This window comes from Streptomyces sp. NPDC006872, from assembly GCF_040635845.1.
GTDB lineage: Bacteria > Actinomycetota > Actinomycetes > Streptomycetales > Streptomycetaceae > Streptomyces.
Genome location: NZ_JBEYIL010000027.1, coordinates 1 through 57,671 on the forward strand (window position 1 = coordinate 1; position 57,671 = coordinate 57,671).

General features: G+C 68.7%; 43 protein-coding genes and 1 pseudogene (1 of these 44 running past the window's edge). 21 read left to right on the forward strand and 23 right to left on the reverse strand.

The genetic code is table 11. The annotated features are described in order from the left end of the window. Positions 1–191: 191 nt before the first annotated feature. A complete protein-coding gene (locus tag ABZ725_RS47095) occupies positions 192–1,022 on the reverse strand; it encodes a hypothetical protein (RefSeq protein ID WP_358808533.1) in 831 nt (276 codons plus the stop codon). A gap of 699 nt (positions 1,023–1,721) precedes the next feature. Here ABZ725_RS47095 and ABZ725_RS47100 point away from each other — a divergent pair. Next, complete coding sequence (locus ABZ725_RS47100; RefSeq protein ID WP_358808534.1) at positions 1,722–1,886, forward strand: hypothetical protein; 165 nt, start codon at positions 1,722–1,724, stop codon at positions 1,884–1,886. 213 nt (positions 1,887–2,099) lie between these two features. On the opposite strand, the gene ABZ725_RS47105 is transcribed toward ABZ725_RS47100, so the two are convergent. The 3 genes from ABZ725_RS47105 to ABZ725_RS47115 all read right to left on the reverse strand — a co-directional run bounded on the left by ABZ725_RS47105 (position 2,100) and on the right by ABZ725_RS47115 (position 4,851). Beyond that, entirely contained in the window at positions 2,100–3,359 is a 1,260-nt protein-coding gene (locus ABZ725_RS47105; RefSeq protein ID WP_358808535.1) for a hypothetical protein, read from the reverse strand. Positions 3,360–3,730: 371 nt separating this feature from the next. Next, positions 3,731–4,066, reverse strand: a complete 336-nt coding sequence (locus tag ABZ725_RS47110) for a hypothetical protein (protein ID WP_358808536.1) — start codon at positions 4,064–4,066, stop codon at positions 3,731–3,733. 86 nt (positions 4,067–4,152) lie between these two features. Further along, a complete protein-coding gene (locus tag ABZ725_RS47115) occupies positions 4,153–4,851 on the reverse strand; it encodes an HNH endonuclease family protein (protein WP_358808537.1) in 699 nt (232 codons plus the stop codon). Positions 4,852–5,071: 220 nt separating this feature from the next. Between ABZ725_RS47115 and ABZ725_RS47120 the strand changes: the two genes are divergently transcribed. Continuing rightward, on the forward strand, positions 5,072–5,662 hold the full coding sequence (locus tag ABZ725_RS47120) for a DUF6417 family protein (protein WP_358808538.1): 591 nt from the start codon (positions 5,072–5,074) through the stop codon (positions 5,660–5,662). Between the two features lie 55 nt (positions 5,663–5,717). On the opposite strand, the gene ABZ725_RS47125 is transcribed toward ABZ725_RS47120, so the two are convergent. From ABZ725_RS47125 to ABZ725_RS47135, 3 genes are read right to left on the reverse strand one after another with little or no spacing between them, the layout of a single operon-like run. Then, positions 5,718–6,428 carry a hypothetical protein gene (locus ABZ725_RS47125; protein WP_358808539.1) on the reverse strand — a complete coding sequence of 237 codons (711 nt, stop codon included), beginning with the start codon at positions 6,426–6,428 and terminating at the stop codon, positions 5,718–5,720. A gap of 7 nt (positions 6,429–6,435) precedes the next feature. Next, positions 6,436–7,086, reverse strand: a complete 651-nt coding sequence (locus tag ABZ725_RS47130; RefSeq protein WP_358808540.1) for a sigma factor-like helix-turn-helix DNA-binding protein — start codon at positions 7,084–7,086, stop codon at positions 6,436–6,438. Next, positions 7,083–7,280 (reverse strand): hypothetical protein, encoded by a 198-nt coding sequence (locus ABZ725_RS47135; RefSeq protein ID WP_358808541.1) that lies wholly within the window; start codon positions 7,278–7,280, stop codon positions 7,083–7,085. Before ABZ725_RS47135 ends, ABZ725_RS47130 begins: the two co-directional genes overlap by 4 nt. Positions 7,281–7,839: 559 nt before the next feature. Here ABZ725_RS47135 and ABZ725_RS47140 point away from each other — a divergent pair. Next, on the forward strand, positions 7,840–8,097 hold the full coding sequence (locus ABZ725_RS47140; protein ID WP_358808542.1) for a hypothetical protein: 258 nt from the start codon (positions 7,840–7,842) through the stop codon (positions 8,095–8,097). 8 nt (positions 8,098–8,105) lie between these two features. Continuing rightward, entirely contained in the window at positions 8,106–8,474 is a 369-nt protein-coding gene (locus ABZ725_RS47145; protein ID WP_358808621.1) for a hypothetical protein, read from the forward strand. A 200-nt stretch (positions 8,475–8,674) separates the two neighbouring features. Here ABZ725_RS47145 and ABZ725_RS47150 read toward each other — a convergent pair whose 3' ends face one another. Next, positions 8,675–11,365: an ATP/GTP-binding protein gene (locus ABZ725_RS47150; protein WP_358808622.1), complete on the reverse strand. Its 2,691-nt coding sequence runs from the start codon at positions 11,363–11,365 to the stop codon at positions 8,675–8,677. A gap of 122 nt (positions 11,366–11,487) precedes the next feature. Between ABZ725_RS47150 and ABZ725_RS47155 the strand changes: the two genes are divergently transcribed. Both ABZ725_RS47155 and ABZ725_RS47160 read left to right on the forward strand, forming a co-directional pair. Beyond that, the gene (locus ABZ725_RS47155) at positions 11,488–12,396 is read left to right on the forward strand and encodes an ETEC_3214 domain-containing protein (RefSeq protein WP_358808543.1); all 909 of its coding nucleotides are present in this window, start codon (positions 11,488–11,490) and stop codon (positions 12,394–12,396) included. A gap of 54 nt (positions 12,397–12,450) precedes the next feature. Continuing rightward, entirely contained in the window at positions 12,451–12,726 is a 276-nt protein-coding gene (locus tag ABZ725_RS47160; RefSeq protein ID WP_358808544.1) for a hypothetical protein, read from the forward strand. Here ABZ725_RS47160 and ABZ725_RS47165 read toward each other — a convergent pair. Then, complete coding sequence (locus ABZ725_RS47165) at positions 12,693–14,501, reverse strand: zeta toxin family protein (protein ID WP_358808545.1); 1,809 nt, start codon at positions 14,499–14,501, stop codon at positions 12,693–12,695. The two genes, ABZ725_RS47160 and ABZ725_RS47165, sit on opposite strands and share 34 nt — an antisense overlap. 140 nt (positions 14,502–14,641) lie before the next feature. Next, positions 14,642–15,073 (reverse strand): DUF4357 domain-containing protein, encoded by a 432-nt coding sequence (locus ABZ725_RS47170; protein WP_358808546.1) that lies wholly within the window; start codon positions 15,071–15,073, stop codon positions 14,642–14,644. Positions 15,074–15,271: 198 nt separating this feature from the next. Between ABZ725_RS47170 and ABZ725_RS47175 the strand changes: the two genes are divergently transcribed. Beyond that, positions 15,272–17,503 carry a helix-turn-helix transcriptional regulator gene (locus ABZ725_RS47175; RefSeq protein ID WP_358808547.1) on the forward strand — a complete coding sequence of 744 codons (2,232 nt, stop codon included), beginning with the start codon at positions 15,272–15,274 and terminating at the stop codon, positions 17,501–17,503. A gap of 6 nt (positions 17,504–17,509) precedes the next feature. Then, positions 17,510–18,067: an XRE family transcriptional regulator gene (locus ABZ725_RS47180; RefSeq protein WP_358808548.1), complete on the forward strand. Its 558-nt coding sequence runs from the start codon at positions 17,510–17,512 to the stop codon at positions 18,065–18,067. A 108-nt stretch (positions 18,068–18,175) separates the two neighbouring features. On the opposite strand, the gene ABZ725_RS47185 is transcribed toward ABZ725_RS47180, so the two are convergent. Together ABZ725_RS47185 and ABZ725_RS47190 are read right to left on the reverse strand one after the other, a co-directional pair. After that, on the reverse strand, positions 18,176–18,733 hold the full coding sequence (locus ABZ725_RS47185) for a hypothetical protein (RefSeq protein WP_358808549.1): 558 nt from the start codon (positions 18,731–18,733) through the stop codon (positions 18,176–18,178). Positions 18,734–19,305: 572 nt separating this feature from the next. Continuing rightward, positions 19,306–20,001: a sigma-70 family RNA polymerase sigma factor gene (locus ABZ725_RS47190; RefSeq protein WP_358808550.1), complete on the reverse strand. Its 696-nt coding sequence runs from the start codon at positions 19,999–20,001 to the stop codon at positions 19,306–19,308. Positions 20,002–20,342: 341 nt separating this feature from the next. On the opposite strand from ABZ725_RS47190, the gene ABZ725_RS47195 reads away from it, so the two are divergent. Next, positions 20,343–21,341 carry a hypothetical protein gene (locus ABZ725_RS47195; protein ID WP_358808551.1) on the forward strand — a complete coding sequence of 333 codons (999 nt, stop codon included), beginning with the start codon at positions 20,343–20,345 and terminating at the stop codon, positions 21,339–21,341. On the opposite strand, the gene ABZ725_RS47200 is transcribed toward ABZ725_RS47195, so the two are convergent. Then, positions 21,327–22,856 carry a hypothetical protein gene (locus ABZ725_RS47200; RefSeq protein WP_358808552.1) on the reverse strand — a complete coding sequence of 510 codons (1,530 nt, stop codon included), beginning with the start codon at positions 22,854–22,856 and terminating at the stop codon, positions 21,327–21,329. The two genes, ABZ725_RS47195 and ABZ725_RS47200, sit on opposite strands and share 15 nt — an antisense overlap. Positions 22,857–23,033: 177 nt before the next feature. Then, positions 23,034–24,851: an SIR2 family protein gene (locus ABZ725_RS47205; protein WP_358808553.1), complete on the reverse strand. Its 1,818-nt coding sequence runs from the start codon at positions 24,849–24,851 to the stop codon at positions 23,034–23,036. A 1,033-nt stretch (positions 24,852–25,884) separates the two neighbouring features. On the opposite strand from ABZ725_RS47205, the gene ABZ725_RS47210 reads away from it, so the two are divergent. The 7 genes from ABZ725_RS47210 (at position 25,885) to ABZ725_RS47240 (ending at position 36,025) form a co-directional block, all read left to right on the forward strand. Beyond that, positions 25,885–26,145 carry a hypothetical protein gene (locus ABZ725_RS47210; protein WP_358808554.1) on the forward strand — a complete coding sequence of 87 codons (261 nt, stop codon included), beginning with the start codon at positions 25,885–25,887 and terminating at the stop codon, positions 26,143–26,145. 8 nt (positions 26,146–26,153) lie between these two features. Then, a complete protein-coding gene (locus ABZ725_RS47215) occupies positions 26,154–28,253 on the forward strand; it encodes a tyrosine-type recombinase/integrase (RefSeq protein ID WP_358808555.1) in 2,100 nt (699 codons plus the stop codon). Continuing rightward, positions 28,250–28,765: a DUF6262 family protein gene (locus ABZ725_RS47220; protein ID WP_358808556.1), complete on the forward strand. Its 516-nt coding sequence runs from the start codon at positions 28,250–28,252 to the stop codon at positions 28,763–28,765. The genes ABZ725_RS47215 and ABZ725_RS47220 overlap by 4 nt, the downstream gene beginning before the upstream one ends. A gap of 310 nt (positions 28,766–29,075) precedes the next feature. Beyond that, positions 29,076–32,510, forward strand: a complete 3,435-nt coding sequence (locus ABZ725_RS47225; RefSeq protein WP_358808557.1) for a CHAT domain-containing protein — start codon at positions 29,076–29,078, stop codon at positions 32,508–32,510. Next, entirely contained in the window at positions 32,507–33,028 is a 522-nt protein-coding gene (locus ABZ725_RS47230; protein WP_358808558.1) for a hypothetical protein, read from the forward strand. The genes ABZ725_RS47225 and ABZ725_RS47230 overlap by 4 nt, the downstream gene beginning before the upstream one ends. Positions 33,029–34,514: 1,486 nt before the next feature. Beyond that, a complete protein-coding gene (locus ABZ725_RS47235; RefSeq protein WP_358808559.1) occupies positions 34,515–35,465 on the forward strand; it encodes a tyrosine-type recombinase/integrase in 951 nt (316 codons plus the stop codon). A gap of 380 nt (positions 35,466–35,845) precedes the next feature. Further along, positions 35,846–36,025, forward strand: coding sequence for a hypothetical protein (locus tag ABZ725_RS47240; RefSeq protein WP_358808560.1), 180 nt, complete (start codon positions 35,846–35,848; stop codon positions 36,023–36,025). Between the two features lie 423 nt (positions 36,026–36,448). Here the strand turns inward: ABZ725_RS47240 and ABZ725_RS47245 are convergent, their stop codons facing one another. The 3 genes from ABZ725_RS47245 to ABZ725_RS47255 form a co-directional block, all read right to left on the reverse strand. Next, positions 36,449–36,832 (reverse strand): DUF6009 family protein, encoded by a 384-nt coding sequence (locus tag ABZ725_RS47245; RefSeq protein ID WP_351920913.1) that lies wholly within the window; start codon positions 36,830–36,832, stop codon positions 36,449–36,451. A gap of 190 nt (positions 36,833–37,022) precedes the next feature. Then, on the reverse strand, positions 37,023–38,555 hold the full coding sequence (locus ABZ725_RS47250) for a phage/plasmid primase, P4 family (protein WP_358808561.1): 1,533 nt from the start codon (positions 38,553–38,555) through the stop codon (positions 37,023–37,025). Continuing rightward, positions 38,552–39,631 carry a bifunctional DNA primase/polymerase gene (locus tag ABZ725_RS47255; protein WP_358808562.1) on the reverse strand — a complete coding sequence of 360 codons (1,080 nt, stop codon included), beginning with the start codon at positions 39,629–39,631 and terminating at the stop codon, positions 38,552–38,554. Before ABZ725_RS47255 ends, ABZ725_RS47250 begins: the two co-directional genes overlap by 4 nt. A 1,085-nt stretch (positions 39,632–40,716) precedes the next feature. On the opposite strand from ABZ725_RS47255, the gene ABZ725_RS47260 reads away from it, so the two are divergent. The 3 genes from ABZ725_RS47260 (at position 40,717) to ABZ725_RS47270 (ending at position 44,252) form a co-directional block, all read left to right on the forward strand. Continuing rightward, a complete protein-coding gene (locus ABZ725_RS47260; protein ID WP_358808623.1) occupies positions 40,717–40,905 on the forward strand; it encodes a DUF6300 family protein in 189 nt (62 codons plus the stop codon). 753 nt (positions 40,906–41,658) lie between these two features. Continuing rightward, positions 41,659–42,927 carry a YcaO-like family protein gene (locus ABZ725_RS47265; RefSeq protein WP_358808563.1) on the forward strand — a complete coding sequence of 423 codons (1,269 nt, stop codon included), beginning with the start codon at positions 41,659–41,661 and terminating at the stop codon, positions 42,925–42,927. 125 nt (positions 42,928–43,052) lie between these two features. Continuing rightward, a complete protein-coding gene (locus tag ABZ725_RS47270; RefSeq protein ID WP_358808564.1) occupies positions 43,053–44,252 on the forward strand; it encodes an MFS transporter in 1,200 nt (399 codons plus the stop codon). A 272-nt stretch (positions 44,253–44,524) separates the two neighbouring features. Here ABZ725_RS47270 and ABZ725_RS47275 read toward each other — a convergent pair whose 3' ends face one another. Beyond that, the gene (locus ABZ725_RS47275) at positions 44,525–44,737 is read right to left on the reverse strand and encodes a hypothetical protein (protein WP_358808565.1); all 213 of its coding nucleotides are present in this window, start codon (positions 44,735–44,737) and stop codon (positions 44,525–44,527) included. Positions 44,738–44,912: 175 nt separating this feature from the next. Then, positions 44,913–46,775 carry a DUF2637 domain-containing protein gene (locus ABZ725_RS47280; protein ID WP_358808566.1) on the reverse strand — a complete coding sequence of 621 codons (1,863 nt, stop codon included), beginning with the start codon at positions 46,773–46,775 and terminating at the stop codon, positions 44,913–44,915. A 365-nt stretch (positions 46,776–47,140) separates the two neighbouring features. Here ABZ725_RS47280 and ABZ725_RS47285 point away from each other — a divergent pair. Then, positions 47,141–47,503 (forward strand): annotated as a pseudogene (locus ABZ725_RS47285) (transposase); the annotation flags it as partial. Between the two features lie 22 nt (positions 47,504–47,525). Here the strand turns inward: ABZ725_RS47285 and ABZ725_RS47290 are convergent. After that, on the reverse strand, positions 47,526–51,248 hold the full coding sequence (locus ABZ725_RS47290; RefSeq protein ID WP_358808567.1) for a hypothetical protein: 3,723 nt from the start codon (positions 51,246–51,248) through the stop codon (positions 47,526–47,528). Between the two features lie 1,233 nt (positions 51,249–52,481). Between ABZ725_RS47290 and ABZ725_RS47295 the strand changes: the two genes are divergently transcribed. Further along, entirely contained in the window at positions 52,482–52,967 is a 486-nt protein-coding gene (locus ABZ725_RS47295; protein ID WP_358808568.1) for a hypothetical protein, read from the forward strand. Between the two features lie 603 nt (positions 52,968–53,570). Here ABZ725_RS47295 and ABZ725_RS47300 read toward each other — a convergent pair. The 3 genes from ABZ725_RS47300 to ABZ725_RS47310 form a co-directional block, all read right to left on the reverse strand. Beyond that, on the reverse strand, positions 53,571–54,764 hold the full coding sequence (locus ABZ725_RS47300) for a ParB/RepB/Spo0J family partition protein (RefSeq protein WP_358808569.1): 1,194 nt from the start codon (positions 54,762–54,764) through the stop codon (positions 53,571–53,573). After that, the gene (locus ABZ725_RS47305) at positions 54,761–56,023 is read right to left on the reverse strand and encodes a ParA family protein (protein WP_358808570.1); all 1,263 of its coding nucleotides are present in this window, start codon (positions 56,021–56,023) and stop codon (positions 54,761–54,763) included. Before ABZ725_RS47305 ends, ABZ725_RS47300 begins: the two co-directional genes overlap by 4 nt. 1,538 nt (positions 56,024–57,561) lie before the next feature. Next, positions 57,562–57,671 carry the final stretch of a hypothetical protein gene (locus ABZ725_RS47310; RefSeq protein WP_351914068.1) on the reverse strand. It continues 1,459 nt past the right edge of the window, so the window shows 110 of its 1,569 coding nt (coding positions 1,460–1,569); its start codon lies beyond the right edge, outside the window; its stop codon occupies positions 57,562–57,564.

Consider the following 57,671-nt stretch of genomic DNA (forward strand, 5'->3'; position numbering starts at 1 on the left):
CGCCTCACCGGCGAAGCCACCATCTCCTGGCGCGACCCGGCATAACAGGATCAAGTACACATCCAGGGGTAAAACAATGGGAGAAAACGACCTCTGAGCAACGCTTCGACGGTCATGGCTTCCGCCGCCGACGGCAGGGCTGGTCCAGGCGTGCGGGCCGCCTTCTCTCGGGCGGTGACGCGGACGTGCCGTCACCGCAGTTGTTCCTCCTGGAAGTGCTGCTCGTGGTGCCGGATCGCGCGCTGAGGGAAGGCCCGGGCCATCCAGGCTTCTGGTGCTCCGACCTGGCGCAGGGTCTCAATCTGCCGGTCGTAGTCGCGTCCCTCAGGGCTTGCGTGGACCCGCAGATAGACAGGGTCGTCCTCGCGGGTGTCGCGATCACCAAAGTAGAAAGAGCAGGTGTGCCCCCACTGATAGGGGGAGTCCGGTTCAGCGCAGTGGCAGAACCGGTGAGACACCTGCACAGGCAGGCCCCATCGCGGGTGGCACAGCCTCTGCAGGAGCTGGTCGTGCCAGATGGCGAGGGGATGGGCGGTGCGGGCGTCGATCTTCCAGCTGTCGCCGTCGTCCCAGCACTGGACACGGTAGAAGGCGGTGACGGTGTGGAAGAGAGCGATACGCCGTAGCAAGGCGCTTCCCACCGCGGCCCTCCTGGACCGTGACCGTTCAAGACTGGAAAAGGCATTGATGTAGGCGGATTCCACGGGATCGAGTCCCGGGGATTTCCACAGCGGTCGAAGGCCGTTGCCTTCGCACCAGTGCCGGTGCCGGCGTTCGACTTCCTCCCAACCCTCTGGCAGCCCACGAGGAAAAGCGAGCACGAGAGTCGCTGCTTGTCCGCGGTCTTCCACCATGTGCAGCCGCATCTCTCGGCCGCGGGCATCGATGCTGCTGACGCGCAGGCCGGGGATACCGTGCGGTTCGTCTCCGCTGCCAGGTGCGGGGGCTGCGGGCAGCAGCCGGCTCAGGCAGTGCTCGGGGAAGGAGTACTTCTCCTGGCCCACGTAGGCATCAAGACTCATGGTGAGAGACGTGCGGGAACTGGTCACCGAGGCGATGCCGAACGGGTGCGCGCACAAGCTTGGGGGAGTGCCGAGTTGCTCGAGGACGTAGCTCTCCAGCAGCGCCTGCGCCGGTGATGCCGATGGAGCAGGGTGGCTGGTCCGCAGACCGGTGCGACGCGACTGCCCGCTGCACTCGGCCCAGTAGCGGAGCCGGCGGGACTCCCATGAAGAGCGACGGCTCACGGCAGTGCCTTCCTGACGCGCCTCGGCCCGATCCCGGCACGTCAACGAACACTGACGAGACGCTGTGGGTGATCTCTGTGGTGCAGGCCGGTGCAATGCCACGCTCCTTGCGTTCCGGTACGCCGGATCGGGCGGCGGTCGGAACGTGGCCCGCCTAGGGCCATGCCCGACCATCATCCAGCAGATGAGCGGGCCAGGACGGATGACACCGTCACGGTTCACTCGGACGGATGCTGTACCTCAAGCCCGGAGGGGACAGGTGAGCGCAAGGACGCGTTCGTCAATCGAGGCCCTGCGGCGCCGCCCGTTTCGGTGATCTCCGGCTCGATGGCCGCCACAGCGACCAAAGCTGACACCAGACTCGCGACCGTGCCCGCCCCGAACACTTCCGATGCCCCTTCCGAGGAAGCCCCCAATAGAGCAGGCCGAACGACGGCTGGCACCGGAAGGGTCCGGTTCCCGCTCGTACGGTGGGTGCTCGCCCCGCGCGCGACGCGGCAGGCACGGCGCCTGGCCGCCGACTTCGGTGAGGGGATGGACGCCCGGACCGTGTGGGTGATGGCACGCCTGGCCCGTCATCCCGACGAACACGGCTACGCCATGGCCCATCTGGACGACGAACCGCGCGCTGCTGACTGAGGGCAGCACCCGTTCAGTCGCCAGCCTCTGGCTCGCGCGGCTCCAGCCGCTCGGCTTGCTCGCTGACCGTGCCCTTGCTGCAGGGCGGGCTCCAGTGATCGTCGCAACACATGACCACGGGAATCTACTGCGGCGGCGTCGGTGCACTGAAGGGGCCTGCGGCCGTCAGGCCGCAGACCCCTTCAGGCTGCGTATGCGCGTCCTGGCTGGTGGTTACGCGTCCTTGAGCTTGGTCACGATCCACTCGCCGAGTTCTCGGGTCATGACGGTGTGGCCTTCGTTGGCGGTGGCGCAGCGGAAGTCGTGGAGGTCGCTGTGCTCGGCGTCGATCTTGCGGTAGAGGGCGTCGTGGTTGTCGATGTCGGCGACCGCGACGGAGCTGATGGTGGGGACGAAGCAGGAGGCGTTGTACGCGAGTTCCGCCTCGTTGGGGATGTTGATGAGGTTGGCCAGCATCGCGGCCACGCCGAAGTTGGAGGCGCCGCCCAGGAGCTCGGGGAAGAGACCGCCGGGAGCGCCGTCGAGTTCGGGGAAGCCGGTGGTGTTGATCGAGACCTCGTCCTGGCCCGGCTTCTGCATCTCAGCGACGGTCTTGCGTCCCTCGCCCTGGGTAAGCAGCTGCGCGCCCACCTTCGGTCCGGGGGCGTCCATCGCGGGGCTGCCGGCGGGGATGTTGTTTCCGGCGCCGGTGCCCGTTCCGTTGGCGACGCCGAGCAGGCGGGGGATCTGGGGCCAGTCGCCCATCCGCTCCAGTGCGTCGAGGAACTCGGTCCGTGCCTTGTCCTGGCCGGCGGCGACGTCGAGAGTGGTGTCGGTTCCGGTTGCGAGGTGCCAGCGCAGCATCTGGCGTGCGGCGGGGCTGTTGATCAGGTCGGAGTAGAGGTTGTAGAGCGGCTTGCCCTCGCCTCCCCAGTGGGCCTTCACGTAGTGGGCGAACGCCTGGACTCCCAGGGGCAGCCACGCGCCGCGGTGCGGGGTGTCGTAGGAGAGGTAGGTGGAGACCTCGTGCTGCATCCGCTGGCGTTCCATCTTGGCCAGGGCGTAGCGGGTGACCAGCCCTCCCATGCTGAAGCCGCCCACCGTCAGCGGGGCATCGCCCTCGCGTTCGACGATCGTCTGCATGATGCACTGGATCGCGACCTCGGCATTGTCGAGGACGGACGCGGTGCGGTCGGCGAAGCCCAGCAGAATGAGGTCGAAGCCGGCCTCGCGCAGCTTGGAGGCGAACGGGTAGTCCCCCCTCTCCAAGCCGTCGTACAGGTTGTCGACGTCGGTTCCTTCCGGAGCGAAGCCGTCGGCAAGGATCACCGGCCGCTTGACGGCCGTCTGGCCGGGTGAGCTGTAGAAGACCCAGGCGGTTCCGCTGGTGGTCACGGTGCGGAGATCCCACTTGGTGTCCCAGGGGGCGGGCTGCACGGCGGCGCGCTCAGACCCCGGAGGGGTACCCCAGATATTGACGACAGGCTTGGACATACTTCGACGGCTCCTTCGTGTCGCGGCGATCATGCCGAACACAGCCATCGTCCCGAGGCGTACACCCCCGCCCCACTCGAATCCGGTGAGATCACTCTCCCGGGCACGAAACAGCCCTATTCGCGCCCTCCCGCGCGCCTCTCGTACGCGCGCGCCAGCCAGTACGCCGACCTGACGAGGCAGAGGCTTCAACGCGGCGGGGGCGCGCCGCGGACGACGTGGTGGAAGGCGAGGGCGAGGTCCAGGGTGAGCTCGCCGTACGTCAGACCCGTCGTGAGGATGTCGGCGCGCAAAACATGGGCACGGTCGTCGATGTCCGCGTCGTCACGGTCGGCGTCGCAGATGAGGGAAACGACCTTGGCTGCCGCTGGTCAGCCGCCCGTACGGATCCCTTTGAACCCGGGCCCCAGCCCGCGCCGCCGGGACCGCTGTGCGGAACGCCCTCGGCCCGACGCCTCCACCGTGGCCGCCGTCTCTTCGTCGTCGGCCAGTCCGAGCTGCCGACGTGCGTCGGCGGTGGCGGCCATCACCGGTGCGAGGGCCGCCGCGACGTCCGGCCCGAGCGCGGACAGCGCCCCGGCGAGGGTGTCGATCGCGTCCAGAGCGTCGTCCGCGGCCGCCGAGCTCCAGCTCTCCGGCGCTGTGGCGTCGGCGAGATGGCAGGCGTTCTCGGCAGCCGTCTCGGCGTACTGCTCTATTCCGGGCATGGCTTTCGGCGACAGCTTCACGCACGTCCAACGCTTCCCGGGTGGAAAAGATCACCGGCTGCGCTCGGGCCGTCTGCTGGAGAGTGTCACCGTGCCCGGATGACCTCGATGACCGTGTCCGGGCAGCCATCGAGGACTTGGGTGAGCGCGGCCTGTTCGGCGAGGTCGACAGCGAGGTCCCATCGGGTTTTGACGGCGATCCAGTCGGTGGCGTACGTGCAGCGGTAGCCCTCCGCGGGCGGCTGCCAGGTGGCCGGGTCCTGGTCCGACTTGGAGCGGTTGCTGGCGGCGGAGACCGCGATCAGGGCGCGGGGGTCGTCGAGGTCGTTGGCGTAGGCCTGACGTTCTGCGGGGGTCCAGGCGGAGGCGCCGGAGTCCCAGGACTCGGCGAGGGGGACCAGGTGGTCGATGTCGAGGGCGCGGGCCTGGGTGAAGGCGGTGTCGTCGTACGGCGAGTACCAGGCGCCGCCGCTCAGCGCGCAGTTGGGGCCTTGTTCCGGGGCGGTGACGGCTTCCTCGAGGAGGACCTCGGCCCTGGTGCTGCAGCCGTCGCGGTCGGCGTCGATCCAGTGGCGGAACAGGGTGCGGCTGTAGCCGGTGCGGTCTTCGTCCTGGACGGTGAGCGCGGCCAGGGCGTCGCGGGCCGGCAGGGTGATCGTGTCACCGGGGGCGTTCCGCTGCGGTGCCGGGCCGGAGGAGACGGCGTGGGCGGCGGTGGGGGCGAGCAGAGTGGTGAGCGCGGCCAGCGAGGCGGCCGTCGCGCTGGCGGTGCGGGGAAGGCGCACGAAAAGGGGTCCTCTCGAAGATCACGAACGGGTTGTGATCTTCGTAGCGGTCACGTCGGCGGCGTCGCAGCCGTTCGTGCCTGGGTTCACCCGCACGGCGGGCAAATCACACGATCGCATGAGAGCGGCGGCGAACAGCCGGTGTTCTTCCGGTGATACGGCAGCCTCTTGTCGGACGTACGGCCGGGCGGCCGGGCGATTTCGGGCATGGGGTGGCGGGGTGCAGGCAGACGGGGCATTCGAGGCCCTCAAAGCGGTGTGGGCGTTTGAGGTGAAAGCCGAGCACGGCTGGGTGCTGGACGCTGCCGCGCCGTCGACGCAGCGCAGTGTGCGGGTTCTGGCAAGGAAGGGGCTGGTGGAGACGGCCGGCCGGGAGACGCGTGCGGAGCTGTCGGCGTGGGAGGGCCGGCCGGTGCGGTGGGCGGTGCGCCTGACGGCCGCCGGGCACGACCTGCTCGCCTACGCAGGCGTCCGGCCGGCCCCGACCCCGTGCGCGCCGGAGCCGGGACAGCAGTTGGTGGAGCTTGCGCCGTCGCAGATGGCGGCGCTGCGGCTGTTCGTGGGCCTGGCCGGCCAGTTGAAGTCGCCTCCGGAGGCAGGGCTTTCCGGGCAGGTCCGCGCTGCCGTGCACGACCGTGGTGCGAGGCGGTGGCGGCTGCATCTGACGCCCGCGCAGATGGAGTCGGTGGCTTACGGGTTCTGGCTGCACCGGCTGACCGGGTCCGTGGCGGAGGCCAACCGCTTCGGCCGTGACTACGGCGTTCTGTACGTCCCGGACTCGGAGGGGACCAGGGCGGCTGTCATCTCGTGAAAGCACTGGGCAGAGTACGTTGCTCAGATCCTGGAGCTCGGTCCAAGTTGGTGGGTCATGTACTGACGAGTTCGTCCCAGTGGTCGGCGAGGGCGGGGATGGGCTGGGGGACAGGTCCCAGGAGTCCGCTGTGGGGGGCTTCGAGTTCGTCGATCGCGTCCTTGACCGCGTGTTCGCAGACGACGGGGCCCGAGACGGGGAGGGTGTAGTGGACGCTGGGGCCGGGGGAGGGGTCGGCGCTGGTGTCGGCGTGGTGGGGCACCGGTGTGTAGGGGTTCCAGTCCAGGCGGTTGAGGCGGTGGATCTGGCCGGCCCAGTGCTGGGCGTCGCGCATGTCGCCCTGACGCAGGTGGAGCAGGTACAGGCCCAGGGCCGCGGTGGCGCTGCCGGCGCCTGCGGCGTAGTGCCACCAGAACTGGGCTCCTTCTTCCTGGTCGGCGAGGTAGAGCAGGCAGGCGAAGGTGAGGGCGCCGTCGGGGTCGCGGGCGGTGTCGAAGGCGGCGATGTGGCGGGCGGCGCCGTGGTGGTGGACGGCGCCGCGGCACAGGGTGCGCAGGTCGTGCGCGGCCTGTTCGTGCAGGGTCCCCGGGAGCTGGTGAGCTCGGGTGCCGGACGGTGTGATGCTGAGGAACTGCACCCAGCGCAGCTCGTGCAGGTGGCGGGCGAGGCGGTGCCGCGCGCTGGCCAGGTCGGCGGCGGTGTATTCGCCTTGGAAGACGCGGGCACGGCGTAGGGCCTCGTCGATGCTGCGCGGGGCGCGGGTCATGGGTGGGTCACTCCTTGTCGGTGTCGTCCGTGACGTCGGTGTCGGGGATGTCGGCGGTTTCATCGAACTGGAAACCCATGGCGGCGGCCAGGCGGTGCTTGGCGGTGCGGCGAGTGGAGCGGACGGTCGCTTCCTGGATGCCCATGATCAGGGCGGTCTCCTTGGTGTCGAAGCCGAGGGCGTCGCGCAGGATGAGGACGTCGAACTGCCGCTCGCTCAGCTTCGTCATCTGCCGGTACAGGCCCATGCCTTCCTCGAGTTCGGCTATCTCCGGGCCGTATTCGGCGTGGAAGGAAGCGCGGAAGGAATTGAGGAGGGGCTCGGAGGCGGCGCGCAGGGCGCGCGCGAAGGCCAGGGTCTCCGTGGTGGCCGGGCTGCGCCCCTGTGCCTCGAGCTCGCCGTGGACACGCTGTTTGAACAGTGCCCAGGCATGGGCGCCGGGGTTGGGCATCGCCTCCAGGCGGAACCAGATCGTGGCCAGGTAGAGAAAGGTGCCGTCGACCAGCCGGCGGGCCGCGGCCGCGCTGCCGAGGTGGATGCGGCTGTACTCCAGCCAGGCGCGGTCGTAGCGGGCCTGGAATTCCCAGAACTCGGCGGGCATGAAGGCGGCGAGGTTGTGGGTCGTGTGTCCGGCCGGGTCGGGTGGCTGGCTGGTCATCGGCGGCCTCCGTCGTCCAGGGACGCCGTGTTGGGCGGGGAGGCAGGGGAGTGGGGCTGTTGTTCGATCAGGGTGGAAGCCCCGATGCGGACTCCGGCGCCGAGCAGGCGCCGCACTAAGAACCACACGTCGGGCGCGAACGAACGCGCCGCAGCGGCGAAGGCCAGCACCAGGCTGACTACGTCGTAGTTCACAGTGGCTGTTTTCCTTCGTTTCAGACGGCGGCATGACCGCTCCGTCCCCCGTCGGGCGGGCAGGCGCCTAGAGCACCGTTGCTCCGGGGAACAGATAAGCCCACCGGTACGGGTAAACGTGCAGGCCTCCGAACACATCTTTCTAACGGAAGGTAACTTTCCGCTTACCATGAGGGCGCTACTGCATTTGCTGACGTGCAGCGCCATGCCTCGCCACCCCGCGCCCACGCCTCGCCATCCCCGCCCAGCAGGCCGTCCGCGCGAAACGAAGGAATCTGAACGCCGTTTGCGCGAACCTGCAATTGCACGGTCAATTTCGCGATGTGCTCCAGATCACGTTTGACCGCCTACGGCGTGCACTCCAATGCGCCCCCGACCTCCCGAAAGCGCTTCCGCGAGCCGACTTGACCAGGTCTGCAAGCGAAGTCACCACGGACGGACTGGCGCTTCCAGCCAGCCGTGCACCGCTCACGACTGCGATACGGCAGACAGGCTGGCCCGTTCCATAGCGGGTACGGGTACGTACCCGTACCCTTGTTGGATGGGAAGGAGCACAACCATGTCCGATGCCAATGTCCGCATCCCTGAAGAAGCCAAGGACCGCCTGGCCGCCATAGCTGCCGCTGAAGGGCTGTCGCTGCGCGCATATCTGGCCCGTCTCGCAGAGACGCTGCTGACTCCGGCCGAGCGGGCCGAGCGGGCCGAGAAGGCCCTGGCTGCGCTCAAAGACTGGAACGGCTACGCGCCGACCGCTGCTGAACAGCGAGACCTGGACAGCGAACTGGACCGGCGCCTGGCCCAGGCGGCCGGCCAGTGAGCGACGCAATGCACATCGTCCTGGACGACACCGCGATGGCCGCAGCCGGCGGGGGCAACGTCCTCGCGTCCCGTCTGATCCACCGCGCGCACGCCGAAGCGGGCTGGTTCTTGTACGCCCCGGCGTGCGCGCTGGTCGAAGCCGACCGCGCACGCCCCGGTACGGCCGAGCACCTGGCCTCGCTTCCCGGCATCACGGTCCTCGATCTGGACCTGGCCGCCGCCCTGGCGGTCGCACGGCAGGAGACATGGGCCGCCGCGCACAGCCAGTACGCGGCGCAGCCCACCCCTGACCGTCCCGACGGCGCCATCATCGCCACCACTGCCCCCCAGCGGTGGGCCGGGGAACCGGTCCGGGTACTGGACCTCACGCCGTGACCCGCCGCACAGGAACGAGCCCTGCCGTGCGGCAGGGCCACGGGTGCGTGACGAAGCGCCCCCGCGCAGGTGATCGCGGCAGGTGACCAGGGCGTGCCGCACTGGCTGATTGTTCGGCGACGATCCACGGGAGGAGCGGCGCCCGGGGCGCCTGCACAGTTCTCGTGGTTCGCGCCCCATGACCTCCCGACCCATCGGCGCTATGGCGCTGTGGGGAGGGTGCGGGAGCGGCGGTCGGTGATCAGGCTGCTCCAGCGGCTGCGTACGGCGGCCTGACCGTCGATCCACTGCGCAGAAGACGGGTGGGGGAGCGGTCGGTCGGCCATGAAGTGGGCGATGTCGGTGTAGTAGGTGTAGTCGCCGTCGCGGGTGAGGTGCTCAAGGCGGCTGATGCACTGCGTGAGCCCGTCAGGGCTGTCGCGGACGGCGTGGTGGAAGGCGAGGGCGAGTTCGAGGATGGGCTCGGCGACCGTGACGCCGGCCAGGCGGATCTCGGTGCGCAGGACTTCGGCGCGGTCTTCGACCCGCTGGTCGGTGCCGGCGTCGCGGATGAGTTCGGCAAGCTGGACGGTGGCGGTGGTGACGCGCCGGGTGAGGCCGGTCAGCAGCTGGTGGGCGAGGTCGATTTCGTAGGCTGCTGCGGAGGGGTCGGCGAAGGCGAGGGCGAAGGCGCGCTGGGCCTGGGATGTGGCGCGTTCGCCTGCGATGCCGTGCTGTTCGGCGTCGGTTCGGGCGGCTGCGTACGCGGCGGCGGCGCGTGGCATGTCGCCGTGGGGCCACCAGATGTCGCCTTCGACGCGGTGGTGGCGGCCGTCCCAGCCCAGGGTGCTGGCGGTGGCCAGGGCGGTGGGGAAGTCGCCGGCGAGGCGGGCGAGATGGGCCAGGCCGCGTCCGGCGGCGGGGGCGAGACGGCCTCCGCGGTCGGCGACGTATTGCATGCCGTGCCGGGAGGCGGCGGAGCGGCCGACATCACGGTCGGCCTTGGCCCGGTAGTAGACGGCCATGTCGTGCAGTTCGCCGGGCAGCAGCTGGGTGTCGATGACGGTGGTGAGGCGGTCGACGGTGCGGGCGCGGTGTTCGTGCTGGCGGCGAGCGAGGGTGTTGAGGAGTTCGGTCAGAGCGTCGGCGGGGGTCTGGAGAATGGCGGCCTGCTCCTGGCGGGCGGGTGGGGCCAGGGGTTCCCATACGGAGTCGCTGACGTAGCTCCAGGCGGCGGCTGTGAGCCAGTCCAGCTCGAGTTGGAAGTCTCGGGCGAGGGGCAGGGCCTGGCGCAGGCAGCCCACGAGGAGCCGCCGGTCGGGGGCAGGGGCGGCGGCGAGCTGGGCGCCGAGGGCGGTGAAGGCGCGCTGCGCGGCGGTGTGCCAGTCGCGGGGTGACCAGCGGTCGTCGGCCTGGTCGGCGGCGTTGCGGAGGGTGGAACGGATCAGTGCGTGCAGGTGGAAGGGCCACAGTCCGAAGGGGTTGTCGTGGACGAAGGGCCGCTCCAGCAAACGTTGGGCCGGTGCTTCGTGGGTGAGGCCGGCGGCCTGGGTGGCGAGGGTGAGGTCGAAGGCGTCCAGGAGGCTGACCGAGCGCAGGACATGCCGTTCGGATGGCGTGAGGTCGGAGAGGGTGCGTGCGATCAGGGCGGGGAAGTCGTGGTCGAAGTCGCCGGGCTGTGGGGTGCGTCCGGAGCGCTGGATCTCCAGGAACCGCATCACCGACAGGTCCAGGTAGAGGGGCAGGCCGTGGCTTCGGGCGGTGATTACGGCGCGCACGGGCTCGCTGATCAGGGGCCGGCCGTCGCGGGCGAGGCGGCGGGCGAGGTAGTCGTCGCAGTCCTCGGGGGAGAAGTCGCCGACCAGGACCTGCCGCCCGGCTGATGAGAGGGCAGCCGGCGGGGTGAGGCTGCCCGGGAGGAGAGGCGGGGCTGGAGCGGCGAGGCCGGGCCAGGCGGTGGGGCCGATGTAGTCGAGCTGACCGTGCAGGGCCGGTTCGGCCCACTGGAGACGGGATCGGCCGGTGATCACCCAGAAGGCATTCGGCATCAGCCACACGACGCGCTGCACGAGGCGTTCCAGTTCGCGATGGGTGCGGTCGCCTGCGTCCTCGAAGGTGTCGAGCAGGATGACCGGTGTGACCCGCTTGTCCGCGGGGAGGCGGGCAATCTCGAAGGCCAGCAGGTGAGGGTAGTAGGAGAGGGCGTCCAGGTCGGGTTCGGCGTCCAGGAGGTCGGCCAGCCGGGCACAGGCAGCCAGGGCGCGTACGGTCTGCCGCCGCTCGCGCAGCGCGCTGACGAGGGCACCGGTGACTTGGCCGACGGCCGATCCGACGGTGCCGGGCAGCAGTAGGGTCTGGGCGACGTCCGCCAGAGCAGATTGCATCTGCTGGGGCAGTGCCTGCCCGAAACGGGAGGCGAGGCCCCCGCGCCGCAGGTACTCCTCCAGCGGCTCGCCGGGGTGGTTGGCCTCCCAGTAGCGGCGCAGAGCCAGGTCGAAGGCGGGCAGAGGGCGTCCGATCCGGGTGAGGGCGGCCCTGATCGTCAGCATGAGCTGCTCGAAGTCGGTGCCGGCGGAGCGGGCGAGGTCGATCCGTACAGGCAGGATCCGGTCGGCCGGCCAGCCCGGTGCGCCCCACTGGGAGGGGCGGCGTCCGGCGTCGGCGAGCGCCGCCTCCAGCGTCCTGGACAGGGTTGTCTTGCCGATGCCGCCCACGCCGTGGAAGACGAGCACGTTGGCACGGGGCGCCTCGAGGTCCTCCGGGTCGAAGCCAGGAGCGGCGAGGCGCTGGAGGTGCTCGGTGAGCGCGGCCGCGACCGCCTCCCACTGCGAGGACCGGTTCGTGAACGCCTCGTCAGCCTGCACGCTGAGGTCGTTCGTACTGAACAGGGCCCTCAGATCCCGGCCTGCCACACCCACCCCCGAAAGATGATCAATTGTGGGTTCCAACCTATGCCCGCCGCACTCCTGTTGGGGAGGCCGCCCGCCCGGGGCAGACGCCTGCGGCTCGCCGGGTCGTACGGCATCCTTCAGCGATGAAGCCCGATCCCGAGCCTTGGTACAGCACCAGCCTCAACCTCTGGCAGCTGGCGGGAGTACTGGTCGCCAGCTGGACCCTCACCAAGACGCTGACCGAGGGATGGCGCCGCACCATCGGCCGCCGCCGCTACGTCACCACCCGCCTCCGCAAGATCACCCCAGGCGTTCGGCATGACTACGTCGCATCCCTGCTCGGGGAACCGACGTGGCAGTCGACGAAGCACTGCACACGAGTCGCTCCGAACGAGCCCGAAGACGCCGACGACGAGGACCGGAAGGTCGAGGTCACCGTCCGGACCTGGCCTCTGTCGAAACTCTGCTACCTGGTCACCTGGTGCGAGGACGAGGTCGTGGTCATGTACGGGATCACCACGACCAGCTGGTGGTTCCGGCCCTGGATACGGGTCCACGAGACGCGGATCCGGCTGGGGAAGAGCCCCTTCGCGGCTCTCGCCGACAGCGCCGTCATCCATCGGGCCTGGCTCGGCAACCGCCGGTTCGGTTACTTCGAGGAACACTACTTCGGCAACCTCGGCGGCTACCGCTCGTGGTACGTCGGAGTCAACGACTTCGGCTACAACGCTTTCCCTGCCGCCGACGACTGGTTCGACCCCTCGGACCTCTCCCACACCCTGCTTTTGCCCGACCGACGCAAGGCGTACCGGGCGAGCACACCGATCAACACGGTCGTCGTCAGCGGCATCGCCCTGTACGAGGAGATCCAGGAAGGCACCTTCTTCGGCCTCTCCCTGGGCATAGACCAGGACCTAGTCCGCCTGGCCGACCCCGAGTACCACGTCCTCGACAGCCGGATCGGCCGCGCCCACCGGCGTATCAGGGCATGGCGCTGGAACCTGAACCACCGTAGCTGGGAGAAGAAGCAGCGGTCCCCGCAAGGCCAGTGACGGTGAAGCAGGGCGAGAGAATGCCTCCCAGTCAAGATCAAAGGAGGTTCTGTCATGCCCGGCACACCAGATGAGCCCGACTTCTCCGGCCTGGAGGAGGGCGAGGCCCAGCAGGCGGTCGACATCGTGCAGGCCGTCGTGGCTTGGTACACCGAGAAGATCGCTGCCGAGCGTCGGGCACCACTGCCCGACGGCGAGCGGATCGCCCAGCTGACCGCCGACCGAACCGCCGCCTACCAGGACCTCCAGCGCCTGGAGGACGCCGACCCGGAGGAAGAGGACCGTCTCGCTGAGCTCTACGCGGCGCGGCTGAGGCAGCTGGAGTCGTAGCCGGTCCGCGGCACGGGCAGCAGCCGTACGGGATGGCGGGACACGCCGATCCGGGAAGGCTGCAGGTGGGCCGGCATCAGCGGGCGGGCCAGGGCGGCGATGGCATCCAGTTCGGCACGGTGCTGGGGGAGCGCCCTACGCAGTCCCTGGTGGAGGCGGAGGAAGCGGGCGGCCTCCTGGTCGGTGTAGGGGCGCTGGCGTTCGGCGGCCAGCGCCCAGGAGGCCCGGCCGGGTGTGGCGGGCTGCTCGTGGCGCAGCAGGGCGGCGCCGTCGCGGCGGATCACCGTCACGGCGGTGATGGCGGGGTGGGTTTCGGCGGCCACCGTGAGGTCAGCGACGGCCTGGTAGCAGCGGTCATGCCCTGCCGCCGTGGTGAACCGTCCAGGGATGCCCGCCTGCAGGGCGCGGGCGTAGCGCAGAGCGGTGAACAAGCGACTGTCCGCCTCTCGTACGGCCAGCACCACCAGCTCCACCGCGTAGCCAGCCCGGGAGCAGGAGAGAGCGCTGCCGAGGATGTCGTCGGCGCTGCCGGGGGCGGCCTCGATGAGCAGATCGCCGCGGCGCTCGCAGACGAACTCTTTCGCGCGGGTGAACCACGCCTTGTAGTCGGTGCGGATCGCGGTGCCGGCGCCGCGCGGGTCCTGCTGCAGCAGCTGCCGGTAGTCCGGGTGCGCGGCCTTGAAGTCGTCGCCGGTCAGCCGGGTGGCACCAGGCCGCAGAGCGCGGCGCACCAGCCGGGTGGTCTCGGTCTTGCCCGCCCCTGGCTGCCCGATCACGTACACGGCGCGCGGATCGTCCCGGGGCACGACGTTCGCCAGCACCGTCGGCGTGATCAGCTCGTCGAAGATCCACGCGTGTTCTGCGGCCGACAGCCGGTGGTAGGCGACCCCGGGCGGCGCGGCGGTGGGCTGCGCGGTGCGGCGGACCGGCTCGGACCAGGCGGCAGCACGCTCGCTGTCGCGCTGTACGGCCAACATGCGGTCCTCGTCGGTGAGTTCGGCGTGCACCCGCCGGTCGGTGCGGGCCAGGTCGCGGCGGAAGACGGACGTCTCGGACGCGCTCCACGGCCGCGCCCGCTCCCCCCGCACGACCCGATCCGCAGCCGTACGAGACAGCCAACCTTCCTCGGAGGTGAGCTCGTTGGCGTACAGCACGGTGCCGTCGCGGCGTACGACGGTGACGCGGTCGGCGAGCTGCTCGGTCTCGAGGACGGCCAGCGTGGCGGGCAGGTTCTTCGCACAGGTGTCGTGGTTCTCCCACGACACATACCGGCCACCGCCGTTGGCGGTCTTGGTGAGGAAGCGATCGACGATGCCGAGCTGGCTGTGGGCCTCTGCGGTGGCCAGGGCCACCACCTCGATCCGGTGACCTGCGGCCCGGTAGGCGAGGGAGGACGCACGGAAGTCGCCCGGGGCGGCGAGGGCCGACTCCACTACGGCGTCGAAGCCCATCTCGCGGACGTGGGCTTCGACGGCGGCCTGCCACCGCGCGGTGTCGGTGCGCACCAGGGCTCCGGCCGTACGGACGTCGGCTGCCAGGGCATTGCTGTAGTGACGGTGGAGAGGCTTGTACAGGTCCCGACCGACCCGCACAGCGCCGCCGCGGCGGTCCAGGACAGCCTGCACGAGGTCAGCGATCTCGGTCTTTCCGGCCCCGGGCTGCCCGGCGATGATGACGACGACTGGTTGGGCTTGTGCGACGGCTCCCTGTGTTACGGCCGGGAGGATCACCCGATGCAGCACGTCGAAGCTCTCCTGCTCGGACAGCGTGGCCAAGCCTGTGTTCCTTTCTGCCATCCGGTTGGCCACCTCGGCGGCCCTGCTCTCCAGCACCCGGTCGGCTTGAGTTCCTGCATCTCCAGGATGCGTTTCACAAACCGGCGGGGGCAGCCTTCGTACCCCCGCCGGGACAGCGGCTACTGCGCGTTGTGCGACTCCAGCTCGCGGCGCAGGGCGTCGAGCGTGGGCCCGGGCCCGGGCCTGTCATCCTCCACATGCCACAGCGTCCATCCGTTGATCACGTTGCCGGTCACGGCCTCCGCCGCCTTGGACGGCGAAGGGAACGGAGTGGCGTGGCCGTCCACGACCAGCTGGCCGTCGGGCGTGACTACGGCCCGCCCGGACCGGTTGGCCCGGCGCTGATGGAACCTGAGGACTGTGCCCGCCTTCAGCAGGTCCGCCCTCATGAGATCTGCGAGCGGGCCGTGGGGGGTCACCGGATTGGCCACCGGTGATGCCGTGGGGGCCCCAGTGCCGAGAGTGAGCGTGACGTGGACGGTGTCATCGCCGCTCGCGCTCATCAGGTGCGCGATGACGGCTGGATCGAAGTTGATGCTGAGCGTAGGCATACGGCCTCCCGTCGACGATGGTCCGGCCAGCCCGAACCACTCGCTTGACTTCGATCATATGCTACACAGGAGACTTACTTTAGCTTCTGCTTCCAGCGATCCAGGAGAACTTACCTCAAGAGGTAGGTGCGCGATCCGTACGTTTTTGGTACGCGATCCGTACGGTTCACGCTATCCTTGAGGAACAGGAGGTGTTCCATGTCCGAGTTGTTCGACCGGATCGACGCACTGGTCGCGTCCCGGTCTCCGCTGCCGCCGCCGGTGGAGCGCAAGCGACTGCGCGCGGCGCACGGCCTGACCCTGGATGAGGTCGCGGCCGCCCTGGACGTGCGGCGGGCGACCGTCAGCGGTTGGGAGTCCGGCAAGACGGAGCCGCGGCCGCCGGAACGCGACGCGTACGCGCGGATGCTCACGCAACTCGCGAAGCTCTACCCCGCCGCCCCCGACCCTGCGGCGCCCGCTGAGGACACGACCATCCCGGAGAGGTTCGCGAACGCTCCCGCCCCGGCTGCGGAAGCGCGGACCGTGTCCACAGGCCCGGTCTCCGAGGGTGCGGTCACGACGACTGACCAGAACACCCAGCCCCGTCCCACCCTCGAGCCCGCTCCGGCCGCCGCGCCACGTCCGGCCCGCGCCGCCAGCCCGTCGACGACGTCGCGTCGCACGGCCGCGCGGAAGGCCGCCCCGGCCAGTGCCGACCCGCGCTTCGCCAACGGTCCGCTCGCGGTCGTCGACGTCGACGCCGGCGGCCAGGTCCTCGCGTACTGCGTCGGCGGCCTAGTCCTGGACGTGCCCGCCAAGTCCCTCCCGGCCCTGGTCGACTGGACGCTTGCCGAGGCAAGGCTCGGTCAGGCCCGGCTGCACCGCAACGGCCGTGACGCCGATCCCGTCCTGGTCCTCACCCCGGCAGCGCTGAAGCGCTACGGCTTGCCCGCCGTACTGTCAGATGAGGAGCGGCGTGCGGGCCGGCTCCCGGACAGTCACAAGGTGGTCAAGCAGATCAAGAAGGCCGAACTCCAGCTCACCCAGCTCGGGTTCGGGCCGTGGGCGCGGATCTACCGGGACCCAGAGGGCTCCCGGCGCCGCTGCGTCCAGGTGTGCATCCCCTCGTGGAACGCCCTGGACGCACGGGAGTGGGATCACAAGGACAACCCGCAGATCCCGTCCATGCACCCCGCCGACCTCGCACGGTATCTCGGCACGTACGCGCAGCTGGTGATCACACCGCGCGGCACCGCCTCGACCACCGGCCTGGAGCTGATGACCGCACTGCGCCCGCCGACCCGTGCGGAGAAGAACGAGGACACCGGGAACTTCGAGCGCACGTTCAACGCTGACGCGCTCACCGCGGTGTACGACGTCGTGGAGTGCGAAGTCCCGGACGAGCACCCGATCCTCAAGGGGAAGTTCGAGCGCCACCACATGCGGACCCCGGCAGAAATGCTGATGGAGGAGCCGTACGACTGGTGCCGGCCGCTGACCGATGACGAGTGCCGGAATCCGTACCTGGTCGCCGTCGACATCAACATGTCGTTCGCGGCAGCCGCCAACGGCCTCACCGTCGGCCTGGACGGCCCCACCCGCCTGACCGGCAACCCGGCGTTCGACCCGAAGCTGCCCGGCTCGTGGCTGGTCGACCTCTCCCACGTCGACCTCTCCCGCGTGCAGATCAACGGGCGCACCGTCGACGCCGACCGGCTCCCCAGCCCGTTCACGCCGAAGGGCGACCGCCCGACCGGCCCGGCCTGGTACGCCACCCCCACCGTCGCGTACGCCGTGGAGCTCGGCTTCGAGGTCGCGCCGATCGAGGCGTACGTGCGGCTCCACTCCGGCCGCTACCTGGACCCTTGGTACAACCGGCTGCGCGACGCGTACGTGACGGTGATGGCCGACCTCGGGGTCGCCACCGCGATGGGCGGGAGCGATTTCCTCGAGGCGATGGCCCGCTCCAAGAGCACCGACCCGACCATGGCGCTGCTCGCGAAGGCGATCAAGGCGACCGCGAAGGGCGGCATCGGCAAACTGCGTCAGCGCAACCGGGGTCAGGTGCCGTACTACGAACCGTGGCCGGCACTCAAGCGGGAGACGTGGCGCCCGGACATCCGGGCCGCCGTGCTCGCGAGCCAACGGGTCGGCATCCACCGCAAGCTGATGAAGACCGCCGCCGCGGCCGACCTATACCCGGTCGCGATCGGCACCGACGCCATCGTCTACCCCTCCCCGGGCCCGTCCCCGCTGGACGTGCTGCCGTACACGGACGAGGGCAAGCCGGTGCCGGGCACGTTCCGGCTCGGGGTCTCGCCAGGGATGGTCAAGCACCAGGGCACCCAGACCGTCCTGTGGGCGGAAGCCCAGTTCGAGGAAGCCGGCGCAGTGTTCAACCTGTCCAACCTCATCAAGAACGACCCGACCGCCGGAGAAGGGGAGTAGCCGACCATGACCGACTCGCTCGGGGACAGCCTGGACCAGGCGCTGGAAGGGGCGTTCACCCGCCGCATCCCGCAGAGCGCCCAGGCACAGATGAAGTACCTGGTCAAGCAGCTCAAGGGCACCAAGGCCGCCGCGCAGGCGCTCGGGGTGTCCCAGCGAACCGTGGAGCGGTACGTCGCGGGCAAGTTCAAGCGGCCCCGCCGCGACCTGCGAGACCGCATAGAGCGCGAGGTCAAGAAGCGGTGGCAGCCGCAGATCCGGGCGAAGGCCAAGAAGCAGGCCGCGTCCACGGGCGGCCTGGTCGTCTCCACCCGCGCGCGGTTCGGGTTCACCGCAGCGCCGGGCACGACCGACGACGCCCGGATCCGCGACATCACCCAGGCCCTGCCGCCGCGCTGGGCGGACCGACTCTTCGAAGCCCGCGACGCCGGTGCCGGCGAACAGCAGCTCCAGCGCATCGCAGCCGAAGGCCTCGCTGAGATGTACTTCCGGAACAACAACACCCGGGCGGCCGGCCTGGGCGTGGAGTTCACCGACGTGGAGCACATCCAGATCGAGCTGTAGTGCGCTGAGATGTCCGTACCACGGGGGCGGGCCCTGATCCATGTACCGGATCAAGGCCCGTTGCCGTGTGTTCATCGGGGCTTCGTGGTCAAGGTCCGATGTGCAGCGTCAGTTGCGCATCTGCCGTGCGCTGGTGAGTGCCTTGTCAATCGATGCCAGGAGCTTGTCGACCGCGCGGGTCTGCTGCTGGACGCGAAGGCCGTACTCGCCGAACGGGATGCTGTTGTCGACGGGCAGGCCGATGAGGCTCTTCACGTCCTGGACGACGTCGCAGACGAGGAGCGACAGAGGCGCGGTGCACTGCGCGCTGTGGCTCTCCAGGTAGGGGATGAGCCGGATGAGCTCCTGGAAGTCGTCGTTGCCCGCCGGACGGGGCAGGGCCTGAAGACGGCGGGTCTCCACATCCGCGTCGCGCAGGTGCCCGATGAGCGCGTTGAGGTCGTCGTTGGCCACGTTGGCCGTACGGTCCTCGGTGCGGCGCTTACCGAAGATGATCCAGCCGATGACGGCGAGCCCGATGGTCACCAGCAGTCCGGCCACGGCGAGTACAACGGTCGTGGTGGAGTTCACCCCGGCCGCGATCACTGTGCCGGTCCTCGTCACCTGGTCCGACGCGAGGGCGTACTGGTCCAGGGTGTCCATCGCGCGGGTGAGGGCGCCGCTCATGGGTGCGTTCTCCTTGGGTGTGGCGACGCCCGCCCCCCGGGACCCGGAGGGCGGGCGATGTTCGCCGGCCTGTCCTGTTAGTGGCCGCTCCCGTTGCTTCCGTTAGATGGGTGAGGCGTGCGGCCGGAACTGAGGCCTGACGGCAAGAAGTTCACGAGGTTTATGGCCACGAAGGTGCATCCGAGGACGAGCTGGTTCCAGAGCACGGAGAGGATAGCCCCGAGGGTGCTGAGGACTCCGATGCCCACGGCGGTGAAGCGCCTGCGCGGCTCGCCCTTCTGGGAGTCGAGCAGGCGCTGCAGGTACTGAACGATGGTTCCGAGGGCGCACAGGACCTTTGCCTGCACGCCCCTGCCGTGGGGCACTCCGGCCTGGTTGAGGACACTTCGGAGATACGCCTCGTCGCGGCGGCTGCGCTTTGGCCGGCGCGCTATTGAGTGCAAACTCATGATGATCGAGTTCCTTGTCGTGGAGTGCGTGTGGACTCGGGATTCCAGCGCCAACTGGAGGTAGATCCCGACCGGAGTCCTCGCTGCCCCGGCAGCACGGGCATCGAGGACTCGAGACGGGCTCTACTCCTGCGGCTTGGTGCGCTTCACCGGTGGCTTCTTGGGCTTCTTCCGGGTGTCCATCTCGTTGTATGACGAGAAGCGGGCCGCCAGACGCAGATCGGCGAGCGCTATGACATCGGCGTGGATCTTCTTGAGCGCCTGGTTGCGGCAGTTCCGCAGCGCACTCACGTCCTGGTCATCAAGCAGTTCACTGATCGCTTTGTAGGGGAGATCCCGGATTTCACGCAGGTAGAGAACCATGCTCTGGTACGGCGAGAGCGTCTGGGTGCACTGCTCGAACAGCTCCTTGAAGTGCAGAGAGTCGTTGAATCCCTCCCACCGAAGCACCGTCACCCGGTCGTCGAAGAGCTCCATGTTGTCGGCGAGGAACTGCTGGATCTTGGCTTTCCTCCGCTTCCAGATCTGCAGAACCCTGTTCTTCGCAATGCCGAAGGCGTACGCCCGCTGGTTGTCCACGGTCGTCCCGTCCATCAGCTTGGTGAGGAGCGTCTGGTACACCTCGCAGGTCTCCTCTTCCGCGTCGTGCCGGGAGAGGGCTGCTCGCCAGTCGAAGAAGCGGTGCAACTCCTCTCGGCGGTCAACCACAGCGATGAACGCGGCCTGTACGTCCTCGGGCAGGTCCTCGAACTTCTCGTACTTCTGGGCCGACGGCTCCGGCTTCTGTGGAGCGGGCTCCTCGGGGTCCTCCAGATCCATCAGTTCTAGGTCGGTCCGCGGCAGCGGCTCAGCGTCGGGAGCCGTACGTGGCTCGATGACCTTGGCCCGCTGCTGGGCACTGTTGTTCTCATGCATCCGCGATGCTCCACGGTGATCAAGGGGGGACGGTGGAGCGGGCTCGGGGACGCACCTCTCCGTCCTTTTTGTGGAATCCGGAGCGCTCCGCGTTAGACGGAAAGGCAGGCAATTCTTGTGACCTGCGTCACTCCCTCTCGGTCCTGGTCGACCGTGCTCTAGCCGGGCGGCGCCCCACTGGGGGCACCGTCGATCGAGTCCGACCAGTGCATTCCCTCCCCCAACACACGGGAAATCTAGGCAAGTTGAGCTATCAGCCGCGTGGCTTAAAGCCCGTCTACGACCCCACCGCGGGCCACGCCCAGTTCGTCCTCTACACCGAGCCGGAGTACGGCATCGTCGGGGCGGCGTGGAACGGCATCGCGTCCATCGAGCGGGAGTCCCCGTACGTGAAGGAGTGGCTGGGCAGGCTCCAGCCGTGCGCGCCGAACGCCCTGCACACCACGCTCGTGGACAACGGAGAGATCCCTCGGCTGTTTCACCCGTGCGTGGACGAGGACAAGGCCAGCCCCTCGCTGCCGGCGGGCGAGGGCTGCACGTGCTACCTCAGCTGGGTCGACCCGGCGTTCGGGCTGCCCGTCGTCGGCCAGCACTTTCGTACCATCGGCGGCAACACCGGCCGGTGGACCTACACCACCTACGCGCCCCTGGCCCTGCGCGCCGACGACGCCGTGGAGTCCGTCGTCGTCGAACACGGTGCCCCGTTCTGGGCACGGACCCGGGACGACGTGCTGGCGGTCCTGCCCATGCTGGAATCGAACGGCTACGGCACCGGGCCGAAGTCCGGTGGCGGGGGCTCCCGCGCCTTCGCCGACTATCTCCAGCAGCTGCTCAACACCGACGGCCGCGATCACGCCGCCCGCGTACACCACCGGGACTACGCAAGCGTCCCCCTCCGCAACTGGGTGCGCAGCGAAGCCGCCACGAGCGGCCAGTCGATCTCGCTGCGGGCAGCTGGAACAGGATCTCGAGGTCATCTAGCCGTCGAACACCGAGGGGCCCCGCACCGCGCTGCTGCGTCGGTGCGGGGCCCCACACGCGTATCCGCATCGGGACGCGACGTTCTGTCCGACGCCCAGCCCCGCGCCGGGGTTACCCCGCTGGCGCCTGCCGAGCGCCGGCCGATGACGTCCGGCAGGTCGCGGGAGCGCGCGGCGGAGATGAAGAACAGCCCTGGGACGGTGTCGTGCTTGTGTCGCACACCCGGTCCGGCCGATCGGGCCGCTCGTTCAAGGCTCCGCTGAAGCCCCGCCGTCAGGGGGAGTGGCGTGCTCGGCGCCACATGGGTAGAGCGCCCATGCCTCGTCCAAAATCGGATTGATGACGGGCCGTCCGTCGGCGAGAGCCCGCAGGGACCATCCGGCGGGCGGTGGCTGCTCGATCCGGGCCAGGATCGCCTCCTCCAGGCTGGGGGCCGTCGCGACGACAGCGTCCTCCAGTTCACTTGCCGAGGCCACCACCGTGGGCACGTCCGTGGTCGGCAGGACGTGCCGGAACTCGGGGGTGTTGACCAGGTGGTAGGGCTCCATCGTCATCACGATTCCGAACATCGGCCGATCGTGGGGAATGTGGGAGAACTTGGGGTGCCGGTCCCGGATGAGCTTCGCGGTGTTCGGGATCTGCTTCTCGATGGCCTTGCCCAGCTTCTGGTTCAGCTCTTCGCCGAACGTCTGCTGCGGTCCGAGCCGCAGGCCTGCGGTGGGCCGGGCCGACTTGGCGTCCAGCAGCAGCACGAGGCCGGGCAGGACCACGATCCAGTCGACGCTCTTCCTGTTGTCCTTGTCGTAGACGATCTCGTGATGGACCTCGGCATCGGGGAGCAGCCGCAGATGCTGGCCCACGTACTGCTCGAACAGCTCGCCCAGATCACCTGCAAACTGCTCGAACGCTTTGCTGCCCCTGCCGTAGTGCTCCATCCCCGTGTAGTACAGGCCCATCGGGCTGACCTTGCCCAGCACGGCGGCAGTCACCGGGATCAGGTAGTCGCACCCGAAGCCCCGCACCAGGGGCCTGGAGCGCAGCGGGTTGGGCGTGTACCGCCGCATCAGCGGGTCGGAAGAGATCAGTCCTGCGGCAGCACGGGCGCGTTCCTCCTCTGCCCCCGTGGCGAAGTGCCGTTCGAGCACCGCCTCCACTGCGGCGCGAGTCGTGAGCTCCTTGAACACGGCGAGCTCGTTCTCGGGCACCCAGTCCAGGTTGAACCGGCCCTGCCGGTGGATCGCCACCGTGAACAGCAGCTGCCCCAGCCCCACGTAGTCCGACAGAGGGCAGCCCAGCAGGTCCCGCTCCCAGCCGTCGGCAAGAGCCTTCAGCGGTTTCGTCGGCTCCGTCTGGACCAGCAGGGCCAGGCTACGAGCGAGCTCGGAGAAGTCGTCCTCCTGCCAGGTGAACTGCTGCCCGGCCACCCGCAGCAGGTACCCCGCCAGCCGATCACCGACCGGCAGGTGCCGGTAGAGGTCGTCCAGCGCCACGTACTGGGCGAGGATCTCCTCCAGGTCATCCACGGCCGCCAGCCGCTGCCGATGCTCGTTCCCCCGGGTCAGTGACACCCATGCGGCGTCGGCAAAAGCCCACGGCCGATACAGCCCCTTGACGCTCGGATGCCGGTTCAGCGTCACCCAGTCCTGTTGCCAGTCGACCTTCGTCGGCAGTAGCGAGCTCACCTGCGCGATCAGCGGCAGCAGGGAACTAGGCGGGTGACGGCGGACCCGCTGGATGTACTCGCGGTCGGAGACAGGGAACTTGGACGAACGGACCATACACACGATTCTCCCGCGCCGGCCCGCTGAGCAGGCAGCATTTTCCCTGCCTCAGAATCTCAGCCGTCCGACTGGAAGCCACGGTCGAAGCCGTGCAGAAACTGATATGGACTGCGGCGGACCCGATGAGGGGCCGCCGCAGTCGCTGATCTGCCCGTCACGGAGAGATCGCTGAAGTCACCAACGGGGGTTCCTGGAACGGAACTCCACGAGAGCCTCCAACGCCTTCTCAGCCCGTTGGACCTCCCCACCGAAGGCGCCGGCCTGCAGGAGCGGCCAGGATTCGTTGATCTCCCGCGCGATGTCCGGGGCCAGCCCGACGTCGTCGTACCCCCACCAGTTTTCAAGCAGGAACTCGCCGGACCACGGGTTCGCGTGGAACTCCTGCTCGCTGTCCATGGCAATCAGCGAGGCGAGGAACTCGAAGCGGTGGAAAGCCGCCTGATAAGCGTCGTCGTCCGGTTCCACGGGGAGAAACGGCTCGCGCAGTTCGTCGCGGATCCAGTGGCTCTGCGGGTAGTAGTAACTGCCGCCGCCCTCAGGACTGCAGACTTCATTGATCGATCCGTACAGGATGCGCAGCGGGTTGAGATAAACGGCTGGGGTCTGGCGCTGGTTGCTGGAGAAGGGTGGCGTCCACAGCGGCTGGGTGAGGATGCGGGCAAGGAATTCCTCGCGGCGGCTGAGAACTGCCGTGATGCCCATGGTGAAAGTGGCGAGCAGCGCAGGGTACTGCCGCAGCCTCTCAAGATCCTCGGTGTGGCCGTTGATATTGCGGTTCCGTAGCCGGTTCAGTCGCTCGACGACGCGCTGCCACAGTTCGTTGTAGGTGCCGTCGTCGTGGAAGACGCCGTTGGCCAGCAGGTGCAACAGAGTGTCGCAGTCGGCGCGGTAGCGGCGGATGCTCTGCGCGAAGACGTTGCCGGTCAGTGGATACCGGTCCTGGCCAGCGTTGCTGACGATGAGGGAGACGCTTTGTTCGATCAGGTCACGGATCTCGATGCGCCTGACCGGATCGGGGAGGAAGCGCTTGAGCTGGGCGACGGCCGTGTCCCGGGTTACCGGGGCGACGGTCATCCGGTCCAGTGCTTCCACCCTGTGTTCGAGGTCGGTGAAGAGATCGTCCGCGGTCACGCCGTCGATGACGGCGGCGGAGTGCTGCGCGACCAGCCGCTGGGCGGGCTCGCTCATCCGACCGAACTGTCCCCAGTACATCGGGTAGCGCCGAGAACGGGTCCCTTCTACTGCCTTGACCAGTGCCTTGTCCCAGTCGGCTGACCAGCCGCACACGATCAGCCCGTACTCGTCCAGCACGCGTTCCAGTAGAGCTTGCTGCGCGCTGGGGTACTCCTCCAGTTCGTCCACGGTGTTGCGCTGCTCCAGATCGGCGTAGTCGCCGTGCAGCTTGATGATCGTGATCTGGCTGTGCACGAGGGGCTTCATGCTGTCGATCATGTGGTCGCGGACTACGTGGGGGGAGATGCCGACCTCCTCCAGGGCGCGTTCCATGAGGCGGTCGAAGTTGGTGGTCAGGATGACCCTGATGTTCCCCCTCTTCACCAGCCGGGCAATCGCCCGGTGCGCCGCGGTGGGCTCCTTACCGGTGTCCTCGACGTTCTCGGGTTCGAAGTAGCCAGCGAGCAGGCCCTGCCGGGCCGCCGATGTGGGCGCGGCCTCGGCCAGCAGGCGCGAGTAGCCCAACTCCTCGCCGAACTGCTCCTGCCACCAGTCCTCCGGATCGGCCGCGGCTTCAGCACCGGCGTCGGGCCTGTCCGGGTCGTGCAGGACCGCGACCTTGCTGACGAGGTCCTGAACGATGCCCCAACCTGTCTTGATGCCGGACGCCATGGAAATGCCGGCACCCAGCAGCACCGCGTACACCCCAGGGCACGTGTGGACGTTCAGGGCCAGGGACATTCGGGGATCGAGCACGCCACCGGCACCCGGCACCGTTGCGTTGCCCTGCCCTGCGGCCTGATTCGTCACCACGGCCACCTCTCCTTCCAACGGACACCCCGCCTCCAGGGGACGGAAAGCATTGCCCGCGTACCGGGTTCACTCTACTCCATAATTTCGTCACTATGACGATAATAACCCTTCTGCGACTCGGGTGCGTCATCCTGCCCAACGCCACTTTGCATTGCAGCGTCGGCGGCCCGACGACGTTTCGCTCCGTCGACGACGGCGACCCGGCGGCGTGTCCGCCACGGCTACACCTCCTACTCCTTGCCGTCCCCGGCCGCCGCAAGGACGTGCTTGAGCTTGCTGCGGGCGTCCGGATGCTCCGATCCGGCAACCTCGCCCCACAAGGAGTGCGTGACGGGCGCTGCGAACAGCTCGCGTTCTCCCTCCCGTAGCGTGGCAGGCGACCTTCTGCTGCTCCTGCTCCGACCAGCCCGGCGAGTTCGGATAGCCGGAGGCGGTGGCGGGAGTCGCAGACACGCTGGTGCGGCCGCGGCATACGCTGCCCGGGGAGTGTGGAGCTGAATGGGAGGACTCCATGCGGTCCGTACCGCGATTGAGGCGGCCTTCCGCCGCACCACCGACTAGACACAGCCGACCCCGCACGACGTCGAAGCCGGCTGTGTGGGGCGCCCGCGCGTCAACACGGACGACCGAAATCCGCGCGGTTGGTCGCTGGAGCCAGTCGCGTACGGAACTACGGAGGAGCGTGGCAGCCCTGGCCCGTTCACGGCAAACAGAACTGGGACGGAACGCAAGAACCGGCCTCTCCCCGGCAGCTCGTCGGCACCGGGCTCCAGTCAGGCATGGAGAACGGCCAGGCCACCGGTCTCGCCGGAATTGACCACATGCTGTCTCAGATACGGTGCCGCCCGAAAATCGGGTCTGCCTCAAATCAGCACATGGGACGAGTGCGCATCAATAGCGTGCCCACGGCCTGCCGTGGTGGCACCATGCTGTCACGCCGCGACGCAGCGTCAACTGCCCGTGGCCTATGACGAATTGCTGGAGCCAGTCAGGCCCACGGCCGCCGTCCGTGGCCCGCCCGCACGTAGGGAACTTCCTCATGCACGATTCCGTGGCGCTCTGCGTCGTACCCGACAGCTCTGCCCGCTGCCAGCTCGGCGGGGCGGAAGCATCCGTCATCGTGGTGGTCATCATCGTGGCGGCCGCCCTGACCCTGGGCGGCATGCCGCCCACGGATGTGCTGTCCCTGTTGGGCGCGGCCGGCCTGCTGTCGGTGACCGTGACACGACTCGCCACTGGAGCGGCGACCCGGGTCCTGCGCCACCTTGCCCAGGCCCAGTCGACCTCCCTGTCCCGGTAGGCGTGATCGTGGGACGAACCGAGAACCCGGTCCCGCGCCCGGACAGCGCCCTGGGCCGGCTCGCGAGCCACCTCCGGCGGTGCAGAGTCCGTGCCGGTCTGACCAACGCGGCGTTGGCAACCCGTACGAAGTACAGCGCCACTACGCTGCAGCGGGCGGCGGGCGGTGCCGTCCTGCCCACGCTCAGGGTCGTCTTAGCGTACGAGGAGGCATGCGGCATAGCCGACGGCGAAGCGCGCCGGCTATGGGAGCAGGCCCGGCAGATGGCGGGACTCCGTGACCGACGGCGGGCGGTGCCGCCTCATCCGGGGAAGGCACCCCGGCCGGACCTGATCGCTGACCGGGCGGACATGAGCCGGGCACTGCTGGATCTGCGCGAGCGCAGCGGACTGAGTTACCGCGCCATGGAGCACAGGCTGGAAGAACGGCCCGAGCTGGGGCCGCTGTCGCGTTCGACGGCACAGCGCATACTCACGCGCCAGTCATTCCCCACCAGCCAGCGGCAGCTGATGGCTCTGCTTCACGCCTGCGCGGTGCCCCAGCGGGCCTGGGGGGACTGGGTGCGCGCGTGGAAGAAGGTGCACCGGGCACAGGATCGGAAAGAGTCAGCGATCACCCCAGCCCGGAAGCTGGCAGCCCGCGTCCAGCGCACCCTGAGGTCCCTGAGCCGCTTCTCCAAGAGCCTGTACCTGAGCCGGGATGACCACGGCGTCGACCTGCCGGTGCTCGGCCGCGTCGACATCACTGCTTTCCTGGGCCGGCTGAGCTTCCTCAACCAACGCGGCGACATCTCCGCCTGCACGCAGTACATGACCGTCCGCGACACCAGACGCGTGCTGACCCGGCTCCGGACCCTGGGCCGGGCCGGGCCCGGCCAGCCCCTGCACGGCCTGGCGGACGACTTCGCCCTCCGCCAGGAGGACATCCCCGACGACCCCGAGGACTCCGAGGCCGGCCGTGACCTGCCTGCGGAAGTCATGCGGCAGCTCTGCGCCCACCTCGAGTCCTTGGAGACCGTCAGTTCCGCAGACGTCCGCACGGCCATCGAGCTGATCATCGACACCGGCAGGCGCCCCAACGAGATCTGCAAACTGCCATGGCAGTGCCTCGACCGGGAAGGCGACGGCAGTCCAGTCCTTGTCTACGACAACACCAAGAACCTTCGGCACGCTCGCCGGCTACCGATCCCCGGCGCGACCGCCGCGCTCATCATCAAGCAGCAGCAACGTGCCCGCGCCCGCTTCCCCGACACCCCGGCCGACAAGCTCAAACTCTTCCCCGCCACTCTGGCCAACCCGCACGGCACGAAGGCGACAACCTACGAGTGGGTGTCGGCGAAGCACCGAGCCTGGGTGAAGGGACTGTCCGACTTCCTGGTCCCCACCGTGATCGTCGACGACGGCAACCGAGTCACCACGATGCTGTCCTTCGACAAGAACAAGATCTACCCCTACGCCTACCGGCACACCTACGCACAACGGCATGCCGACGCCGGGGTTCCCCAGGACGTTCTCCAGTCGTTGATGGATCACCGCGAAGCCAGCACCACACAGCGGTACTACCGCGTCGGCGAGAAACGCCGCCGCGAAGCGGTCGAGCGGGTCACCGCCATGCAGTTCGACCGGCACGGCACACGCGTCTGGCGCCAGGCCAAGACCCTGCTCGACTCCGAACACGCCCGCCGCGCCATCGGTTCCGTCCAAGTCCCTTACGGCACCTGCACTGAACCCTCCAACGTTGCGGCCGGCGGCCACGACTGCCCCGTACGCTTCCGCTGCGTGGGCTGCGGACACTTCCGCACCGACGTCTCCTACCTGCCCGATCTTGAGGCATACCTGGCCGACCTGCTGCGCAACCGTGAGCGTCTGGCCGCCTTCGCCAACGCCGATCCCTGGGCCAAGGCCGAGGCCACGCCATCGGACGACGAGATTGCCCGTGTCCGCCGCCTGGTTCAGCGGGTGCGTCAGGACCTCGACGAGCTCACCGACGAGGACCGGGCCCAGATTCGCGAGGCAGTCGCACTGGTCCGCCGCAGCCGCGGCGTCTCCCTGGGCATGCCGCGCGTCCGCCAGCCCCTACCCGACCTTCGCCCGGAGAGAACCGGATGACCGGCATGACCGACGGGCGGCGGGCCGACTCGGCCCGCCGCCGCGAACGAGTTCTCAAAGCCCTCGATGTCCTGCTGCGAAGCGACCAGGACATCACGGTCTCCGGCCTGGCCCGCGCGGCACGAGTGGACCGCACCTACCTCTACCGGCACCGCGACCTCCTCGAACGTGTCCACGCCGCAGCAGCAGCCCCACCAGAAGAAGGCCGGATCGCGGCCGTCAGCCGGGCCTCGCTGCGGGCAGACCTGACCAACGCGCTGGAGCGAAACAGACGGCTGACAGTCCGGGTCCGGCAGTTGGAGAAGCGTCTGTCCGAGAGCCTTGGTGAAACCGCATGGCAGGAATCCGGCCTTGGCGCGTCCGCCGACATCGACCAGCTTCAACGTCGCATCACGTTGCTCGAACAACACCTGGCCGACATAAAGGGCGAGCTCGATGAGCGGACCGAGGAACTCGATGCCGCGCGGGCGGCTAACCGGGAACTGACCCGGGCACTGAACCAGGCCCGCTGACGCCAACTGCGGCAGTGATGCACGCCGCGACTGGCGAGACGCTGCTGAACACACTGGTCAACCCGGAAGTACCGGTCACCGAAGGGGCGTACGTAAACCGACGGGTTCGCGGACCCCGGAAGGCCCGGAGGGCCGAACCCGCTGGGCTGTGATCACTTAACGAGCCAGAGCCCAGCGGGTTCATTTCGTCGAGGAGGTAAGGGCTTGCAGCTCATCAACGCCACAACCGACCAGCTGGCCTGCCATCCGCCACGCCGCACGGCGCCGGACTCAAGTAGTGCCGCGGCGAGCGCGGAAGTACGGTCGAGGTATGGCGGAAAGCGGCACCATACCGTGCCCGCACTGCGGGTTCACCGTCCAGGCGAGCGGCTTCGAGCTTATTTCTGCTGGTTTCCCGAGCGACATCGAGGCTGTTCACCGCGTTATCGCGGGGGCCACGCGTTTTACCGTGTGCCCGCAGTGCTGGCACGACAACGAGCACGTCGAACGCGTCTACCTGGTGACGCTGGCGCCGACCGAGCTGGTTCTCGTGCGGCCGCCGACCGACGCCTCCGATGTGGAGGTAGACGGCCTCCTCGACGCTCTGATCCCGAACCTCCCGGATGGCTGGACGGTGCGGTTCATCCGCGACATCGCGGAGTTCCGGAAGACTGTGGGACTCATGGCGCTCGCGAGTATCCGCTTCGAGGCGATCGAGGAGATCGTCGGCGCCGCACCTAGAAACCGCCCACCGCCGCTTTCGCCAGCGGGATCGCGCGATCGCGCGTACCATGCCGCGCTCGCCCTCATTGGGATGCCCGGAGTGGTGGTCTTCACGTACCTCCCCGCAGGGGTCACAGAAGAGGAAGCGCGATTCAAGCTCGACGAGATGCGCCGTCTCCAGCTCGCGATCAGCTTCTTCGAGATATTCGCCGAGACGCCGCTCGCGGGCTTCGATCCCTTCACGGCCGTCCAAGAGCACTTCGTTCCGGCCTGCTTCGAGGACGAGGAGGTGCTGACGACCATCGCGATCTTGATGGAGAGCAGACAGGGGCCTGGTGACCCAGCGGTGATCGACGCCGCCATAGGCGCGGCGGGTGAGCGGCGCTCCCCGCGTCGGCGAGAGTTGGCTGAGGAGCTCGTGGCGAGCCTCCGTCAAGGGGTCAAGCTCCACGACGATCCTGCGATGTGGCGAAAGCTGGTGGGCGCCGAGGATGTCCTGCGCGTCATCCTTGCTGAACGGGGGCGACTCGAGGACGCGGAAGCCGTTAACGAGATGGCGGACATCGCCGCCGCGCTCGGCCACGCAGAGGAGGTGCTGCAGCGCTACTTCGACCGGCTGCGCATCGGGGTCGTCGATGACCCTGCCAAGCTTGTCGATGCCGTGCTCTCCGTGGCCGCCGAGCTGGGGAGCGACAACTCGGTGATCGGCGAAGCGCTCGCGGCGATGGCCAGCTCCGCTCCGCGTGAAGCCGCGATCGCACTGCTGCCGGTGCTGCTTGAGCGGCTTGAGCGTGAACGCAGAATTTTGGCAGTGCCAGTCGCGCGGACGCTCGCCAAGCGGCTGACTGACGAGGGGGCACCCCGTCATGCGGTTGCCCTGCTCGACCACATGGATGAGGCGCTCGACTGGGACGCGTTTGACGACCAGGCGGCCGCGACCCGCCGGGCGCACCTGCTCAACGAACGGGGGAACGCGCTGCGTTCGATGCTCGACGCGGAGTCGGCTCTCGCAGCGTACGACCAGGCTCTCAGTCTGCTCGAAGGGCAGGGGCACGAGGCTGACATCCGCGTGGGCCGTCTCAACCGCGCGCGGGCGCTTAGCGACGCGGGATACCTGCCGCGGGCGATCTCAGAATTCAGGCAGCTGATCGGGGGTCTCTACGGGCGTGAGCGCTTCGACGCGCTCTTCAGCCTCGCACTCGCACTCCAACGCAACGGTCAGTGGAGGGACGCGCAGCCCGTTCTCGACGAGGCAACTGAACTCGTGCGCGCCGAGCCGCCAGACGATCAGCTGGTACGTTTCATGCTTGCGCGGCTGGCCAACGCGCGCGCCCTGAGAGGGCGCGAAGAGACCACGCTTCTCGCAGCGGTGCAGAAGAGCCCATTCGTGTCTGCCCGCCTGCAGTTGCAGACCCTTGGCGCCATCTCGGCCGCCGCTCTACGGACTACCGGACCCGGGCCAGAGCTGAGCGCCAAGACGCTGCAGTTCGCGCGCGGTCTTGACCTGCCAGCGCTTGCGACGCATGATCCGGATTTTGCACTCGCGTGGGTGGATGCTGTGCGTCTTGCAGGCGACGCCGGACTTGCCCGCGAGACGGTCGAGACGGCGCTCGTTGATCTCCGCCAGCCGATACTCGGCATGCACGCCGCCGGCGTGGCAGCAGAGCTGGCTGTCGACGAGGGGAGATGGGACGATGCGAGCCTCCATGTCAAGCAGGCCGCTGCGTTCATGACCGATCTCGTGGGCACAGCGAGCATCGACTCCACCGCCGTGACGCTCGCAGACACGCTATCTGACGTCCATGACCTCAGCTCACGGCTCGTGACCGCTCCGGTGGGCGGGGACTACGACAGGATGCTCAGCGCCGTCGCGGACCTCGGTTCCTCGCTCCAGCTCTCCATGCAGATCGCGCGGGATCATTTGCCGGTCGGAGGCGACTTGCGCGCACCGGCGGGTACCTCACTGCAGGTTCTCCAATGGCTCGACGGTGGCGAAACGCAGCTCCCGTTGCTGACCGTTGTGGACGATGCCGGCACGACCGTGCATCGTGGGGGTGTGCTGCCAACCGAGCTCGTCGATCGGCTCGGCGCGCGCATCGCTGGGCGTATCAGCCGGTCACCTGCGCTGGACCCCAGCGACATCCTAGAAGGCGTCACGCCGTTTCGTTCGTTCAGAGATGCGATGGCAGCAACGATCGCGGAGCTACCCATCGATCCGGCTGAACCGCTGACTGTCGTGCCGTCCAGGCCGATGGCCGGTATACCCTTCCACGCCACGGTGCCGGACTACGAGGTGGCGCTGAGCCCCAGCCTGGCTGTTGCGCTTGTCCTCGCCCACCGCGCGGCGGCGTCGGCCCGGCAGGCGGACGCAGTCGGGGAGGTCCGCTGTTGGTGCCACGGTGACACCGAGCTCCTCGTGGGTGCACTGAACGCTGGCGGCGAGGCGCTGCGAGCCCTGTGCACGCGGCACCAGGCGCCGTACGAGGTGGCTGAGGACACGGCGGCGACGCGGACTAGTGTCGCGGAGCTCGTTGAATCGTCTACCTGGCTCAAGCTCAGCTGCCACGGGGTCACCGACCCCACCCGCGCCCAGTTCGCGCTTGTCCTCTCTGATGGGCAACACGTACCCCCGTCGCTGCCTGAGGTGCTCGACCGGCCGGACTACGGTGCTCGCTACCTCTTCGACTGGAGTGAAGTGGCAGACACACGCAGCCGCTGCCGCGCCGTGATCTCAAGCGCCTGCACCAGCGGCAGCGTCGGTGCCACCGCAGGCGGGGAGCAAATCGGGCTCGCTCGGGCGTTCCTGAAGTCTGGTGTTCTGGCGTTCGTTGCGCCGCTGTGGCCAGTCGCCGCAGACCCTGCCCAGCTTCTCGTCAACGAACTGCTCGGTCGATGCATGGCGGAGCCTGGCCTGCCGCTTGCGGTCCAACTTTCGCGAACCCGCAGGGCGCTGCGGGACTCCGTGCCGCCCCGGGTGGCTGACGCCTTTGTGCTGCATGGTTACGCCGGCCCTGTGAACCCAACGCCCGAGGAGCCACTATGACAACCACCGACCCAGCCCAGGCCCGGGAGGCACTCGCCCGGCTCGACGGCAAGGCGCTGGATGAGGCGGCGAAGACCTACCTGCTAGGCGCACTCGGCGCCGACCTCGAGGATGAGGTCACGGCGCTCTGGCACGCGAGCTTCGCGGACCCCAACGAGGACGCGCGCGCCAAGAAGGCAGTCGACGAAGTGCTCGCGGGTCCCGAGCGCGCCCAACTGCTTCGGCTTGCGATGCTGATGACACTTGAGGAGCGTCCCGATACGGCACAGCTGTTCGTGGACTCTGTCGACCAGGCTGGACAGAGCATGTTCATCGTCGAACTCGCCGCCGTCACGCTGGCCGCTGCGCTCCTGATCCGCGAGTACCACCGCAAGGGGCGCTCGCACGAGGTCCATCGGACCGAGACCACGGAGCCGGACGGGCGCAAAACCGTGCAGATCGACGAGGTGCGGTACGCAGACGACGGCCCGCTCGCGAACCTCCTCGACATGCTCGGTCTCTGGAATCCCGGCGCTTAGAGGGCGGATCCTCAGACTTGGATCGGATCAGGCGTGCCCGGCGGCCGGCCTCTGTCCACAGGGAAGGGGCCCGACTCTGCCCGGTATGGATGATCAGCAGCACGCCAGGGTGTCGGCCCTGCTCCGGCACAAGCTCTTCGACGGCCTCAGACGCACCGAGCGGGCCCTGTCCACCCGTCCGGCACCGGAATTAGCGCAAGACCAGATGAAATTCCTCCTCACGCGCGCGAAGGGCTCCAGGAAGACCGTAGCCGAGCGTCTGGGCGTCTCCCACCGCACGGTGGAGCTACCGCTCCGGTGCGGCCAGGAAACCGCAAAGGCGCCTCCAGGAGGCTCTGGTACAGGAGACCGAGTCACAGTGGCAACCGCAGGTCAGGGCACAGGCGAGGCAGCGCGCAGCCACCTCTGGAGGGCTCGTCATCTCCTGCCGGGCGTACTCCGGATTCGGCCCGGAGGGGACCTCGGACGCGGGCCAGATACGGGACATCAGCGCGGCCGTCTCACCCGTGCACGCCGACCGGATCCTGGCCGCCAAGGAGAGGGACGACGGACGACAATCTGCACGAACTGTTCGCGGACGCCTATTTCCGCAGAGAAGGCGGTGGGCGCGCGAGTCTGAACGTGGAATTCAAGGACGTGGAGTGGCTTGATATCAAGTTTTAGCAACGCGGAATTCATGGCTGGCTATGTAGGTGAGTAGGGGAGGCGTTTGTCGTTCATTGCGGAAGGCGGCTTCGTATCGCGAAGGGCGATGTTGCCCAGATTTGACGGCACTTGAAGCCTTGCAGTGGGACGATCGGTGTGCTTCTCCCGCTGGGGGCCCGAATGCACATACCGACGAGCAAGGTCGAGCTGTACGCGGCGATCCGCCGTGACCACCGTGCCGGCCTGTCGATGCGCGCTCTGGAGCGCAAGTACGGGGCGACCTGGCGGACGATCCGCAAGGCCCTGGACTCGAACTGGCCTGAGCCCCGAAAGAAGCAGGCGCCGCGTCCGACCCGGCTGGACCCGTACAAGCCGGTGATCGACGGGATGCTGGAGGCGGACCTCGACGCGCCGCCGAAGCAGAAGCACACCGTGAAGAGAATCTTCGATCGGCTGTTGGACGAGCACGCGGCGGCCGGGATCTCCTACCAGATGGTCCGCGCCTACGTCGCGGTGCGGCGCAAGGAGATTCGGTGGGAGGCCGGCCGCGGGCCGGAGGAGATGTTCGTCCCGCAGTCCCACATGCCGGGGGACGAAGCGGAGGTCGACTTCGGCGATGTCCACATCGTGCTGGCGGGGGTGCCCACCCGCTGCTACCTGTTCTCGCTGCGGCTGTCGTACTCCGGCAAGGCGGTGCACCGGGTGTCGGCTTCCTGCGGCCAGGAGGCGTTCTTCGAAGGGCACGTTCACGCGCTGTCCGTGCTGGGCGGTTATGTGGGTGACAACTCTTCCGCGATCTCGTGTTCCCGGCCAGGATGGTCGCTCCCGTCGAGGAGCACGGATGGCCTGGCAGCCAGAATTGGTACGACGCATCGATGCCGCCGGAAACCCTGCGGCATCACTGGGGCACGCCCTGGTCGACGACTACCTGGAGTTCGTGGCGGCACGTTGCCGGCCGAACACGCTGCTGGCCACCGCGTACGACCTGAAGGTCTTCTTCTCGGTGGTCTCCAAGGAGCCGACCGAGGTCGTCACCGCGGACATCTTCGCGTTCATCACCGCGCAGAAGAAACCACGGCGAGGGACGAAGGTCGTCCGGCTAGAGGACGGTGAAGCGGGGCTCTCAGCACGGACCATCAAGCGTCGGCTCGCCAGTGTCTCCGGCCTGTTCGGCTACTTGATGACCCGTGATGACCTCGCCGTCGACCGCAACCCGGTGCCGACGGGGCTGGCCAATCGCCGCCGGAGCGGCAATCGAGGGACGCCGCTGTTGCGCACGCCCCGCACCCTTCCTCGCGTCCTCGGGCCACGCGAGGTCGAAGAGGTGCTTGGTGCACTGAATACCAGGCGGGACCGAGCCATGGTTCTGGCAATGCTGCTGGGCGGACTGCGCCGCTGCGAAGTGCTCGGCCTGCGGCTGGGCGACCTGTCGCCGGGCGAGCGTCAGGTCTTCATCAGCGAGGGCAAGGGCGGGCACCAGCGCCTGATACCGATCTCCGCACAGTTCTTCGCCGTGGTCGGCGACTACTTGGACCAGGAGCGTCCTGCAGTCGAGCACGACCGGCTTTTCGTGGTGCTGCGCGGGCCGACCCGCGGTCGGCCGCTCTCCTCGGCTTCTTCACCGCCCCGGCCCGCCCCGCCCCGCCCCGGCGGCGGGCCCCAAAGCGCGCGCGTCGTGCGCGCGCGAGGCGGTGAACTTCCCCCGCCCTCGCCTCAGCCGTCTCCCCCTACAGCCCCGCACGCTCCAGCCGTTCGCCCCCTACAACCGCTGCCCGGGCCGAACAGGCCCTAGACCGACCAACCGAGCCCTGGACCGACCAACCGAGCACAAAGGACCAGTAACGGTCGGGACGCGGCGAAGTCCGGGCGTGTATCGCACCGGTGACGCCCATTCAATACCTGGCCGGCGAGGAAGTTTTGACGAACTCGCAGGCCACAGCTATCGAATGACGGCCGCGCAGGTGACATGGTCAGGCCCTCGGAAGCCGGTCGCACCGACGTGGCCAAGGCGGAGGTTGCGGGGCTAACCCCCGGACCAAAGACCCTGGCGCCGCCGTCTCCGGACCGTCTGGCCGCGACGCAAGAGTCCAGCGTTTTTCGGCACAGGACGGCAGACCAATCACCGCACGCCCCCTCCCGCGGCGTGCCCGAATCCCGAGGGGGAAAACGATCATGCCCACGCTCGCGCTGCTCGTCGCGCTGCTGCTGGTCGTCCTGCTGACCGTCGGCGCCGTCGTCTACCTCGTCCACCGCCGTCCGGCACTGAACGGTCCGGTCACCGCCGGCGTCACCACGGTGGCCGCGCTGGCCGCCGTCCTCGCCGTAGTGCTCAGCGCCGGCGGCGGCCGGTGAAGGCGGCGGCCGTGCGGGGCCGAGGCGCCGGGGAGCCCCGGCCCCGCACGGCCCGGCCTGTGTCATCTATGCCATCGCAGTGCCGTTTCCCCAGGTGCTCACACGGGCAACCGCAGGGGACCGGCCACAGGAGGGCCGACCACTGCTTGCCCGGTCGTGGTCGAGGCGCTCCGATGACACGGGCCAGGCCCATGGTCGGGCCTGCCGTCGCCCGCCCCTGTACGGCCGCGTGCGCTCCCGCCAGCCTCTGGGGGTGGAGGTTCTTTGGGATTCAATGCCTGCGTGCGGCCCTCAAGGCGGCCCTGCGGGCCTCTGGCGGAGCGCCGTGCAGATTCCCGGTGCGGGCTCAGCACAGGCCGCCGGGGCCCCGCGGCCGCGCGCTGGCACAGCCATCCCTGGCGAACAGTTGGTTGGTGCAGGCTCTCAGGAGCGCGAACCTGTTATGGCAGCCGGCCCACTCTGCGAACGCGGGGTCTTCTCCCCCACCTTCCTCACTTCGATGGTGCGCGGGTCCACAGCTTCTCCGGGGGCGCCTTCGCGGTACAGGCCGCCGGGAAGGCTGTCGCGGTCGTGTGGAAGGAGGAAGAAGACGCGGCGCTTGTACAGGCCGCTGTCGGGGTCGGGCTCGGCCTGGTCGTCGAGAAGGGCATAGCCGACCATACGGCCGTCGCGCGCGTAGGGGGGCTTGGTGTTGCGGCGCCGGGTCTTGTCGAGGGCCTGGCGGACATAGTCGAGGCTTCCCGGGTCTTCCAGCCACACGACGTGTTCTTCGTGGGTGAGATCGCCCTCGGTCAATAGCGAGCTCATGGCTGCTGCCCCTCCTTCATCTGCGGGACCGGACGGCGGCCCGCCTCGTGGTGTGGTGAGCCACCCGCTGCTGGACATGGCCCTGCGTGTCCATGGTAAATCGGGCGGACGCGGGCGGGTAGGGAGGACTGGGCCTGCTGGGGAGCGGGGCTGGTGTGCGGCAGTTCGCCGGAGGGGCGCGGGAGTCGGTTCATGACAGGGTGTCCAGCAAGGCGAGGCCGGGGTAGTACTTGCGGCCGTTGGATTTGATCATGTCGGTGGGTGAGGCGAGGCCGACTTCCTGTCTGACGCGGGTGGCGAAGGCGCGGGTGCCGGCGGGGCGGATGCCTTCGCCGGTGCTGCACCAGGCCGCATAGGCGGTGTACAGCAGTCCCTGTTCGACTCGCAGGTCGGGCTGGGCCTCGATGTCGCGGGTGCAGCATTCGGTGAGGAAGCGGCCGATGTGGTCCTCGGTGTTGGCGTACGCGCTGGTGGCGATACGGACGCGGTCGGGGCCTTCGAGGCTGTCCCGGGTGGTGAGGTAGCGGTGGGCACCCTCGATGAGCCACTGCAGGATGCCGGGACCCTCGTCGCGGACGAGTTCGAGCGCCAGGTTGTCGATCTTGCGGTGGTCGGGGACGGTCCGCTCGAACGGCAGCAGCCGGATGCGGCGCCAGAACGCGAAGCCCCCGTTGCTCACCTCGGGACGGTGGTTGCCCAGCAGCCACAGGTGGTGGGTGGGGGCGAAGGAGAAGTAGTCCTGGCGCATCCTGCGCGCCTTGATCTTCTCTCCGCCGGTCAGGAGCTTGACCCTCGCCTCGTCGAACTTGTCGTTGGGCTTGAGCTCGCTGCAGACGATGAGCCGCCGTCCGTGGAGTTCGGTGAGTTCGGTGGAGTGCTCGGAGAACGCACCGCGGTCCATGAGGAAGCCGGGCGGGGCCGCGTCAGCGTAGTCGCCCAGGATCTGGATCATGACGTCGAGCAGGACGCTCTTGCCGTTCTTGCCGTGGCCGTGGAGGAACGGCAGGACCTGGGCGCCGACGTCGCCGGTGATGGAGTAGCCGAGCAGCAGGTGCAGGAAGCCGATCATTTCCTGGCCTTCGGCGTCATCGCCGAAGGTGTCGTGCAGGAAGCGGTGCCAGCGCGGGGTCTCGGTCTGCTGGGGGGCGACGCTGGTGGCACGGGAGTGGAAGTCGCGGGTGGGGTCGGGCTTGCGCAGCAGCCCGGTGTTCAGGTCGACGACCCCGGCAGGGGTGCACAGGGCGTAGGGGTCGCCGTCGAGGGTGTCGGGGTCGACGGACAGGTCCGGGGAGGCCTTGGCCTGCGTGAGGAGGGCCTTCATCCCGGTGGTCGACAGCGTGCGCTTCTTGTGGTGGTGGAGATCGCGGTCGCTGAAGAGTCCCCGGGGATCGGTGTCGGGCATGTCCTCAGCCATCTCACCGGCGGCCCACAGGGCGGCTTTCTCACCGCCGGTGCGCTTCCAGCGGTAGCCGTCCCAGGAGAACCAGCCCAGTCCTTCGACGTGGCGGAACTGATCGCGGAAGAGCCTGACGAACAGCTTGGCGTTGCCGCGATCGGTGAGCGTTCCAGGCAGCGGGGCCGACAGCGCCCGGGACTGCGAGGCAAGGGGGGAGGCATGGGCCTGGGCGGGCAGGACGGCCGACTGCTGGCCTGCCTGTTCGAGGTCCAGCATCTGCTGGGCAGCGGCAGTGGCGTCGAAGCGCGGCATCTCGGCGCTGCTCATGAACGTCCTTCGAGATGGAGCGGGCGGGCGGACCCGGCGGCGAGGGCGTCGTCGATGATGCGTTCGTTGCGGGCACCCTGCCAGGGACGCGCGGCGGCGGCGGCCTCGCGCAGCCGGGCACGCGCGGTGTGTTCGTCGAGGTGCCCGGCGGCCGCCAGCCCTCCGGCCGTGTAGGCGGCCTTGTTGAGCTTCTCGGTGAAAGCGGCACCCTCGGGCGTTGCCGCGCACTCGGCGACCTCCAGCAGCAGCGGGTCCAGGACACGATGCGCACGCACGGGGGCCCGGGGGCGGCGGCTTCGGGGAACCGCGGGCCGGGAGGAGGCCGTCGGCCGCTGCATCGTGTGCCCGGTCCGTACGAGTTCTTCGCCAAGCCATTCGGGCAGCGGCGCAGGCAAGTGGGACACCCCTTCCCGCAGGTAAGTGCCGTGCGTGGTACGGGTGGTGGGAGCAACGATGTAACCGCCGTCGGCCCGGACGTCGACCTGCCAGGCCAGCGCGGTCTTCGTACTGGATCCGGTCGAACAACGGAACCGGGTGGCCGGGTGAGGGTTTCGGTACCAGACGTGCAGGCCGCCGGACGGAGTGCGCACACGCAGGGTGCTGTCGTCCTCCGCCGGACTGCGCTGGCCGCGCAGTGCTGCCAGCAGGGCCAGTGTGTCGAAGCCGGAGGCCAGGCCCTGCAGGTTCACGGAGTCGTGGATGGGGATTCCGGGCAGGAGCCGGCCGCGGTCGGGGACAGGCGCGGAGTGCGCGTCGATGTCGATGACGATCAAGTCTGCGTCCCCGCAGGCCACGCCGACGCCCCAGGAAGGGTGATCGGACCACCAGGCGTCGATACGCGTCGTGTCGGTCGTCGCGGCGTGGAATCCGTGGCATGGACGGCCGGCAGAGAGGCAAACGCACCCGGCCGGAGAGTGGTGCTTGTCCTTGCAGGCCGGGCAATTGGCAACGGGCGTCTTACGTCCGGTCGCAAGGGGGTGGACCGGCCAGCCCTGTTCGGCACACCAGCGGGCCACAGCGTGGGATGTGGCGGTCCGCGCAGCAGCAGGCACTCTCGTCACGTCGGGGCCAGGCACGCGTCTGTCCTTCGGGGAGGGTCTAGTCCCTGCGGTCCCTGGCAGGCCCGGCCGGGGCGGCGCCGTCTGGGGTGAGGGACCAAAGGGACTGTAGGGACTGGCTTTCGGAAGAGAGTGTAGGACCTTCGAGCGGGGACAGGTTGCAGCTCCCCCGCGTGGTGCCGTATCTGTTCGCGGGTCCCTACGGTCCCTTGGATCTCTGGAGCGGGAGCACGAGCGCAAGATACGCCCGCAATATCCTCAATGAGAGTGCCTGGAGGGACCGTAGTTCATCTATCCCAGTGGATCCGGCAGGGGGGTCACGGGGCAGGGACTCACCCGAACCCCTCCCGGCGGGAGGATCCTGCCAGGGCTCGCGGTGCCGTTCCGCTACTGGGCCGCTTTTCACGGCGGCTGCCCTCCGGGCAGGGCCTGAACCGGGCGCGCGCGGGCCTCGTCCCTGCTTTCAGTCCCTGGGTATTCCCGCAGCTCAGGGGCGGGATGCGGCCCCAGCAGGGACTGAAGGGACTCAAAACTCCAATTATGAGCTACCTACGTACATGTAGCTCATACAGATACGCCCGCGTATATACGCGCACAGGACTCGCTCATAACTGAGAATTAGAGTCCCTTGAGTCCCTTGCTGGCGTTGTGTACCACTGTGACCTGCATGTTTACGAGGGACCGAACGGCAGGGACTGAACGCGCAGAGACCCTCCTCACCAGATGGGGGGCGAGTCGGGCGTGGTGGTGGGACGGCACCGTGCTGCCCGCGCCTGTGAGTTTGGGCCGGGCCCCGGTGTTCGCGGGCTTCACCGCTGTCAGAATCTTGGCGTGAGTCAGACACCGGGGTTCCCGGCGGCTTCCGGGAGTTGATGCCGTAGCTTGCGTTCGAGCGGGAGGGGGGACCACAGGTCCTTCGCTTGGCGTTACCTCGTACGCTCCGACGGTTCCTTCAACCGCATGGGCAACGTCAACGGAAGCATCGACAACCTCAGCGACGAAGAGCTCGCTCACCTGCGCCCTGCCGATCGCGATGACCAGGAAGAGTCGGCCCGGCCCTGCGCCCCCTGCGGAGCTGATCTCCTGCTGCACTGGCACTGGCACTGGCACGGGGCCTCGGGACCGAAGTATGGAGGGAGCTCTGCCCAGCCTGCGATGCGCGCCGTCCTGCCGCACGCGCCTTCATCCACTGGCACCGCGACGCCGACGGCGACTTCGAGGACTGGGAGACCGAGACCATGCACGCCCCCGGCTCTGGCCTCGTTCAACAGGGCCCCAGCCCACAGGCATGACGACAGCCGACCCACGGCACTTGAGCGTACGGCGGAGGGTCGCCGAGCAACTCGATGCCGCGGAGCCTCCCCTCGGGAGCGATGTTCAGCGGTGGCGGGCCAGCAGGACGTCGAATCGGGCGTGCGCTGGATGGGGCGGCCGGCATCGTCGGCGTGCCCGGCCAGGAGGGCCAGGGTCCGCTCCTCGAACTCTGTCACGCGTTCGCCGAACAGCGGGCGGGAGGCGAAGCTGGTCGAGTAGAGGTAGCCGATCACCGTCTCGGGGGTCCAGGCCCGCTCGATCGCGAGGATGGTCTCGGCGAACGCCGACTCGGCGAGGACCTCACGGTAGGGGTGCCGTTGCGGCGTTCTACGGCAACAAAGTTGACACTTCTGTCCTATGGGTAGGCGGCTGCGGCTCGTAAGAATCGGATGACCCGCGCCGACTGGTTGCGGGCACCGAGCAATCGGTACGACCGAGTCCCAGGAGGCCCTCATGGGTGCCGCACGTCTCCTCACCGACCCGAACGTCCCGGGTGAGCTGTCGCAGCGCGAGATGCAGCTGATCGACAGCGACTTCGCCGAGCCGCAGGCGGACGTGGAGGACACGAAGTGACCTCCACGTGAAAGCGGTCGTGGGGGGCCGGCCTGCCGGGTCGGCCCCCCACGGCTGTCCCCTGGTCGCCCACGTCCCGGCGGCCGGATCTGCGGCCCGCTGACGCCGGCGCGCACCGGCCCGGCCGACATCTCTGCACGACGAGGAAGGACTTGCTCGTGACCGCCGCCGCCCCGCTTGTCCCGTTCCAGTTCGGAGAGCGCTCCCAGTCGCTTTCCGACGCCCTGCCCCAAGCCCTGTCCGCGGCTGACGCGGCGGGGCTGGAGGTGGACTTCCAGCTGGCGGCCGAGACCGAGTTCACCGCCTGGCGCTGCGTGCTGCGACGTGACGGCCACAGGCTCGCCGCAGGCATGGGCAAGGGCCGCAGCCGGACCGCGAAGGTGGGCAGCCTTTACGAGGCGCTGGAACACTATTACGCCCTGCCGTCCGTCCAGGACCCCGGGGAGTTCTTCTCCGTCCGCTCGCACGGGCTGCTGACCGGCGTGCTGGCGGCTGAATGGTCCGTAAGTCTGCTGGATCAGTTTCCCGACGCTCCGATCGGCTGCGTGCGCTATGCGAGGCTGGACGGCGGCGGGAGCGCCGATGTCCCTGCGTACCTTTCGATGCCTGCCTACCCGGAGCTGCGCAGCGAGCCGCTGCGCGAACGCATCGGCGACTCGTGGGACTACCCGGGCACCCCTTTGGTCAACTACTCGGTGAACAATGGCTGGGGTGCGGGCGGCGACCTCACCGAAGCCACCGTGCACGGCATCAACGAGCTCGTCGAACGCGACGCCCTGTCCCTGCTGCTTGCCCGTCAGTTCCTCGCCCCGCGCCCGGGCCCGCTCACCGTCGTCGACCCGGGCACCCTGCCTGCCGATACTGCGCTGCTGCTGGAGCAGGCCGAGCGCCAGACGGGCGGCCAGGTTCATATCCTTGACATGACAACGGACCTCGGGATCCCCTCCTACTTTGCCTACCGCGAACCGCAGACCCCCATGTCGTCCCGGGTCCGCGGCATGGGAACCTCGCTCTCGCGCGAGTACGCGATCACCCGGGCGCTGTCGGAGGTCGTGCAGACCAGGCTCGCGCTGAACATCGCTCCGCCCGTCGATCTGCGGCTGAGCCACGATCCCGACGCGCTGCGGCCGTACCCGCGGCTGCACGCCGCCTTCACCGGCGACTTCGCCGGGGCGTTGCCGCGAGCCGACGTGGTGCCGTACAGCGAGACGACGGCCCCCGGGAACCCGGCGGGCCATCTCGCGCGACTCCTGCCGCTGCTGGAGGAACGGGGGTACCAGGTCCTGCGCAGGACCGTGGTGGACAGCGGCGGGCTTGCGGTTGTCAGTATGTTCGTCCCCGGGCTGGAACGGTTCTTCCTCGTCTCCGAAGCGCACGTGGTGGTCCCTGGCCGGCGGGGACTCGCGGCGATCGCACAGGCACGGTGACCTCGCCGGTCGACAGTCCGGGGACTGCCGGTGGGCACGGCACCGGGCGGCCCGGACGCGCCCGGAACCCCTACCGGGCGGTGCTCGCCCATCCTCGCGTACGCCGGATTCTCCCTGCGGTCGCTGTGTCGTCACTGGGCGACGGCATGGCGGAGGTCGCCGTCACCTGGCTCGCCCTGCAACTCGCCCCGGCCGGCAGGGAGAGCTGGTGGGTCGCTGCGGCGGCCGGCGCCTATGCGCTGCCCGGCGCCGCCGGAACCCTGCTGCTCGGCCGGTTCGTCCGGCATCGGGACCCGGTCCTGCTGGCTGCCAGTGATGCCGCCCTGCGTGCCGTCGCACTGACCGCCGTCGCCGGGGCCTATCTGCTGGGCGCGCTCACTCCGGCCCTCTACGTACTCGGGCTGGGGCTTTCCTCGGTTCTGCACGCCTGGGGGCAAGCCGGCATGTACGGCTGGCTGGCTGGAGAACTTTCGGAGGAGGACCGGCTGGCGGGCAACGCGACGCTGTCGGGCGTCGCCACCGTGGCGGCTCTGGGCGGGCCGCTGCTCGCTGCGGCGCTGGTGGCACGGACCGATGCCGCTCTGGTGCTGGCCGTGGACGGCGGCACGTTCGCGGTGCTGGCGATTGCACTGCTGGCCGGGCGCAGGCGGAGCCCATCACGAGCGGCTGCCACTGAACGTCCACGGCCACCGGGGCATCCGGCCGCGGCCACGTCCCTGGTCGTCCTTGGCGCGGTGGTGCTGATGTTCTTCGGTGCGGTGTATGTGATGCTGCCGCTCCTGGCGCGGCAGCAGTCGGGAAGCGGGTCTGCGTTCCTGGCTGTGCTGTACACGGCGTTCACCGTCGGCGCTCTTGCCGGCTCCGGGCTCAGCGGCTTCCTGGATGGCCTCCCGCCGCGGACACTCATCGCCGGCCTGACCGGGGCGTTCGCCCTGTCGCTCGCCGTGCTGGGGCTGCATGTCCCGGAGGTACTGACGGTGGTGTCGTTCGCGGTGTCAGGCATGCTGTGGTCGATGTACTCCACGGCCTCGATCACCTTGCTCCAGCGCACAGCAGAACCTTCGACTCTGGTCGGCGTGCTCGCGCTGAACTCGTCGGCCCGGCTGGTGGCCCTGCCGGTCGGCTACGGCCTCGGCGGCCTGCTGGTCGCTCTGGCCGGCCTCCGGCCGGCCATTCTGTGGGCGGCTCTGTCCGTGGCCTGCGCAGGCTGGGCAACGGCAGCCTGCGCCAGGCTGTCGCCGCGGACGGAACACGCTGCCGGGGGCGATGGCCCGCAGCAGCCTGCGGCGGTGTGTTCGGCTTCGCAGACGTGGCGGGGCGACTGACCGCCGCGCAGGCCGAGCGCACCGGCGTGATGGCGGAGCGGCAGCTGCGGATGCGACACGCCGAAGCCGCCCTCGCCACCTGTGGCACCTTCCTCGCGGAGCACGCGGCGATCTCCTCCGCCCGCGGTGACCAGCACCTCAAGACGCTGCCCACCCACCGGGGCATCACGGGCGTACGCGATCTGGAGAACCGCAGCCAGCGCGTCGCCGCTCTCAGCTTGTCCCGTGACTACGGCGGGGCCGGCGGCCAGCGGGTACAGGGTCGTGCCGCGTCAGGCGCTCACCAGGGCCCACGCCGCCGGGTTCTGGGGAAGACCGAGCGTCCGGCCGTTGCCGTGGATGTGCATGAGGGCACGCCGGTGGTAGATCCCTTGGTCGACGGCGTCAGCGGATCCGACGTGCTCCAGGATCGCCGAGTGCGCGTCGGTCAGGGGCAGGTTGAGGTCCGTGACCGTCGCGTCGGTGGCGATGCGCAATGCGTGCATGGGTCGTCCTCGGCAGGGCGGGTTCGGAGAAGCGCACTACGCGAGGGCGCACTGCGCAGGTCTGCGCAGTGCTCACGATGTCTGCGCAATGCATGGCTGATCAGGGGTTCTTCGGATTGCGCAGCCTGATCCACGTCGCCGGGTTCCGGCTGCGCAACGGTGCGCAGCAGCGGCCCTACTGCTGTGCGTCGGCGTGGTGGCGTATGAGGGCCTGCCGACGGCGCTCGAAGTCGGCGGCGTTGTCGGTGATGTAGTCGGTGGTGACGGGCTTGTTGTACTGGGCGGTGATGCCTCGGGCTGCGCAGTCCTGGGCAACGGCGTCCGCCTCGGGCTGATCGTTGCGCATCCGGTGTTCGGCCCAGACGTTGTAGACGCGGAAGGGCAGGAAGTACCGGCGCAGGGTGGCGGGGCTGACCGGTTTGCCGCCCCGGCCGTGCATGTCCTTCTGCGCAAGGTAGGGGGATAGTTGCTCAGCCGTCGGCTCCTCGCCGTGTTCGGACTGGTACTCCGTCCACGCCAGGTAGTAGCGATCGACCGTGGTGAGGACCGCCCGCTGCCCTGCTGCTTCCTCCGCCCCCGGCGGCGGGTCGTCAATGGCGGCGCTCACCCGCGAGGTGCGATTCCCGTTGGCCGGCTGGGCGCCCGCGCCGACTGGGGTCTGCTCAGGCTCGTCATCGTTGGGGAGGTTTTCGACGGAATCGGCTGCTTCCTCGTCGGGCGACGGTTCCGCCTCGTCGAACTCGCGCTGCCGGAAGGCGGAGACGAAGCCCGCCAGGTCTTCACCCCTGATGGGCTGGCCGTTTGCGCCGGTGATCTGGTCCCGCCCGTAGACGTACGTCGCGAGAGTGGCGGCATCGGGGTGGGCGCCATGCTCCTGCGCGTATGCGAGCCAGGCGCTGTAGAAGTAGTCACCCCAGCCGTCGTCCGCACCGTTCAGATCGTCTTGCGGATCCGTCGCGGCATCGGCTGAGGGCGTGTGACGCTCCTTGAGGAGCCTCAGCAGGGGTTCAAGTTGCTCATCAGACAGCGGCCCACCGGCCGCGGTCGCGATGCCGTACTGGTCTTGGAGCCAGAGAGCGAACTGCGCGCTCGTGGGCTCGAATCCGAAGGCAGCCATCCAGTCCCGGTAGGCGTTGGCGAGGTGTTGGGCGTTCCCCTCGTCTCCAGGCTCGTGCCTCTGCTCGGGGTGTGCGGCTCGCGTCTGCTGCATCAGTCGGGGCTGCCCGCCGCCCACGTTCACGGGTTTCTGCTCCTGGTCGACGGCAGCCTCGAGTTCCGGGCTCTGCCGTTGTGCCGGAATCGTGGTCCGCTCGACGGTGAACTGGAGCGGCGGCTCGTCGATGCCGGCTGCTGCCAGCCCGGCCGGAGCCGTCTCGGCGAGGGGAACCCCGTAGCGGGCAAGGCGGAGCGGCATCAGCGACTCCACCGGGGCCTTGCGGCGCCAGGCGCGGCCGAAGCGGGAGCGGAGGCTGGCCTGGTAGACGAGGCGCTCCTGTTCCAGCTTGATCACCTGGTCGTAGGAGCGCAGCTCCCACAGCTTCATGCGGCGCCAGAGCAGGAACGTGGGGATGGGCGAGAGGAGCCAGCGCGTGATGCGCACGCCCTCCATGTGCTTGTCGGCCGTGATGTCCGCGATCCGGCCGATCGCGTGCCGGGCCGCCTCGACGGCGACCACGAACAGGATCGGGATCACCGCGTGCATGCCCGTGCCCAGCGGGTCCGGCCAGGCCGCCGCCCCGTTGAAGGCGATGGTGGCCGCCGTCAGCAGCCACGCCGTCTGCCGCAGCAGCGGGAAGGGGATGCGGATCCAGGTCAGCAGCAGATCCAGGGCCAGCAGGACGCAGATGCCCGCGTCGATGCCGATCGGGAACACGTAGGAGAACTTCCCGAAGCCCTTCTCCAGAGCCAGTTCCCGGACCGCCGCGTACGAACCGGCGAAGCCGATCCCTGCGATGATCACAGCTCCCGTCACCACCACGCCGATGAGGACCCGATGCGCTCGGGTCAGCTGGGGTATCGCACCGTTCCCCGCAGCCACGTCCCACTCCCCTATCCGCCTCACAACTGAGCAGTTCTCACACTCCCACGATGTGCATCGGGTTGTGGCCCTTCGGGATCGGCTCAGGCCGGATCGTCTGCGGAAAGTGATCATTGAGGACAATCGCGGGCGGTGGGTAGCTGGGCCTCCCGGTTCCGTGCTGTCCTGTCCGCGGACAGCAGTGCGGCGCCTGCCCCAGGAGGAGTCAGGCGCCGCGTGCACGGTGGAGCGGTCGCCGACGATGCCATCAAGGCCGTCCGCGGCAAACCGGACTGGAACCACAAGCTGCTGCCCATCATCCGGCGCAAGCAGCGCTTCAAGGACACCATCGTGACCCAGCGCCCGCTGCGATTCCTTGACCCCCAGGGCTGCGCCGCGCGCTGGCGATGCTGCCGCAGCCCGAGGCCGCGGACGGCCGTCTGGTCCTGGCCGTCGATGTCTCCGCGTGGCTGCGGCCCGACGCGCCGGCCAGCCCGGACCGGCTGCTCTGCCACGTCCACGGACGCTCGGGACGCTCCGGCGACCAGCTCATCCCCGGCCGGCCGTACTCGTTCGTGGCCGCGCCGGAGACCGGACGGACGTCGTGGTGCCAACTGCTGGACGCGGTCCGGCTCGGCCCCGACGACGATGTCGCCGAGGTCACCGCCGCCCAGGTCCGCCGCGTTGTCACCGACCTGATCGACCAGGGGCAGTGGGAAGTGGGAGACGACGACATCCTGGTCGTCTTCCATGCCAATGCCGACCGGCTGATCACGGATCTGGGTTTGGGCACGTGCCATGTGGCGGCTGGTCCGGGATGTACACCGAGCGCTCCTGTGCGGTGAGGTTGCGGACTATGGCGCGGCAGATCTTGCTGATCGCTGTGGTGGGTGTGGCTGGGTCCACGTTCCACCGGAGCACGGTCTGATCGCTGCTGCCGGTGATCAAAGTGCGGCCGTCCGGGCTGAAGGCCAACGAGAGGACAGCGCCGGTATGCCCGGAGAGCGTGCGCCGTGTGCGGCCGGTGGGCGAATCACCCACGGCTGTGGTGTCCCACAGCCGCACGGTGTTGTCGTCGCTACCGGTGGCCAGGGTGCGGCCATCCGGACTGAACGCCAACGCGCCGACGCGGTCGGTGTGGCCGGTCAGGCTTTCGCGACTGCGGCCGGTGGCTGTGTCCCACAGCCGCACGGTGTTGTCGTCGCTACCGGTGGCCAGGGTGCGGCCATCCGGACTGAACGCTACCGAGACCACAGCGCCGGTGTGTCCGGAGAGCGTGCGTGTGCGGCCGGTGGTCGGGTCCAAGAGTCGCACGGTGCGATCTTCGCCGCCGGTTGCGAGGCTGCGGCCGTCCGGACTGAACGCTACCGAGTGCACAGCGCCGTGGTATCCGGGCAGACTTCGGAGATTGCGGCCTGTGGCCGCGTCCCAGAGCTCAACTCCGCGAGCGGCACTGCCCGTAGCCAGGGTGCGGCCGTCCGGACTGAACGCCAACGCCTCCACGCCGACGATGTACCCGGCCAGGCTCCCGTGGTGACGGCCGGTGGCCGCATTCCACAGGTTCACCCCGCCGTTGGCCGGATCTGCGGTGGCCAGGGAGCGCCCGTCCGCACTGAACGCCAGCGAGGGACTGAGATCGGCGTACCCAGGCAGGCCCGTACGGAGGCGGCCGGTGGCCGTGTCCCACAACCGCACTGCTTGCTCGCCGGTGCTCCCGGTGGCGAGGGTTCGGCCATCCGGGCTGAACGCTACCGAGAACGCCTCCTCGAGGGGGTCGGAGAAGAGGGCCCAGGGCCGGCCGACCTCCGCGTCCCACAGGCGCACGGTGCGATCCGCACCACCTGTGGCCAGAGTGCGGCCGTCCGGGTTGAAGGCCAATGAGAGAACAGGGCCGATGTGTCCGGGCAGGCTCCTTCGGAGACGGCCGGTGTCTGTCTCCCACAGCTGCACCCCGCCGTCGGAGCTGCCGGTAGCCAGGGCGCGGCCGTCGGGAGTGAACACCATCGAGGTGACAAGGGCGGTGTACTCGGCAAGGCCTTTGCGCAGGCGGCCTGCCTTTGCGTCCCACAGCTGCACCCCGCCGTCGGAGCTGCTGGTGGCCAGGATGCGGCCGTCCGGACTGAACGCCAATCTGTCGACCGAGGTGGTGTGTCCGGGCAGACTTCCGCGGAGACGGCCTGTGGTCGCGTCCCTGAGTTTGACCTCGCCGTCGAAGCCGCCGATGGCCAGGGTGCGGCCGTCGGGACCGAACGCCAACGAGCTCACGTCATTGGTCTGTTCGGCCAGGCGTGTACGGATGTGCCCGGTGGCGGTGTCCCACAGTTCCACTCTCCGGATGACACTGCTGGTGGCCAGGGTGCGGCCGTCCGGGCTGAATGCCAGGAGAGTTGAGAAACTGGTCTGCTTCAGCTGTATGCGAGTGCGGCCGGTACTGGTGTCCAGCAGTTCCACCCGCCCGTCGGACCTGCTGACCGCCATGGTGCGGCCGTCAAGGCTGAACACCGCTGGGAGGTTGATCTTGTCTCCGGGCAGGTTCTTGCGGATGCGGCCGGCACGGGTGTCCCACAGCCTCATCGTGCCATCGTTGTCGCCAGTGGCCAGAGTGCGCCCGTCCGATCTGAACGCCACCGCGACCACAGGGGCAGAGTGCCCGGTGAGCCTGTGCCGGAGGGGTACAGCGGCGGCGGCGTAGAGACTCTCCACCGCCTGGGAGGTCGGGCTGGTCCGGTAGGCCTGGATGGCCAGCAGTGAGGCGAGGTCGGAGTTGGTGCCGATGAGGGCGGTGGACTGCGCGGCGAGCTGCCGGGACAGGGCAACCTTGCGGACAGCATCGGCGACCTGGCGCTGCTGGTCGCTGGTCCGGCTCTGCTGCCAGGCAACCAGGCCGGCGGTGAAGGCGAGGACGAGCAGGGCGGACAAGGCGGCATTGAGAGTGCGCAGACGCCGGGTGGTACGCATCACGGCGTGCTCTTCCTGATCACGTGCGGTTGTTCCGGCGGTGAGGAACTGGTGCTCCAGGGCGGTCAGGTCCTCAGCAGGGCTGCCGCTGAAGTGCTCCTCTGCAGTGACGAGACGACTTCCCCGGTACAGAGCCCCCGTGTCGCGGCCCAGTTCCTCCCAGGCGCGGGCGGCCTCGGTCAGTTTGCGGTGAGCGCGCAGGCGTTCGCGGTCTTCGTCGATCCAGCCCCGCAGGCGGGGCCAGGCAGTCAGCAGTGCCTCATGAGCCAGATCGACGGTGCCGCCGTCGATGGTGAGCAGCCGTGCCTGGGCCAGAGCCTCCAACGCCTCAGCGGTCTCCTGCCGACCGCGAGACGCAAGTTCCTCCCGGTCAGCGGGCCGGCGAGTGTCGGGAGTGCCCTCGCCGGGGGCGACCAGGCGCAGCAGCAGGCGGCGTGCCGCGGCAGCCTGGGCATCGGTGAATCGGCAGTACACGTCCTCGGCGGTCTTGGCGACCGCGCCCTCCAGACCTCCGGCAGCTTCGTAGCCGGTCAGGGACATCGTCTTGCCACGGCGGCGGCGCCAGGTCTCCAGCAGCACGTGCGAAAGGAGCGGCAGCCCGCCCGGGGCGTCGGCGACCTCCTCGACCAGGCGGGCGGTGAGAGCGCGCTCCACGGTCAGTCCTTCGGCGGCGGCCGGTTTGACGATGGCTGCGCGCAGTTCCGTAGGACTCATCGGGCCGACCAGCAGATTGGTGTCGCGCAACGTGTCCGCCAGGTCGCGGTGTTCGGCGCAACGGCCGTAGAAGTCGGCGCGCACCGCGATGAGGACCCGTAACCGGCTTGCGGGCTGGCGGGCGGTCAGCAGCAGGTCGAGGAATCTGGTGCGTTCGGCCGGATCGTGGCAGAGGGTGAAGATCTCCTCGAACTGGTCGACGACTACGAGTGTGTCCGCGCCCGGACTTTCCGGTGTGGTGCTGCCGGGCTCGAGTGCGCGGGCGTGGGTGCGTGCCGGATGCCGGCCGGGGGTGAGGATGCGGATGGCGGCCGGGCGCAGGTCCGCGTCCTGGGTGTGCTGCAGGGCGGGGATCAGGCCGGCCCGCAGCAGCGAGGACTTGCCGCTGCCGGACGGGCCGAACACCGCGGCGAACCGCTGCCGGCGCATCAGGTCCAGCAGATCGGCGGTGAGTTCGTCGCGGCCGAAGAACCGGTTGCTGTCGCCCGGCTCGAACCTGGCCAGCCCCCGGTACGGCGGCTCACCGCCCTCCTCCTCTGCCGGAGCCGAGGCGGCGACCTCGTCCACCGCCTGCTTCCACCGCGCCTCCCACTCCGCCGCACCGCCCCCGCACGCCGCCACATACGCCAGGACCACAGGAAGCGTCGGCAACTGCTCGCCGGCAGCTGCCTGCGACAACGTCGTCACCGAGTACCCCGCCCGCTCGGTCAGCACGCGGTAGGTCAGCCCGCCCGCCTCGGTGCGCAGCTTGCGCAACTCGAACGCGAACCGCTGCACCGGTCCCGCCCCCGGATCCACCGGCCCTTCACGACGTCCCGCCACGTCGCCCCCCTTAGCCGCACCCCGCACCAGCCCGGACGGCCAACCTACGCACCCCTCATACCCCCGCAAAGATCGCGTCCGGCCATTGTTTGGCCGTTGGGTCAGCCCTGCCGAACAATGCGCCGGCCGCTGAACTTGATGTCGCGGGGCCCGAGAAGCTCGGTCTGACGGCGCACTGTCGGACGGTCACGGGGCTCGCGCTTCAGGGGGAGCGGGATCGGCCTCCACCGTGCAGAGATGACGGCGGAGGCCGATCCCCAGCACGCCTCGCAAAAACAGGATCGGAAACAAGCACGAAGAGCCCAGGAGTCAAGGACAGCCACTCAGCGACCGGTCCGGCCAATGGGACGGCCGCCGGGCACCTGTTCGTACCTCCGCCCCTCTCGAAAGGAACATGCGTCATGCGCACCCGCAAGATTCTCGTGGGACTCGCCCTCGGAACCACAGTCGGATTGGGCCTCATGGCGGCACCGGCCCAGGCAGCTCCGGCAGTGCCGCCCGCCACTTCCGTCAGCGCTGAGGTCCGGACGGACAGTCAGCTCGCGAGTGTTGCCTCTCCGCCGGCTCCTGCCGAGTGGGTGTACGGGGATTGGTTCTTCACCCAGGCAAGCTGCCGGTTGAACGGTTCCCCATGGGGCATCGAGTGGGTCGACTGGTACTGCGGAAGGAGTGGACCCCTTTGGAACCTGTACTTCTGGCGGTAGGAGTTCCGGCTCCGCGTCAGGAGGACGCAGCTGCTCAGTCGGGAGCTCGGTGCGAGTTTCTGATCCGGGCAGAGTGGTTGGACGCTGCATGGGTCGCCGGCTGAGGTTGGTGCTGCCGCGCTGGGAGCCGTGAGTGGTACCCAGCGCGGTGGCGACGACTCTCCGGACCGGAGGGCAGCCGACGGCAGTACGCGGCACAGGTCGGTGCGGACGAACGGGGTGAGTGCCGACAGGACCCGGTCGAGCCCGTCGTCGAATCACCGGCTCAGCGGGTCCAGGAGCCACAGCGCTTTGGCCGCCGCCAGAAGGTGAGCAACGGATCGGGCCGCTGCAGCGCAGCAACGGCGAGTGTCAGCTCGACCATGGGTGCCGGCTCGTCGGCGAAGGTCACTGTGCAGCAGACCCTCGTGCGAGCCGTACGTCGGACATGCGGAAGCGGTCAACCGGCCACAGGAGCACCAAGACGCTTCCGCGGCACACCTGCCCAGCGTCTGATGGGCAATCCGGACAACATTTCAGGAGACGTCGCATGCGCAGGACGATCGCAGCTCCGGTCACGGAAAGAAGCCGTAGGGTGCCGTACCTGCTCGCCACTTTGGGGTCAGCTACGGCGCTTGCACTGACTCCCTCCGCCGCGGGGGCGCAGACGGAAAGCGAGGTCGGGGGGTACAGCTACGGCGATTGCTACGAGGCCTACGGCTGGTACGAGTACACGGCCGATGGGCAGGCCGGCGGCTACCCGAAGTACTACACCAACGGCGACATCGAGGTCATCCAGCTCGAAGACTGCAGCTGGATCGACAAGGGGATCCTTCAGTACTCCGGTAAGAAGTGGCAGAACGGATCGTGGACGTCGATCAGTTGGAGGCAGCTGCCCGACGCCTGGCCTGGGGGAGACGGTGGAGGCCCCGGGGAGATCGACTACTTCGTCGAGTTCAAGGACGTGCGTGACATCCGCCTCCGTGTCTGCAACGTCCACGACGGCATCGTGGACGGATGTGGCTCCGTAACCTGATCCAGCGCTGTCGGGGCCTTCCAGGTATCAGATCCCGGAGGCAGGCGGGGAGACGGGCGAGGAACCGGACGGCCACCTGCCGTGGCTCCGCATGGTCCTGAACCTGCCGGGCGCGCTTGTCGCGGTGGGCGGTGGACCGGTCCTGCAGTCGGAAGCCCAGCACGCTCCCGATCGCCGCAGCGCGGGCGGAAGGGGCTGAGCTTGCTCCTCTTCTTCTGGCTCGAACGGCGTCCGCGGGGCTCCACCGGAGACGGGTGCCGCAGCCGTCTTCGGGAAGGGCAACCAGCGCTCCCGTGCCGAAAACCTGGGGAGCGAGCGCCACCGCTCTCGCCTACGCCAGTCCACCGGCCGCAGGCCGCCGGTCTGAAGGCCCGCATCGCCCAGTCGTCACCAGACCTGGCGCGTCCGTCAGAATGCAGCCCTCCCTAGCGGACCGGTCAGATGGTGCGGGGGTGGTTCGGAACATCTCCCGGCCGACTCCCCCGCCGCCAGGTCTCGAGCGCACTCCATCGCCCGGCGCCGCCTCCCGGCCTGGGCGGCCAGGGCTCAACGCAAAACGGTCCCGCTCTTGCCGCGCTGGCATGGAGCGGGACCGTAGAGCGGTCAGTCGACCTGGGCTGCGGCCTGTTCGGCGAAGGATCGTGCCAGCTGGTGAAGCCGGCCGGGATCGCGCTTCAGGCCTTTCGCGCTCAGGATCTGGAGCAGGTCGAAGAAGACGTCGTCCGAGGGAATGTTCATGTCCAGGAGCATGGCAAGGGAACCGGGCTCGTCGTACGGGACCTTGCGGCTTGCCCGCTCCTCTCGGGCGGCGCTCGCCTTCGCGGCTGGTGCGGGGGAGTCTGCCCGAGGTTCTGGAATCGCCTCCGACGTCGTGGGCGTCCCTGAGTCCTCGCCCGCCGCGGGTGATTCCGCCTCCCCGGTGATTACGTCGTAATCACCGGCAGGGTCCTCGGGCGCCTCATCGGCGCGCCCTCCGTCATCCGGGGCGCTGGTGATTACGTCGTAATCACCAGCGCCCCGGAAGACGCCCGCGCTTGCGGGCTCTGCTGCGGCTTGGGAGTCCTGGAGCTTGCGGCTGCGTGTCCCCTCTTCCTTGCGAGCACGCTCTGCCTTCAGTTCTTCCAGGGCCGCTTCTTGCTGGTCAGCGGGCTTGTTGCCGACAGCGCGCAGCAGGTCGATGGGTTCCTTTCCGATGCGGGCTTGCAGCTCGGGCGTCAGATTGAGCAGTGCGAGACGCTGGGAGACCCAGCCCTGGGAGCGGTGCAGACGCTTGGCGAGTGCCCTCTGGCTTCCGTGGATGGCCAGGAGCCGGTGCAGGGCGCGGGCTTCGTCCAGCTCTTCGAGGTCCTGTCGGTGGATGTTGGCGACGAGGGCGGATTCGAGGAGTTCTTCGGCGGTGGTGCCCTCGTCGTCGCTGACCATGACCTTGACCGTGGTCAGGCCGGCTTCGCGGGCGGCGGCGAGACGACTGCTGCCGTCGATGACGACGTGGGTGACGTCCGCTTCGAGATCGGCTTCGCGCTCCGGGTTGACCTTCACGTAGGCGTCTCGGTTCATGACCGTGATGGCCTGCTTCTGGCCGTGGGTCGTGAGGCTGCCCGCCAGGTCGGTGAGGTCACCGAGCTTGGAGCGGGGGTTGTCGGGGTTGAGGCTGATGCGGTGCGGCGAGAGCTGGGTGGGCGGGGCGATGCCCTCGGTGGGAACGCCTGTGGCGGCGGCGACGGCCTGTCGGCGCGCGCTCACGGGACGCACCGTCCCTCCGAAGCGGCCTGCGCCCAGCTGGTCGGCCTTGCTCATGCGATCTCCCTGGCCAGTGCGCGCATGCCGATCGCCTGCTGCGATTTGGGGGCGTACGACAGCAGGGGCTGCTTCATACGGACTGCTTCCTTCTGCTCCTTGAGGTCGCCGATGAGGCCGACGACCCGTGGATCCTTTATGTCGACCCACCCCTGCAGGGAAGAGGTGGCGATGTAGCCGCGGCGGGAGTCGTAGAGGTTGACGACGATGCCGAGGTAGTCGATGTCGACCTGCAGGTCGCCGCGCAGGTCGTCGATCTGTGTGGTGAGCAGCTCGTAGGCGTCGGCGGAACTGTCCTCGGCCTGCACCACGATGAGGGCGCCGGACTGGCCGGGCTTCTCTCCGTCGCGGCGGCGGCCGTAGTAGGCGGCGGCGTCCATGCTGAGGCCGAGGCTGGGCGGGCAGTCGACGAGGATGACGTCGTAGTCGCCTTCGAGTGGGGCGAGTGCGCGTTCCAGGGCGGCTTCGCGTGCGCGTACGGCGGACAGCCGCACGTCGAGGAGGAAGGCGTCGTTGCAGGCGGGCAAGAGGTGGAGGCGTCCGTCGAAGGTGGCGTCGTCGATGGAGACGATGAGGTCGCGGAGATCGCCCTTGGGGTCGCCTGCCATGTGGTTGGTGAGGCTGTCGCCGTTCATCGGCAGGGGAGCGGCACCGAGCTGGTTGCTGAGGTGGCACTGCGGGTCGAAGTCGACGAGCAGGACGCGCAGTCCGAGTCCGGGCAGGTTCTCGATGTCGAGCGGGTCGCCGGCAGGCTCGGCGTCGGGGTGGGCGTCACTCGCCCGCAGGGCCTTGGCGAGTGCCTTGGCGACCCGGACGGCGTGCAGGACGTTGGAGTCTTCGGCGAGGGCTTCGCCGAGGCCGGCGGTGATCGCCGTCTTGCCGACGCCGCCCTTCTGGTTGCAGACGATGAGGCGACGGGTGACTGCGGGCCGTTCGATGTCGGGCGCCGGGTTGGCGTCGAGCCAGAGCTGCACGGACTGAGCTAGGCCCTGGATGAGGGAGACGCCTCGGTCGGCGGCGACCTGGCGGAAGCCTTCCCACTGCCCGGGGGGCAGGAAAGTGGAGAAGGAGTCGGCGCCGGCGGTGTCGACGGTTGCGGTGGCGGAGGCCAGACCGCACCAGTCGCTGATGCCTTGTTCCACGGCGGTCTGAATCTCGATGCCGTGCTGGGCAGTTCTGATTTTGAGGTTCTGCCGGAGCCATCCCGGCAGCTTGGAGACGACCTTCTCGCGGTCGCTGGAGGTGGCTGACGAACTCATGAAGGACACCATACTAACGTCCATGATCAAAAGCATCATCGACACGTTAGGTAGACCAAGTTAATGCAAGGGTCTCGCACCTTGAGTGATTACGCCGTAATCACCTCTCGAACCACGGCACCTGACTGACGTGCAGGGCAGCCGGGACATCCGCTCGGTTCGCACGGCTGCCAGCACGCGAGAGTGACCTTGCGCCAGCTCCCGCTCGTTCGTCCGGGACCCGCTGCACATGCCCAGAATCGACCGTTGCCGACACTCGAGCAGAACGGTGGCCGGACCTCGATGTAGGCCTCCGAGTGCTGTGGCTGAATGCCTGTAGTGGTTCGCCGCCTTCGACCACCGCGGCAGGCAGAGTGATTACGCCGTAATCACTGGCGCAGATCGCGCCGCCGGGCAACGACTGATCGCAGCGCCCCACCGGTCTGCGAACCGAAGCCCACACGGCTTGCCGTCCGAGACGGCTGGTCGTCTGCGAACCGCTCAAGCCAGGCGTTGCCAGAGCCCGCTGAAACAGTTCCTCCGCGAACGCTGATTCATTCTGGGACCTCATCACGAAGCGCCGAGAGCAGGCGCAAGGCCGGGACCAACACCTGGAATGGCTGCACCGGATGTCCATCCCTGGCCGTTCTGGCAGGGTCATGATCAAGGGCCGTCGCCCCGCGGCTTCTCCCTTCTCAAGCTCCTGGAGCAGACCGGCGGAGACGATCCGCCGGGCGGCCGTGTGCAGCTCGACATCCGACCACCTGCTCCATGTTCACGCCTACGACTCGGGAGCAAAGTAGCCACGTGATCGCCGGGCAATTTCTAGGTGTTCCCGGCTGGGTAGAGCGGGGGGAGCTGATTCGTGGATGCAGTGCAGCTGGCAAGCTCACTTGAGGCTAGATGTCACTTAACTAGCAAAACAGCCAAAAGCGACCTCCAGAACGAGGCCTTCAAGGGGCCATCTCCAGAGGCTCCGAGGGATTCGACCTTGGGGCACACGAAAGGCCGTCAGAGAGCCGCACAGGCCTTCTTGCCTGGACCGCGACGACCATAGCCTCCTTCATGTGGGCGAAATCGGGCTTGTGGCGTAGCTGAGCCCAGACGCGATGCGAACGGCTCGTCACCGAAGCACGACCACCGCGCGGTACGCGTCGGCAGCGGTCTGAACCTCGGGAGAGCGGGTGCCCGGGGCGTGGCGGTGTGGGCGGTCAAGGGCGTTCTTCTTACGGGCGGCAGGTGTACCTGAAGGTGTCCGACTTCGACTTGGCGGGCCGCGAGCCGGAGAACTGAAGGGGAGTCGCGGTCAGGATTCCGTGTGACCAGCAATTTGGGAATCCGAGCGCCCCTCTGTAGAGAACCGGCTGTGGGACGACCTTGCCCAGTTCGATTTCAGGAACCTGCCGCTGGTCCGTGATGACGAGGCGGATGGTGGCTAGCCCTTCCTTCTGCGCAGACTCGCAGCAAGACGTAAGGGCTGGTGTTCCACCAACGGTGGCGGGACACCGGCCCTTACGGTGCGACGAGGGCCTGGCTCGCGGCAGAACCGGACCGGCATCTCACCTCTCTGGCGCTGGTTCTCCGTGACTGACCACCATGCCGGTGATGATTCGCCCGGGGGAACTCCCAACCGGTGGGAGATTCGTCGGTCGAACGGCTGAAGTGGCGC

What these genes read in the sequence shown, in the direction of transcription:
- ABZ725_RS47160 (WP_358808544.1), top strand. Translation starts at nt 12,451, where the DNA reads ATGCCCGGCACACCAGATGAGCCCGACTTCTCCGGCCTGGAGGAGGGC.
- ABZ725_RS47180 (WP_358808548.1), top strand. Translation starts at nt 17,510, where the DNA reads ATGACCGACTCGCTCGGGGACAGCCTGGACCAGGCGCTGGAAGGGGCG.
- ABZ725_RS47230 (WP_358808558.1), top strand. Translation starts at nt 32,507, where the DNA reads ATGACAACCACCGACCCAGCCCAGGCCCGGGAGGCACTCGCCCGGCTC.
- ABZ725_RS47145 (WP_358808621.1), top strand. Translation starts at nt 8,106, where the DNA reads ATGCACATCGTCCTGGACGACACCGCGATGGCCGCAGCCGGCGGGGGC.
- ABZ725_RS47105 (WP_358808535.1), bottom strand. Translation starts at nt 3,359, where the DNA reads ATGTCCAAGCCTGTCGTCAATATCTGGGGTACCCCTCCGGGGTCTGAG.
- ABZ725_RS47305 (WP_358808570.1), bottom strand. Translation starts at nt 56,023, where the DNA reads ATGAGTTCGTCAGCCACCTCCAGCGACCGCGAGAAGGTCGTCTCCAAG.
- ABZ725_RS47300 (WP_358808569.1), bottom strand. Translation starts at nt 54,764, where the DNA reads ATGAGCAAGGCCGACCAGCTGGGCGCAGGCCGCTTCGGAGGGACGGTG.
- ABZ725_RS47140 (WP_358808542.1), top strand. Translation starts at nt 7,840, where the DNA reads ATGTCCGATGCCAATGTCCGCATCCCTGAAGAAGCCAAGGACCGCCTG.
- ABZ725_RS47295 (WP_358808568.1), top strand. Translation starts at nt 52,482, where the DNA reads ATGCGCAGGACGATCGCAGCTCCGGTCACGGAAAGAAGCCGTAGGGTG.
- ABZ725_RS47185 (WP_358808549.1), bottom strand. Translation starts at nt 18,733, where the DNA reads ATGAGCGGCGCCCTCACCCGCGCGATGGACACCCTGGACCAGTACGCC.
- ABZ725_RS47095 (WP_358808533.1), bottom strand. Translation starts at nt 1,022, where the DNA reads ATGAGTCTTGATGCCTACGTGGGCCAGGAGAAGTACTCCTTCCCCGAG.
- ABZ725_RS47250 (WP_358808561.1), bottom strand. Translation starts at nt 38,555, where the DNA reads ATGAGCAGCGCCGAGATGCCGCGCTTCGACGCCACTGCCGCTGCCCAG.
- ABZ725_RS47200 (WP_358808552.1), bottom strand. Translation starts at nt 22,856, where the DNA reads ATGGTCCGTTCGTCCAAGTTCCCTGTCTCCGACCGCGAGTACATCCAG.
- ABZ725_RS47155 (WP_358808543.1), top strand. Translation starts at nt 11,488, where the DNA reads ATGAAGCCCGATCCCGAGCCTTGGTACAGCACCAGCCTCAACCTCTGG.
- ABZ725_RS47220 (WP_358808556.1), top strand. Translation starts at nt 28,250, where the DNA reads ATGACCGGCATGACCGACGGGCGGCGGGCCGACTCGGCCCGCCGCCGC.
- ABZ725_RS47225 (WP_358808557.1), top strand. Translation starts at nt 29,076, where the DNA reads ATGGCGGAAAGCGGCACCATACCGTGCCCGCACTGCGGGTTCACCGTC.
- ABZ725_RS47175 (WP_358808547.1), top strand. Translation starts at nt 15,272, where the DNA reads ATGTCCGAGTTGTTCGACCGGATCGACGCACTGGTCGCGTCCCGGTCT.
- ABZ725_RS47245 (WP_351920913.1), bottom strand. Translation starts at nt 36,832, where the DNA reads ATGAGCTCGCTATTGACCGAGGGCGATCTCACCCACGAAGAACACGTC.
- ABZ725_RS47235 (WP_358808559.1), top strand. Translation starts at nt 34,515, where the DNA reads ATGGCCTGGCAGCCAGAATTGGTACGACGCATCGATGCCGCCGGAAAC.
- ABZ725_RS47190 (WP_358808550.1), bottom strand. Translation starts at nt 20,001, where the DNA reads ATGGATCTGGAGGACCCCGAGGAGCCCGCTCCACAGAAGCCGGAGCCG.
- ABZ725_RS47210 (WP_358808554.1), top strand. Translation starts at nt 25,885, where the DNA reads ATGCACGATTCCGTGGCGCTCTGCGTCGTACCCGACAGCTCTGCCCGC.
- ABZ725_RS47130 (WP_358808540.1), bottom strand. Translation starts at nt 7,086, where the DNA reads ATGACCAGCCAGCCACCCGACCCGGCCGGACACACGACCCACAACCTC.
- ABZ725_RS47275 (WP_358808565.1), bottom strand. Translation starts at nt 44,737, where the DNA reads ATGCACGCATTGCGCATCGCCACCGACGCGACGGTCACGGACCTCAAC.
- ABZ725_RS47240 (WP_358808560.1), top strand. Translation starts at nt 35,846, where the DNA reads ATGCCCACGCTCGCGCTGCTCGTCGCGCTGCTGCTGGTCGTCCTGCTG.
- ABZ725_RS47125 (WP_358808539.1), bottom strand. Translation starts at nt 6,428, where the DNA reads ATGACCCGCGCCCCGCGCAGCATCGACGAGGCCCTACGCCGTGCCCGC.
- ABZ725_RS47170 (WP_358808546.1), bottom strand. Translation starts at nt 15,073, where the DNA reads ATGCCTACGCTCAGCATCAACTTCGATCCAGCCGTCATCGCGCACCTG.
- ABZ725_RS47110 (WP_358808536.1), bottom strand. Translation starts at nt 4,066, where the DNA reads ATGCCCGGAATAGAGCAGTACGCCGAGACGGCTGCCGAGAACGCCTGC.